The organism is Thermopolyspora sp. NPDC052614 (assembly GCF_040678635.1).
Lineage (GTDB): Bacteria > Actinomycetota > Actinomycetes > Streptosporangiales > Streptosporangiaceae > Thermopolyspora.
Genome location: NZ_JBFATZ010000001.1, coordinates 96,522 through 154,192, shown reverse-complemented (window position 1 = coordinate 154,192; position 57,671 = coordinate 96,522). Strand labels below are relative to the sequence as shown.

Below are 57,671 nucleotides of genomic sequence, written 5' to 3'. Positions count from 1 at the left end.
CCACTGGGTCCACGCGGCCCGCTTCCGCTCGCTGTTCCCCCGCGTACGACTCGACCCGGACGTGCTGTTCATCGACGACGGCGACGTGCTCACGTCGGCGGGCGTGGCCGCCGGCCTCGACCTGTGCCTGCACATCCTGCGCCGGGACCACGGCGGGGAGGTCGCCAACCGCATGGCCCGCCGCTGCGTGACCTCGCCTTGGCGGGAGGGCGGCCAGGCGCAGTACATCGAGCGCCCGGTGCCCGACCCGAACGGCACCACCACCGCGCCGACCCGCGCCTGGGCGCTCGAACGCCTGGACCAGGACCTCGACTTGGAGACCCTCGCCGCGCACGCCCGCCTCAGCGTGCGCACCTTCACCCGCCGCTTCCGCGAGGAGACCGGCCTGAGCCCCAACCGCTGGCTGACCGCGCAACGCGTGGAGCGCGCCCGCCACCTGCTTGAGACCACCGACCTCACCGTCACCGAGGTCGCCCGCCTCGCGGGCTTCGGCACCACCGTCTCGCTCCGCCAGCACCTGCACGCCGCCGTCGGCGTCGCCCCGCTCGCCTACCGCACGGCCTTCCGCACCGGCACGGCACCCGCCACCCGGTGATCGCACGCCCTCACCACCAGGCCGCCCCACCCCGGTACGGCACCGCCCCGGCGAAGCTGCCCAACCACGGCTATCGGGCGACCCGGCGGCCTCTCCACGCCCGACACCGCTGCACGATCTCCACCGCCCGATCACCCCACGCCTTCACCACCAAGCCGCCCCCGATACCGCACGGCCCTCAGGTGAGGCTGTCCAGCCACGCCTGCCGCAATCCCGCGAACCGCCCCGCCTCGGCGATCAGCCGATCCGGCGGCCCGTCCTCGACGATCCGCCCACCGTCCACGACCAGCACCCGCTGCGCGATCTCCACCGTGGACAGGCGATGCGCGATGATCAGCGCCGTGCGCCCGGCCAGGATGGTCCGCACCGCCCGCTGGACCAGTCGCTCGCTCGGCACGTCCAGGCTGGAGGTGGCCTCGTCGAGGATGAGCACCGCCGGGTCGGCGAGGAACGCCCGCGCGAACGCCACCAGTTGCCGCTGCCCGGCCGACATCCGCCCGCCGCGTTTGCCGACCTCGGTGTGGTAGCCGTCCGGCAGCGCCGAGATGAACTCGTGCGCACCGAGCGCCTTGGCCGCGGTGACGATCTCGGGCATGGTGGCGTCCGGCCGTCCGAACCTGATGTTGTCGGCCACCGAGCCGGAGAACAGGAAGTTCTCCTGCGTCACCATGACCACGGCCCGCCGCAGCGTGGCCTCGTCGAGGTCGCGCAGGTCCACCCCGTCGAGCAGCACTCTCCCCGCCACCGGGTCGTAGAACCGTGAGATCAGCTTGGCGAGCGTGGTCTTGCCCGCCCCCGTCGCGCCCACCACCGCCACCGTCTGCCCGGCCGGGATCGTCAGGTCCAGCCTGGGCAGCACCGGCGGGCCCTCGGCGTACCGGAACTCCACGCCCTCGAACCGGACGGCCCCCTTGGGTCCGGGCGAGCGGGGCAGCGGCACGGGCCGCCGAGGCTCGGCCACGGCGGGCCGCTCCTCCAGTACGCCGGACAGCTTCTCCAAGGCGGCCCCGGCCGACTGCATCGAATTGTAAAACTGCGAAATTTCTTGCATCGGCTCGTAGAACTGGCGGAGATAGAGCAGGAAGGCGGCGAGCACGCCGACCGTGACCGATCCGTGCAGGGCCAGCCGTCCGCCGTACATCAGGACCGCCGCCACCGTGACGTTGCCGATCAGTTTGATGCCCGGCATGAACACCGCCACCAGGCGCATGCTGCGCCGGTTCGCGTCGCGGTAGTCGGAGTTGAGCCGCTGGAAGATGTCCTGGTTGCGCCGTTCACGACGGAAGGCCTGGACGGCGCGGATGCCGGTCATCGACTCCACGAAGTGCACGATCACCAGCGCCACGGTCTCCCGGGTGCGGCGGTAGGCGGCGGTCGACTCGCGCCGGAACCACAGCGTGAACGCCGCCAGCAGCGGCAGCGGCACCAGCGCGACCAGGCCCAGCCGCACGTCCAGCACGAGCAGCATGACCGCGGTGCCGATCAGCGTCAGCACGGCGGTGACGAGTTTGTCGAAGCCGGACTGGAGCAGTTCCGCGATCGCCTCGACGTCGGAGGTGAGCCGGGCGATGACCCGCCCGGAGGTGTACTGCTCGTGGAACGACAGCGACAGCTTCTGGAAGTGGTTGAACACCCGCCTGCGCAGTTCGAGCAGGATGTCCTGGCCGACCCGGCCGGACAGCCGCAGGAACGCCTGCCGGGTGAACCCCTGGGCCGACGCCGCGCCCAGCAAGGCGGCGACGATCACCAGCAGGGTCGCCGGCCCCCGGCCGGCCGCGAGCGGCGGGATGCCGGCGTCGATGCCGACCTTGACCAGGTACGGGATGGCGAGCCCGGCGGCGCTCGACGCGACGATGATGACGATCAGCAGCGTGATCGACGCCCGATGCGGGCGCAGCAACGCCCGCAGCAGCCGCCGCGACCGGCTGCGCAGCAGGAACGACGCCCGCGCCGGAAGATCGTCCTGGTCCTCGACGGCCACGCCCCGCCAGTCGGCCGCACCGGCCGCCGCCTCCGTGGCCTCCGTGGGCGCCGTGGACTCCCTGGCCTTCGCGGATGCCGTGGCCTTCGTGGACTCCGTGGCCTTCGTGGACTCCGTGAATTCCGCCGACGGGATCTCGGCGCGGGGGGAGATCGGCTCCGGAGGTGTGGCGTGCGGGGTCGTGGACGACGTCATCGCAGCGCCTCCTCCGGGTCCGGGTCGAGGTCGGCGTCCTGGGCGAGCAGCGCGCGATACTCCGGCACCGTCGCGAGCAGCTCCTGATGGCGGCCGACGTGGGTGACCGTTCCGCCGCTGATCAGCGCGACCTTGTCGGCGAGCAGCACGGTCGAGGCCCGGTGGGCGACCACGATGCCGGTCACGTCGGCGAGCACCTCCTTCAGCGCCGCCTCCACCAGCGCCTCGGTCTCCACGTCCAGCGCCGACAGGGTGTCGTCCAGCACGAGGATGCGGGGTTTGGCGAGTACGGCTCGCGCGAGCGCCAGCCGCTGCCGCTGACCGCCCGACAGCGACATGCCCTGCTCGCCGATGCGGGTGTCGAGGCCCCAGGGCAGGTCGTAGGCGAAGGTGGCCTGGGCGACCTCCAGCGCCTCGCGAAGGTCGCGCTCGCTCGCCTCGGCGTTGCCGAGCATGAGGTTCTCGCGCACGCTCATCGAGAACAGCGTCGGCTCCTCGAAGGCGGTCGCGACGACCGAGCGCAGCGACGGGAGCGTCAGCTCGCGCACGTCGTGCCCGTCGATGGTGACCCGCCCCTCGGTGACGTCGCACAGCCGGGGCACCAGCGCGGTCAGGGTGGTCTTGCCCGAGCCGGTGGCGCCGACGACGGCGACGGTCTCGCCGGGCCGTATGTCCAGCCAGACGTCGTGCAGCACCGGCCGGTCCGCGCCGGGGAAGCGGAAGCCGGCCCCCTCGAAGCGCACATGGCCGCGCGGCCGGTCGAGTTCGACGGCGCCGCCGACGATGTCCGGCTCGGTGTCCAGGACCTCCCGCACCCGGTCGGCCGAGGTCATCGCCTCCTGGCCCATGGCGAGGATGTAGCCGAGGGAGGAGATCGGCCAGACCAGTTGCAGCATGAGGGTGGTGAAGGCGACCAGGGTGCCCAGGGTCAGCGCGCCCGCGCCGACCGCGAGCGCGCCGATCAGCAGCACCAGGGCGAGGGTGACGTTCGGGATCACCTCCACGAAGGTGAAGAACCGCGACGCCAGCCGTACCTTGCGCATGGCGGTGCCGTAGACCTTGCGGGCGGCCTCGTCATAGCCGTCGTAGACGTGGTGCCGCCGCCCGAACGCCTTGATCGTGCGGATGCCGAGCGCCGACTCCTCGACCAGGGTGGCGAGGTCGCCCTGCTCGTCCTGGACCTGGCGGGAGACCTTCCGGTACCGCCGCTCGAAGCGCAGCGACAGCGCGACGATCGGCACCGCCGACGCCATGACGAGCAGGCCGAGCGGCCAGTGCATGTGCAGCAGCAGGGCGGTCACGGTGGTCAGCTGGATGATGTTCATCACCAGGAACAGCAGGCCGAACCCGAGGAACCTGCGGATCGTGGACAGGTCGGTGGTGGCGCGGGACAGCAACTGGCCCGACTGCCACTCGCCGTGGAAGCTCATCGGCAGGCGCTGCAGGTGCCGGTAGAGGTCGTCGCGGATCGCGGTCTCCATGCCGAGCACCGGGCGGACCTGCGACCATCTGCGCAGGAAGGTGAGGAACGCCTCGGTGCCGCCGAGGGCGAGCGCGAGCAGCCCGAGCGGAAGCAGCGCATCGGCGTCGCCGTGGGTCACGGGGCCGTCGATGATCTCCTTGCCGACGAGCGGGACGAGGATGCCGGCCCCGATGCCCGCCATCGCGGCGAGCCACATCAGGATCAACGACATCAGATGCGGACGGAGATAGGACTTCAAACGCCATAGCGAACTCGACTCGACCACGCTCCTCAGCAGGGCGGCACCGGACCAGGGCGGGACGCTGCGGGGACATCTCCCAGGTCGATTACCGCCGACCGATTCGTCCCGGACCGCATTGTCACCGACTACGGGACGCCAATAAAACCGCAAATGTCGGATATATAGCCATATATCCACTGTTGGCGCTGGTCACAGGCCTGAGCATGGACAGGGCTTGTCACACGTGCCATTCATATCGAACATACGATCAAGACCGGAAAAATCAATAGAAATAGCCAGATCATCTATCGGTCGAGCACAATAGACTCACTCGACAGATATCTCGATCTTTCCTCTTCGGCAGCCCGGTTTCCCGATTCCCGGCCCCATTCCTCGACCGACCCACCCGGAAGCGACCCGCCCGAGAGCAGTCGACGCTTCTCCTCCCGCTCGCCGTACCAGACCTCGCATACCAGGTGACATACCCATATAAGGCCCCAAAGGGAACGCGGCGCGCGAAAACGACCATGCAGCAGTCCGGCCGCCACGGACGGCGGTGTCCTCGCCGACCGCAGCATATGGCGGGGTACGCAAGGTCATCGCCGAGTACGCGGCGTCCTTGCCGCTGATCAGCTAGGAACGGGTGGCACTCGGCAAGCGCGGGCACGGCCGACCCTCGTGCCCGGCAATGACGCGCTGACAGCCCCGTCGGCGATCCCGCCGCGCCGGGGCTGGAACGTTCCTGGCGGCGTCCCGCCGGGCCGCCGCCCGCGTCCGGTCAGGCCGGACGCGGGTCGGCGATGACGCCCTTCACCGCGTAGGTGACCAGCGTGGTCAGGACATGCTTGACCGATTCGCGCTCGCGCACGTCGCACAGCACGATGGGCGGCCGCGGGCCGATCCCGAGGGCCTTGCGGATCTTGGCGGGTTCGTGGCGGCGCGCTCCGTCGAAGCAGTTGACCGCGACGACGAACGGGATGCCGCGCTGCTCGAAGTAGTCCACCGCCGGGAAGCAGTCCTGCAGGCGGCGGGTGTCGGCGAGCACGACGGCGCCGAGCGCGCCCAACGCCAGCTCGTCCCACATGAACCAGAAACGGTCCTGTCCGGGCGTGCCGAACAGATAGAGCCACAACCCCTCGCGGATGGTGATGCGGCCGAAGTCCAGCGCCACCGTTGTCGTGATCTTGTTCTCCACGCCCGAGGTGTCGTCGACGCCGATGCTGCGGTCGCTCATCAACTCCTCGGTGTGCAGCGGGCGGATCTCGCTGATCGTGCCGACCAGGGTGGTCTTGCCGACGCCGAAACCGCCCGCGATGAGGATCTTGATCGCCAATGCCGACGACGTGACTCCGGTCACGTGTGGGCTAGAGGCTGCGTAGTCCATGCAGCACTTCCCTGTAGATGCGTTCGTCGATCGACTGCGCCACCGGCCGTGGCCGTTCGATGGCCACCAGCCCTTCGCGCCGCAGATCGCTGAGGATCACCCGGGTGATGTTGAGCGGCAGCTTCAACTGTGACGCCACGTCCGCCACCGGGGTGGGTTTGCGGCACACTTTCAGCACCGTCAAGTGTTCCGGGATCAACTCGGTGGGTTCCACAGGCATGCGCAGGGTGGTGACGATGGCCACCAACTCAAACGGCTCCCCCACCGGGCGCGCGCGGCCCCCGGTCAAACCGAAGAGCCTGATCAGCGGCCCGGGACCCTCCGTTGTCACTGCCGCGCGCCGTTCCAGGCCGGTGCCGGCGCGGCGACGCGGGGCTGCGTGGACAGGTGCTCGCCGACCCGCTTGACCAGCAGCGCCATCTCGTACGTGATCATGCCGAGCTCGGCGTCGGACGCGGCGAGCACGGCGAGGCGGGCGCCCTGCCCGGCGGCGGTGATGAACAGGAAGCCGCCCTCCAGCTCGATGATCGTCTGCCGGACGCCGCCCATGCCGAAGTGCCGCCCCGCGCCCAGGGCGAGGCTGTGGCTGCCGGCCGAGATGGCCGACAGGTGCTCGGCGTCCTCGCGGGTGAGGTTGCGGGAGCCGCCCATGGCGAGTCCGTCGGAGGAGAGCACGATCGCGTGGCGGATGCCCGGGACACGCCTGGTCAGGTCGTCGAGCAGCCAGCTGAGTTCAGTTCTGGGGTCGGACATCGGAATCGCCGTCCTTTCGGTTCCACGCGTCGTTGCCCTGCTCGGGCCGACCGCGTTCTTGCTCGGTCTGGCCGCGGCCCTGCTCGACCAGGCTGCGGCCCTCCTGCCAGCCACGCTGCATGGACGCCATCATGTCCATGAGCTCCTCGGGCGACCGCGAGGAGACCTCCCGGTCGTCGGACTGCCGGCGAAGCTGGGGAGCCATGCTGGCCTGCGGCACGCGCCGGGGCAGGCCGTCCAGGTCGTCATCGTCGTCGTCGCTCAGGTCCGGCCCCGGACCGGCGGCCCGCGTCGGGGGCGCAGGCGCGGAGTACGGCGGGAACGCCGACCGTGGCACATCGATCCGCTCCGGGGCGAACCAGGGGGAGGAGTACTCGGAGTCCGACCGACCGGCGGAGGACCCGCCCGGAGCACCCGGCCGTGCCGCGGGGGCCCCAGGCCCGGACCCGGGCAACGTCCCAAAGGCCCCGGACGCCGGACCGGACGGGCCGCCGAACGCACCACCAGGCGAAGCTCCGAACGCACCACCGGACGGAGACCCGGAGGAAAGCCTGGACGAGGGCCCGGACACGGGACCCGTCGAGGAGTCGGTCGCCGCCGAGGGACCCGAGGGAGCCTGGGGAGCCGGGGGAATGGGCGTGCCCCCGATGATCGTGTCCGAGTCGGCGGAGTACGACCCGCCCAGGTACGACCCACCCGGGTGCGATCCGTTCGAGGACGAGCCCGTGCCGGGCGATCCGTCCTCACGCAGGCCGTTCACCGCCCCCGGGGTCGCGCCGCTCCCGCCGGGAGCCCATCCGCCGGGCCCCGAGGAGCGGCCGGGCATCCCCGGCGATCCGAGAGGCGTTCCGGAGACCGGCCCGGTCGGGGGCATGCGCGTGCCCGTCGCCGTCCCGACGCCCGCGGACGGCTCGCTGCGGGACGACTCGGGGGTGAGCGAGAACTCCGCGGTGGGACGGGCGTTCGACACCGTGCTCAGCGCCCGCATCGGCCGGTTCACCCGCAGGTCCCGGCCCTGGTCGGCCTGCTGGAACCCCTCGGGCCCGAGATCGGGCATGTCCGGCGTCACCAGCAGGCTGGTGGGCAGCATCACGATCGCCGTGGTGCCGTCGTACGGCGACGGCCGCAGCACGATCTTGATGTTGTGCCGGGCGGCGAGCCGGGCCACCACGAACAGGCCCAGCCGGTCGCTGTCGGCCAGGTCGAACTCGGGCGGGTCGGCGAGCCGGGCGTTGAACTCGTCGAGCATGGTCTGGTTGAGGCCGAGGCCCCGGTCCTCGATCTCCAGCGCGAACCCGTTGGCCGCCCTGGTGCTGCGTACGTGGACGGTGGTGTCCGGCGGGGAGAACACGGTCGCGTTCTCCACCAGCTCGGAGATGAGGTGGATCACGTCGGTGACCGCCGAGCCGAGCAGCATGGGCGCCTGCGGCATCGGGGACACGGTGACGCGCGTGTAGTCCTCGACCTCGAGCACCGCGCTGCGGACCAGGTCGTAGATCGGGACCGGGTCGCGCCACCGCCGGGCGGGGGCGGCCTCGGAGAGGATGATCAGGTTCTCCGCGTGACGCCGCATGCGGGTGGTGAGGTGGTCGAGCTTGAACAGGTCCTCAAGGATGTCCGGCTCCTCGACCCGGCGCTCCATCGTGTCCAGCAGCGAGAGCTGCCGCTGCAGCAGGACCTGGTTGCGCCAGGCGAGGTTGAGGAAGACCTGGGCGATGCCCTTGCGCAGGGTCGCCTGGCCGACCGCGGCCTCCACCGCGGTGCGCTGCACCGCCGAGAAGGACTTGATGACCTCGTCGAACTCGGCGGTGTCGGCCGCCGGCAGCGGGGGCGCCTCCTCTTCGACGTCGACGTCCTCACCCTTGCGCAGCCGCTCGACGATGCGCGGCAGCCGTTCCCGGGCCATCTGCGCCGCCGCGGCCTGCAGCCGCCGGAACTCGGCGATCATCGAGTTGCCGAACCGGTAGGACAGGAAGATCGACAGCGCGACGGCGCCCGCGCCGAGCAGCAGGATCAGGCTCGCCGACACCGCCGCGCGGGCCCGCAGCACCTCCTGCTCCGCGGTGACGCGCGTCAGCTCCGCGCGGGCCTCCCGCCCGATCGCCTCGACGAGGGACTCGACGTCGCTTTTCCACTGGGCGATGTCCACCGGGGGCTTGCCGCCGGGGTTCCGGCCGTAGAGGCGGTCCTCCACCTGGACGACCCGCTTGTACGCCTCGCTCTTGGCGAGGCTCTCGACCTTCGGCCGAAGCCCGGGCCCCGAGTCCCGCAGGGCGGCGTCGAAGGCGATCCGGCGCGCGGTGAACGCGGCGATGAACGCGGCCCGGTCGGTGGCGGTCGTCTTGCCGAGCTTGTTCCCTGCGGCGAGCAGGGCGTACTCCCGCTGCAGGTACTCGCCCGCGTCGCTGTAGGCGGTGGCGCCGCGGATCTCGGTGACCGCCGCCAGCCCGCTTCCGGGATCGCGATTGCCGAGCCGCCGGTTCGCCACGTCGATCAGCCTGCTGTACGCGTCGACCAGCCCGGCCGGCGAGGCGAGTCGCCCCTCGTCGGCGGACTCCCGCAGCTGCCGGAGTCCGTCGAGCGACCGCACGACCTCTCGCATGCGCTCGGCCATCGCCGCGGCGTCCTCGGTCACGTTCTGCTTGCCGACCGCCTGCCGCAGTTGCTCGACCGCCTTGTCGGTCGCCGTGCGCTGCGCGTCGAGCCGCTCCGACGTGCCGCCCGCCGCCTCGGCCGCCAGCCTGCGCTCGTTCTGCAGCTCCTCGATGACCTGCAGCGCGGGCGCGCCCGTGACCAGCCAGCGGTCCTCGAACCGGTTGGCTCCGACGAGTTCCTCGGCATTCGAGAAGGCGATGAACCCCCACAGGACGACCATCGAGATCAGCGGAACCAGCAGGATCCGGAGGAGCTTGGCGCGGATTGGCGGGGGGGAGTGCATCTATGGCGTCCTATTTCGTGTCAGGGAGCGCATAGGTAGGCGCACGCGCCTTTTGCCCCAATTGGTGACGCCACGCCTGTTACACCTACGTTTGCTCCACTATGCCCACGCACCTCCACTCCTGCAAGTGTTGACTTGCATCACTTCCGCCAACCACCCCAGATCTCTCCCAGGGATCCCGCCAACCACGAACCTGCCGTAACCACGCACAACGCCCCCGGCATCGCACCTGTACCGCCTGCACCGCCGCCGGCGAATCACAAACTGGACATCAACTCGACATCTCCCCGACACGCAGCATCCAAAGATCTCATAAACCGCTTAACGGCCCGAAAACAAATCGTCTCCGCACCCCATCGAATAGACCCCCAAGGCAACAGAACAAGCGACCATTCGCTCTTATCGGCCGGACCTCGCCCCCAATTCCCACCGACCGATACCGAACTCCGACACGGCACCCGCCGGGCACCCTCACCCTCATCCCCGCTGGTGAACACCGTGGCGAATCCACCACCCCGCACCCCACCAGCCACGCCGGACCGTCCCGACACCGTCACAAACAGCAAGCAAATACGCCCGAAAAGCCCCGCCAGCACCCATCCGACCACGCCCAGGCGAAACAAGAAACGCCACCCCGCACCCCGCCCTAAGGGGCCTCGATGACGCGAGACGACGGCACCAGAGAGCGACCGTCGGCGCGCACCCGGTCAGACGAGGGTGTCACGCGGGGGCTCCGGGGGTCGTCCCCCGGACAAAACGCGAAACGGCCCCCCGCGAAGCCGCCCCAGCGGCGAGCAGGTAGGGCCGAACGTGGAGCTATGGGGATTCGAACCCCAGACCTCCTCCATGCCATGGAGGCGCGCTACCAACTGCGCTATAGCCCCTTGCCTGCGAGGCGAGCCCCGCGGCGCCTCGCCAGTGTATAGGACATCGGCGGTCAGTTCGTAACCGTGGCGGCAGATCGCCGTCACCTGTCTCACCGCGCCCGGCCGCCCCGGGGCGTTCGTGCTCGCGCGAGCACGAACGCCCCGGACGCCACGGCCGTCATTCCGTGCGGTCGGCCGCCTTGCCGATGAGGTCGGCCAGTTCGGTCACCGCCGGATCCTCGGTGGCGGCGCCGAGACGGCGGGCGTGTTCGGCCAGGTCGCGCAGGCCCAGGTCGAGCAGGCGGCTCCCGGGTTCGTCGCGGAAGCGCAGGTGGTCGGCGAAGGCGGCCGCGACCACGTCCACCTGGAGGCGGGGGGCGGCCTGCCGCCACAGGTCGGCCGCGAGGGCGGAGGCGTCCAGGGCGTTGCTGAGCTCGGCGGGGCGGCGCGTGTCGGGGTCGAGCCAGCGTACGGTGGCCGTGCCGATCTGGCCTTTCGCGCCCGGGTGCAGGCTCACCTTGTACAGGGCCGTCACCGAGTGGCCGGGGCCGACCTCGCCGCCGTCCTTGGCGTCGTCGCGGAAGTCCTCATTGGCGAGCGCCCGGTTCTCGTAGCCGATCAGGCGATAGGTCCGCACCACCGCCGGATTGAACGCGACCTGTGCCTTGGCGTCGCGGGCCCGCAGGTCGAGGCCGGCCGCGAGCTGCTGCGTGAAGACCTTGCGCGCCTCCTCCAGGTCGCTGATGTAGACGGCGGCGCCGTCGCCGTTGTCGGCGAGCTGCTCCATCAGCTCGTCGCCGTACTCGCGCCCGACGCCGACGCCGAGCAGCGTGATCTTCTTGGCGGCGTATTCCTCGATCCGGTCGAGGATGCCCTGCCAGGAGGTGTTCCCGGTGTTGGCCAGGCCGTCGGAGAGCAGGATGACCCGGTTCGTGGCGACCGGGCGGAACGCGCGCGCCGCCTCCTGGTAGCCCACCGTCAGCCCTTCCTCGACGTTGGTGGAGCCCTCGACGCCCAGCCGGTCGACCGCCGCGTGCAGGGCCGCCCGTTCGGTCGCCGGGGTCATCGGGATCACGAGCCGGGCGGTGTCGCTGAAGGTGACGATGGAGACGTGGTCGCCCGCGCCGAGCTGGTCGACGAGCAGGTGCAGGGCCTCGCGCACGAGGTCGAGCCGTCCGGGCGACCCCATCGAGCCGGACACGTCGACCACGAAGGTGAGGTTGGCCGGTCGGCGCGCCCCCGCGTCCTCGGCGCGGGTCTGCAGGCCGATGCGGACCAGCGCCGCGTCGGCCTCGGGCAGCCGCGCCCCGTCCAGGTGTACGGCGAAGCCGTCGCCGTCGGGCTGCCGGTAGTCCTGGCGGAAGGCGTTGACGAACTCCTCGGGGCGTACCTGGGCCGGATGCGGCAGTTCGCCGTCCTGGAGCAGCCGGCGGGCGTAGCCGTACGAGGCGGTGTCGACGTCGAGGGCGAAGGTGGAGACCGGCTCCTCGGCGGCGTCGCGGTCGGCGGGCCGCTCCACCGGCGACGTGGTGGGCGCGTCGGCCGCGGCGGCGGTCGCCTCCGCCGAGGGCCGGGTCACGTCAGTCCGCGCCGTGTCCGATTCCTTGGCGTCCAGTTCCTTGGCGGCCCGGTCCGGGGCGGTGGACGCCCGTGGCGCCGCGGGTGGCCGGTCCTCCGGCGCGGCGGCGCCGCCGGAGGAGGTCGTGCCGTTCCCGGCGCAGGCAGCGGCGAACAGCAGCGCGAGGATCGCGAGGGTCAGAGCCAAGGGACGGAGCTTCATCCGATCGCCTCCAGGGGTCGCTTTGCCCCTACGACGGGTTCCGGCGATCGTCGGCCGTGTCCTTGACTCAAGCGACTGCAAACCGTTTTCACTCCGTGACGGCCCCCGCGGCCCGAGGTACGCCTCACGCCGGGCCGCCGTACCCGGAGGGAGAGGGAGAGGTCAGTCGTGGTCGAGGCTGGTGACGAAACGGGACATGCCGGTGAGCCAGCGCTCGTGATCGTCGCCCCTGCGCCGGAAGTACTCGGCCACCTCCGGGTGCGGCAGGATCAGGAACCGCTCGGCGTCGAGCCCCTCGATCACGGCCTGCGCGATGTCCTCCGGCTCCAGCACCGGCGCGGAGGCGGCGATGGCGCGGAAGGCGAGGTGGTCTTCCGCCTCGCCCTGCTCCAGCATCGGGGTGCGCACGCCCTGGGGGCACAGCGCGCTGACCTTGACGCCGCGCGCCGCGTAGTGGATGGCGACCCATTCGGCGAAGGCGACCGCGGCGCTCTTGGTCACCGCGTACGGCGCGTCGCCGGGGCAGCTGATCAGTCCGGCGGCCGAGCAGGTGTTGAGCAGGTAGCCCGAGCCCCGCTCGACCATGCCCGGGATCACGGCGCGGGCCGCGTACACGTGGGCGAGCACGTTCACCGCGTACGTGCGGGTCCAGACGGCGGGGTCGGCGTCGATGCCGAGGCCGCTGGTGATCCCGGCGTTGGAGCAGAACAGGTCGATCGGGCCGAACGTCCGCTCGGCGGCGTCCACCAGGGCGCGTACCTCGCCCTCGTCGGACACATCGGTCTGCACGGCCAGCGCGCGATCGCCGATGCGCGCGGCCACCTCGGCGGCCCCGGCCTCGTCGAGGTCGGAGACCACCACTCCGGCCGCGCCCTCCTCGGCGAAACGCAGCGCCAGCGCCCGCCCGATGCCGCCCGCCGCGCCGGTGACGACCACGACCCGGTCCCGTACCCGCATGTGCCCCTCCACTCTCCAACCGACCAGTCGGTATGGAACCTATGCGGAGGCCTCCTCGTCAGTCAACGCGGGACGCCCGCGTCCGGGCCGTGACGCCCGGCCGGGGAAGCCCGCCGGGAAGCCCGGACAGCGGTTCAAAACGTGTCGGGTTCAGAACTCGTCGGCCCCCGCCACCTGCCCGATCGGGAAGACGTGCCGGGAGGCCGCGCAGATCGTCTCCAGTGTGTGCACGGGCGTGTCGTCGGTCGCGAAGCCGGTCCGCAGCACCTGGACCACCCACTCGCCGGGGTCGAGGCGCAGCGCGTCCGCCTCGGCCTCGCTCGGCGGGCGGGCGATCAGGTGCTCCTCGGCGTGGCCGAAGCGGTAGCCGAGGGCCTCGATGGCGGACTGAAGGCTGGGCAGCACGAAGTCGCCGGCGGTGGCGATCGGGGTGCCCGCGAACAGGTCGAGCCGGAAGAAGCTGGTGGCGACCCGGACGGGGACGCCGTTGGCGAGCAGCAGCTTGCGGCGGGCGAGCACCTGCGTGCCCTGGTCCACGCGCAGCGCGTCGGCGATGTGCGGGGCGGCGGGTTCGGGTCCGACGTGGAGCATGCGCCGTTCGGCCCGGATGCCCTGGCGTTCGGCCTCGGTGACGAACAGGGAGGCCGAGCCGCGCACGGCCGGATCGGTCGGAAGGGCCCGCTGCACGATGACGGGCGGGGTGGTGCCGTTGGCGTTCCTGGCCGGCTTCATCTGGGACACCCGGCCCGGCGACACGCCGAGCCGGCGCGCGATCTCGTCCTGTCGCATGCCGGCCGACTGCGCCTCGGCGATCGCCTCGCGGCGGAGCCGGGCGAGTTCGGTGACGGTGCGCTGCTCGTCGGCCATCACCCGGCCGATCGCGCGGGCGCGCTCGATGGGATCCGAAACGGCGGTGATCTGCTCCAGGATGTGCGCGTCCAACTTCGGCTCCTACACGCGTGACCGAAGTTCTGACTTTAGCCACCCTATGCCCGCCTGACCAATACCGCGATCATGGGCGATATCCTCCCGATACCGAGTGATGGAGACGGTGCCAGGTGCGACGGGAAACGGAGCTGTCCTGCGAGGTCTGGTGGGCGCGGCCGGACGCCGCCCGCCCCTGGCATCGTGACCTGTTCACCCCCGACGAGCTCGGCCGCGCGGACGCCTACCGGCGGCGTGCGGATCGCGACAGGTTCACCGTCGGCTGCGCGGTGAGCCGGATCGTGCTCGGTCGCAGGCTCGGCCTCGCGCCTGCGGACGTTCCCCTGCGGCGGGACTGCGACAGCTGCGGGCGTCCGCACGGGCGGCCCCGGCTGCCCGGCGACGACCTGCATCTGTCGGTGTCGCACTCGGGCGACTGGGTGGCGGTCGCGGTCACCGGCCTCGGCCCGGTGGGGGTGGACGTGGAGCAGCACTCGGCGCGGGCGCTTGACCTGGCCGAGACGGTGCTCGCGCCCGCCGAGGCGGCCGCGCTGGCCCGGCTGCCCGTCGGCGAGCGCGCGGCCGCGATGATCGGCTACTGGGCGCGTAAGGAGGCGGTGGTCAAGGCCACCGGGGACGGGCTGCGGGCACCGCTGTCCGGCGTACGGGTCTCCCCGCCCGGCGAGCCCGCGAGACTGCTCGCCTACGACGGGCGACCGGACCTGGTCATGGCCCTGCGCGACCTGCCGTCGCGTCCCGGGCACGCGGCGGCGATCGCGGTCCTGGGGCTGACGTCGCCGCCCCCGGTGGCCGAGCTCGACGCGACCGCCCTGCTGGCGGAGCCGGAATATCCGGATGGTCGCCGGGGTTCCGACTACCATTGAACATTCAAGTCTTCCGGGGAGGCCGGGAAACCGTCATGCGGTTCGGCATGCTCGCCGTCGGCGACGTCGTCCACAACCAGAACGCCGTGAAGGACGTCGTGAAGAACCCCCTAAGAGACCCCGTAGAAGACGCTGTGACGATGGAGGTGTCGCGATGAACGGGCGCAAGGTGGTCGTGGTATCCGCCGGGATCGGCGTGCCGTCGTCCACCCGCCTGCTGGCCGACCGGCTCGCGGCGGCGACCCGCGAGGCCCTGCGCGCCCGCAGCGTCGACGCGGAGATCGAGGTGATCGAGTTGCGCGAGCTCGCGCACGAGATCACCGACAACCTGCTCACCGGTTTCCCATCCGGCAGGCTGCGCGCGGCGATCGAGGCGGTGACCGGGGCCGACGGGCTGATCGCGGTGACGCCGGTCTTCAGCGCCTCCTACAGCGGCCTGTTCAAGTCGTTCTTCGACGTGCTTGAGCGGCACGCGCTGACCGGCATGCCCGTGCTGATCGCCGCCACCGGCGGCACCGAGCGGCACTCGCTCGTGCTGGAGCACGCCATGCGGCCCCTGTTCGCCTACCTGCGTACGATCGTCGTCCCCACCGCCGTCTACGCCGCGCCGTCGGACCTGCGCTCCCTCGGCGACGGCTCCCGCGCCCTCATCGAACGTGTCGACCTCGCCGGCGGCGAGCTGGCCGCCCTGATCGCGCAGCGCTCCCCCGCCGAACGTCCCGGTCAGTTCGACGGGCCCGTCCCCTTCGAGGACCTGCTCTCCGGCGGCTGACCCCTGGCCGGATCCGGATCGGCGCGGGCCAGCGGCCGAACGCGTATTTGTACATGGTTCCCCCGCCGTCGATGGCGTCTACTGCTTACGGGTAGCCGATGCACCGGCGGGAGTGCGCGGGTGCCGTGAGGGGGTTGCGGCCGGCGCGCGGGCCGGCGCCCGGCCGCAACGCCCCCGGCCGCCGAGAGCACGCGCAAAACACGCCGGGAACACACCAGAGACACGCCAGGAACAGGCCTGGAAAACGCTTGGAACGCGCCGCCGCCCCGGGCCCGCGTGTCCGGGAGATGAACCTTCCGGGACCGCTGTCCGTAAATTCTCACAGCGCCGCCGGGCCTGATGCTCCCATGCTCGCGTGGCCGGTGTCAGCAATCTCCCAGGAAGGGTGCCACGTTGTCGATCACCACGGGCCTCGACGGGTCGGCGGAGGGCGCGTCCACCGAGGACGAACGGCGGACGGCGGTCGCCGACGCGCCGGAACGCGTCGACGGGACCGCCGGCGGCGGGCGGCTGTGGCGCCGGGTCGTCTCGCTCGTGGTCAGCGTGCTGGCCTTCGGGTTCGTGATGTTCGCGCTCGTGACGCCGAACAAGGTGCAGTACCTGACTCCGGCGGCGTTCGCCCGCGTACCGGTGGAGGGGTTGCTCGGCGTGGCGCTCGTGCTCGTGCTGCCGGCGCGGGCCCGGCGGGTGGCGGCGGTGCTCGGCGGCGTCGTGCTCGGGCTGCTGGCGATCGTGAAGCTCGTCGACCTCGGGTTCGACGCGGTGCTCGCCCGGCCGTTCAACCTCGTGTACGACTGGTCGATGCTGAGCGCGGCCGTGGAGTTCCTGCAGACCTCGATCGGGCAGGCCGGGGCGATCGCGTCGGTCGCCGGGGTCGTGCTCCTCGCCGGGGGCGTGCTCGCGCTGATGACGTCGTCGCTGCTGCGGCTGACCCGCCTGGTGACCCGGTACGGCACCGCCGCCGCCGGAACCGCGGGAGCCCTCGGCGTCGCCTGGGTCGTGTGCGCGCTGCTCGGCACGCAGCTGGTGCCGGGCGTGCCGGTGGCCGCCCTCGCCTACGAGCGCCTGCTGCAGGTGCCGGCGAGCCTCGCCGACCGGGAGGCGTTCGCGAAGCAGGTGGGCGAGGACGCCTTCAAGAACGTGCCGGGCGACGGCCTGCTGACCGCGCTGCGCGGCAAGGACGTCGTCTTCGCCTTCGTGGAGTCCTACGGGCGCGACGCGATCGAGGATCCCGAGTTCGCCTCCGGCGTCGGCGCGGTGCTCGCGGACGGCGAGCGGCGGCTGCGCGCGGCCGGGTTCTCCTCCCGCAGCGCCTTCCTCACCTCGCCGACCTTCGGCGGCGGAAGCTGGTTCGCCCACGCCACCCTGCTGTCCGGCCTGTGGGTGGACAGCCAGCAGCGCCACGCCGACCTGATGACCCGCGACCGCCTCACCCTCAACAGCGCCTTCCGCAAGGCGGGCTGGCGCACGGTCGGCGTGATGCCCGGCGTCCACCGGGAGTGGCCGGAGGGCGCGTTCTACAAGTACGACCGCGTCTACGCGGCCGACGACCTCGGCTACCGCGGCCCCGGCTTCACCTGGGGCACGATCCCCGACCAGTACACCCTGTCGGCCTTCCAGCGGCTGGAACGCGCCCGCGCCGACCGCGCCCCGGTGATGGCGGAGATCCCGCTGGTCTCCAGCCACGCCCCGTGGACGCCGATCCCCCGGCTGCTCGGCTGGAAACAGATCGGCGACGGCCGCGCCTACTACGCGATGGCCGGCTCCTCCGGCTCGCTCGACAACGTGTGGAGCGACGTCGGCCGGGTGCGCGGGGAGTATCGCCGCTCCATCGAGTACTCGCTGGGCAGCCTGCTCTCCTATGTGGAGACCTACGGCGACGACGACCTGGTGCTGGTCTTCCTCGGCGACCACCAGCCGGCCCCGATCATCACGGGCGTGGGGGCCGACCGGGACGTCCCGATCACGATCGTCGCCAAGGATCCCGCCGTACTCGATCGGATCTCCGGATGGGGCTGGCAGGACGGCCTCAAGCCCGGCCCCAAGGCCCCGGTGTGGCGCATGGACGCATTCCGCGACCGCTTCCTGACCGCCTTCGGCTCTCATCCCACGCGATAGACCACCACCAGTCAGAAGTTCTGGTCACAGAAAGAGCAGTTCACCCAAGAATGTCGTTTTTGATCGCTAGCATGCGCGAGCATGAAACGTGTTTTAGTCCCCCTTGCGGCCGTGGCCGCCGTGCTGGCGCCGTCCGGAACCGCGCATGCATACCCCATCGCGGACAAAGCACTCACCGCGAACCCTCTCTACTCCGCGGGCAGACTCGACATCACAAAGTGCGAGGAAAAGCGCGTGCGTCCGGGAGACGCCAAGCTCGCCAAGGCCTACCTGTACGGCGTCTTTGATTGTCTCAACAAGACCTGGTCAGCGCAGTTGAAAAAGTCCGGGCAGACCTTCCGCGTACCGATTCTGAAGGTCGTGACGAAGGCCCCCAAACGATTCTGCGCGCACAGGTGGGCGAAGGACACGGTCTCGAACTACTGCGAGGCGAACCGAACCATCCTCACCGTTCTCACCGAAGAGATACTCGAGGACCCGTCCGACCTCTGGATGTACAACCTCCTCGCCTCCGACTACGGCCAGCACGTCCAGAACCTCACCGACATCTACGCCGCGTACGAGGACCACTCCTACCGCAATAAGAAAGAACTGCTTGAGCAGAACCGTCGTTACGAGTTGCAGTCGATCTGCTTCGCCGGGGCGTTCGTCAGGAGCACCTGGGACTCCCTCAAGCGCCCCACGTCCGACTGGCCGTACGTGGTGAAGCTCTTCAGCGATGACTGGTCCGCCCCGGACTTCGGCAGCAGGAGGAGCATCTCCTACTGGGCGAACCGCGGCTTCTCCTCCGGCGACCCGGGCTCGTGCAACACCTGGACCGCCTCCTCCAAGCGCGTCGCCTGAGCCTGCGGCCACCCCGCCCGGCCGTCGGCCGCACGACGACCCCGTACGCTGGCAGGAGAGACGTCCCGGAGAAGGCCGCCGGACCGCATGCAGACCTTCCTGCCCTACCCTGACTTCGCCGAGACCGCCGCGGTCCTCGACCAGCGGCGGCTCGGCAAGCAGCGCGTGGAGGCCCTCCAGGTGCTGCGCGGCCTCACCGTCCCCGGGTACGGCTGGCGCCACCACCCGGCGGTGCGCATGTGGCGGGGCCACGAGGAGGCCCTGGTCCGCTACGGCCTGGAGATCTGCCGGGTGTGGCGCGCCGCCGGGCACGCCGACACCTGCGCGGGCCTGCTGCGCGCCGAGCTCCACTCGGCCAGGCACATCGAAGCCCCCCGCGGCCAGGCCGAGCTCGCCGAGGCCGGCGCGCTGCCCCCGTGGCTCGGCGACCCCGACTTCCACCGCGCCCACCAGTCCGCGCTCATCCGCAAGGACCCCGACCACTACCGCCCGCTGTTTCCCCTGGTGCCCGACGATCTGCCGTACGTCTGGCCGGAGGCGGGGCGCGACTGACGCCCGGCGTAGGCTGCGGGGGCCGGAATGCCGAAGGCGTGGGAGGGATCATGGCGGGCGGGCGCTTCGCGCGGCGGGCTTGGGGCGATCTCGGCGGCGACCCGGCGTTGCTCGGTCGGGTCGAGCCGCCGGGGACGGCGGTGCCCCTGCCGTCGTCGCTCGCCGTCGGCGAGCTGGCCTTCGACAGCGTGGCCGTGGCGTCGCTCGCGGCCGACCTGGTGCGGGCCGTGCGGGAGCCCGGCGGCGAGGTGGCGGCGATCCGGGTGGACCCCGGGCGGGTGGCGGGGTCCTACCGCAGTGAGCGGGTGTTCCGGTGGAACGGGCGCGCGGTCGACGCGTGGAGCGGCCTGTCCGGGTTCTGGGAGGCCGCGGACGGCTGGGTGCGCACGCACGGGAACTATCCGCACCACGCGCAGCGGCTGCGCACGCTGCTCGGCCTCGCCGCGGACGCCGGGCCCGGCGAGGTCCGGCGCGCGATCGCCGGGCGCGGCGCGGCCGAGCTGGAGGACGCCGCCGCCTCGACCGGCGCCGTCGTGGGCGCGGTACGGGACGCCGCGACCTGGGCGGAGCATCCGCAGGCGCGGGCGATCGCCGGGCGTCCCCTCGTGGTGCGGCGACGGCTCGGGCCGGCCGCGCCGCGCCCCTGGCCGGAGCGGGGGCCGCTGCCGCTGGCGGGGATACGCGTGCTCGACCTCACCCGGGTGATCGCCGGGCCGGTGGCCACCCGCGACCTGGCCTTCGCGGGCGCGCAGGTGCTGCGGGTGGACGACCCGCGACTGCCGGAGATCGGCTGGCAGCATCTCGACACCGGGCAGGGCAAGCGCTCGGCCACCCTGGATCTGCGCGCCCCGGACGGCCTCGCCGCCCTGCACGGGCTGATCGAGCGGGCCGACGTCGTGGTCACCGGCTACCGGCCCGGCTCCCTCGACCGGTACGGCCTGGCCCCCGAGGCGCTGGCCGAGCGTCACCCCGGCGTCGTCGTGGGCCAGGTCAGCGCCTGGGACACGGCCGGGCCCTGGCGCGGGCGGCGCGGCTTCGACAGCATCGTGCAGGCGGTCATCGGGATCGCCCTGGCCGAGAGCGGGGACGGGCGCACGCCGGGGGCGCTGCCCGCGCAGGCGCTGGATCACTCGGCCGGGCACCTGCTCGCCGCCGCGATCATGGTGGGGCTGTGCCGCCAGCGGGCCGAGGGCGGCAGCCACGCCGTGTCCGTGGCCCTGGCCCGCGTCGGCCACGAGCTGCTGTCGACGCCGGGGGCGACCGAGCCGCCCGCCGTACCCGGGGAGGCCCCGACGGTCACCGGCGCCGGCCCGGCCGGGGAGATCACGTGTGCGGCCCCGGCGCTCGCCTTCCGGGGCGCTCCCGCCGCGTACGCGTGGGTCGGCCACCCCTGGGGCGCCGACCCGGCCCGCTGGGATAAATCCTGATAACAGACTGAAGATCAACTTTCGGGCAGTATGTCAAGCAAGATCCGCTTTATCCTGCACAAACGCGCGGACGCGGAAGTGAGACCCCCTGCTGCAGGCACTTTCGCCCATCTTGACAGGTCTTGACACGCTCTAAGCGCTTTGAGATCTTCCTCTAAGATCGCTCAGCTGACAACGTTGTCATGGACCCTGGGAGCCCGAAATGATCGGCAGCCCGGCCCGTTTCCGACGACTCTTACTCGCCTCCGCGACCACCACGGCAGCGGCGATGATCCTCGCACTGCCCGCGATGGCCCTGTCGTCCGCCGCGTCCCCCTCCCCCGTCCCGAACCCCGGCGTGGCCGCCACGCCGACCCCCGGCCCCTCCTACAGCCCGGCTCCCGAGCCGACGGCGAAGCAGCCGCCGCCCGCCGTGTCCGAGGAGACCGCCCGCAGCATGGCGGCGACGGGCCGCGACCTCGCCAAGGCCGAGGGCACCGACTTCTACTCCTCCTTCGAGCCGGGCGACCCCGCCCCGGCGTGGACCGACACCGTCGAGACCGACGCCAAGGGCAGGAGCCGGGTGCGCGACGTCACCGACACGCCGATCGGCGGCATCCCCGGCAACATCATCAGGAAGATCGACCAGGTGACGGCGAGCGGCGAGAACCTCAACGCCGGCGAGATCAGGGAGAACGCCGCCGACGGCGACTCCAACACCAAGTGGCTGGTGTTCACCGACACGCGCACCGGCTGGCTGGCGTACCGGCTCACCGAGCCCACGACCGTCGTCCACTACGCGATCACCTCGGCCAACGACATCCCCGACCGCGACCCGCGCGACTGGCAGGTGCAGGGCTCGCAGGACGGGCGGAACTGGACCACCCTCGACACCCGGACCGGCGAGACGTTCGACGCCCGGTTCCAGCGCAAGGAGTACCGCTTCGAGAACACCACCGCCTACGCCTACTACCGCCTGAACATCACCGCCAACCGCGGCGCGGGCATCATCCAGCTCGCCGAGTGGGAGCTGTCCGACGGCAGCACCGCCCCCAAGCCGCCCTTCATGCGCAGCCGCGCCGGCGAGGGGCCGCCCGGCGGGTTCGACGCCGCGCCCCGGGCCGGGTTCTCCGGGCTGCGCGCCCTGCAGTACGGCGGCGGCGTCACCGGCGCGAACGGCGGGCACGCCTACGCCAAGGTGTTCGACGTCGACATCCCGGTCAGGAGCGGCACCGAGCTGTCGTACGTCGTCTTCCCCGCCTTCACCAACGCCGACCTGCGGTACCAGAGCACGTACGTCGCCGTCGACCTCGCCTTCTCCGACGGCACCTACCTGAGCGACCTGCACGCCAAGGACCAGCACGGGGTCGAGCTCACCCCGCGGGCGCAGGGCGAGTCCAAGACGCTCTACGCCGACCAGTGGAACCACAAGGCCGCCGACATCGGCAAGGTCGCGCGCGGCAAGCGGATCAAGCGCATCCTCGTCGGCTACGACAGCCCGGTGGGGCAGGCGAGCTTCCGCGGCTGGGTGGACGACATCAAGATCGTGACCGAGCGGAAGCGGCAGCCGTACCAGGCCTTCGGGCCGCACCGGGACACCACCCGGCCGGCGGACTACGTGATCACCACGCGCGGCACCCAGTCCACCGGCGGCTTCTCGCGCGGCAACAACTTCCCGGCGACGGCGGTGCCGCACGGGTTCAACTTCTGGACGCCGATGACCGACGCCGGCTCGGTCAACTGGCTGTACGAGTACCACCGGGCCAACGACGCGACGAACCTGCCGCGCATCGAGGCGTTCAGCGCCAGCCATGAGCCCAGCCCGTGGATGGGCGACCGGCAGACCTTCCAGGTGATGCCGTCGATCGCCGCGGGCACGCCGGACCCGAACCGGGACAACCGGGCGATGGCGTTCCGGCACGAGAACGAGACCGCCAAGCCGTACCACTACGCGGTGACGTTCGAGAACAAGCTGAAGGCCGAGATCGCGCCGGCCGACCACGCGGCGATGCTCCGCTTCACCTACCCGGGCGACCAGGCGCGGCTCATCTTCGACAACGTCAACAACAACGGCGGGCTCACGCTCGACACCGCCTCCGGCGTGGTGACCGGATACTCCGACGTACGCAGCGACAACTCCACCGGCGCCACCCGGATGTTCTACTACGCGGTCTTCGACCGGCCCGTCACCGGCGGCGGCAAACTGACCGGGCAGGGGCGCGACAACGTGCTCGGGCACCTCGCCTTCGACGCGGGCCCGGAGCGCGCGGTGACCATGCGCATCGCCTCCTCGCTGATCAGCGTCGAGCAGGCCAAGCACAACCTGGAGCTGGAGATCCCCGCCTCCGACACCTTCGAGAAGGTCAAGGAGCGGGCGCGGCGCGCCTGGGACGACAAGCTCGGGGTGATCGAGGTCGAGGGGGCGAGAGAGGACCAGCTCGTCACGCTCTACTCCAACCTCTACCGGCTGTTCCTGTATCCGAACTCGGCCTTCGAGAACACCGGGACCGCGCGGAAGCCCGTCTACCGGCACGCGGTGCAGTCGGCCACGTCGACGCCGCCGAGCTCGCCCACCGAGACCGGCGCGCCCGTCGTGGACGGCAAGGTGTACGTCAACAACGGCTTCTGGGACACCTACCGCACGACCTGGCCGGCGTACGCGCTACTCACCCCGACGATGGCGGGTGAGCTGGCCGACGGCTTCGTGCAGCAGTACCGCGACGGCGGCTGGATCGCCCGCTGGTCCTCGCCGGGCTACGCCGACCTGATGGTGGGCACCAGCTCGGACGTGGCCTTCGCCGACGCCTACCTCAAGGGCGTGACCGGGTTCGACGCCAAGGCGGCGTACGAGGCGGCGGTGAAGAACGCCACGGTCGTGCCGCCGAACCGGTTCGTCGGCCGCAAGGGGCTGAGCACCTCGCAGTTCCTCGGCTACACCTCGATCCAGTCCACGGGCGAGGCGATGTCGTGGGCGCTGGACGGGTACATCAACGACTTCGGCATCGCGAACATGGCCAAGGAGCTGGCCAAACACGCCAAGGGCAAGGAGCGCACCCGCTACCTAGAGGAATCCGAATATTTCCTGAACCGGGCGCTGAACTACGTGCACATGTTCGACCCGGCGGTGCGCTTCTTCCAGGGCAGGAACGCCGACGGCACCTGGCATCGCCGGCCGGGCACCTTCGACCCGCGCAACTGGGGCGAGGACTACACCGAGACCAACGCCTGGAACATGGCCTTCCACACCCCGCAGGACGGCCGCGGCCTCGCCAACCTGTACGGCGGCCGCGCCAAACTGGCCGAGAAGCTCGACGCGTTCTTCGCGACCCCGGAGACGGCGACCTTCCCCGGCGGCTACGGCGGCATCATCCACGAGATGCGTGAGGCCCGGGACGTGCGCATGGGCCAGTACGGGCACAGCAACCAGCCGTCCCACCACATCATGTACATGTACGACCACGCCGGTCAGCCGTGGAAGACGCAGGAGAAGGTGCGCGAGGCGCTGTCGCGGCTCTACCTGGGCAGCGAGATCGGCCAGGGCTACCCGGGCGACGAGGACAACGGGGAGATGTCGGCCTGGCAGATCTTCAGCGCCCTCGGCTTCTACCCGCTGGCGATGGGCAGCCCGACGTACGCGATCGGCTCCCCGCTGTTCACCAAGGCCACGATCAACCTGGAGAACGGCAGGAAACTGGTGATCCGCGCGCCGGGCAACAGCGACCGCAACGTCTACGTGCAGGGCGTACGGGTCAACGGGCGGCGCTGGGACAAGACCTACCTGCCGCACGAGGCGATCGCCCGCGGCGGGGAGATCGTGTTCGACATGGGCCCGCGCCCGTCCCGCTGGGGCACCGGCAAGGATGCCGCGCCGCCGTCGATCACCCAGAACGACGAGCTCCCCGAGCCGCTGCGGGACGCCACCGGCCCCGGCCGCGGCACCGCGTCCGCCGGCGAGGGCGTCGACCCGGCCCGCCTGTTCGACGACAACGCCTCCACGCAGGTCTCCCTGCCGGGGGCGCAGCCGACGATCGGGTACCGCTTCGCCGACCGGCAGCCGGTGCGCTACTACACCCTCACCTCCGGCTCCGGCCAGGCGCAGCAGGACCCGACCGGCTGGGTGCTCGAAGGCTCCGCCGACGGCACCACGTGGACGAAGCTCGACGAGCGCGACGGCGAGGCGTTCCCCTGGCGCCTGCAGACCCGCCCGTTCAAGCTCGCCAAGCCGGCCGCGTACGCGCACTACCGGCTCCGCGTCACCGGCAACGGCGGCGCGGCCACCACGACGATCGCCGAGGTGGAACTGCTCAACGGCGCGGCGGCGGAGACCTCCCCCCTGGTGACCGAGGCGGAGAACGCCGCCGCGGCCCCCGGCTCCACCGCTTCGGTACGCGTCACGGTGATCAATTACGCCGAGGGCCCCGCGACCGGCACAATCACGGCCACCGCCCCCGAAGGCTGGACCGTCGAACCCGCCGACCAGTCCTTCGGCCCCGTGGCCCCCGGCCAGAACGCGGCCTTCACCTTCCAGGTGCGGGTCCCCCAGGACGCCACCCCCGGCACCTGGCCGATCAACCTGTCGATCACCTCCGACCGCGGCTCGGCCACCGCCCGCGCCCTGGTGGTGGTGATCGGCGACACGATCACGTTCACCCCGGGCACCGACGCCGAGACCTTCTGGCTGTTCGACGCCGGATCCTCCCAGCTCGACGGCGAGGTCCACGACGGCCGGGCCAGGTTCACCGACGGCGACGCCCGCGCCACCTACCGCTTCACCCTCCCCGAGGGCGTCACCGGCGGCACGCTCGCCCTCGACATCGGCAACCAGTTCCTCGTCGAGGTCTCCACCGACGGCCAGAACTGGCGCACCGTGCTCACCGAGTCACAGAACATCCGCGACCTGTCCAACCGCTCCGAGCGCACGCTCGACCTCAACGATCTGCGCGACCAGAGCCAAACCCTGTACGTCCGCATCGGCGACAGCCGGCCCGAGGACGGCTGGGGCGCCTGGCTCGCCCGGATGACGCTCACCATGACCCGATAGGACCCGATGAGGACCCGATGAGGACCCGATGAGGACCCGATGAGGACCCGATGAGGACCCGATGAGGACCCGATGAGGACCCGATGAGGACCCAGTGAGCCGGTCCGAGGGGTCCGGCGACGCCCGGACCCCTCGGCCACGCCGTTATAGGCCATTTCGCGGCATATCCCGGCACATGCAGTCACATCTAGGCCATCTAGGCGAATCTAGGCACATCCAGGACCGTCTATAAGTCGGCGTCCCCACCTCCCACCGAATTGCTGATCTTTGCAATATCCTCGGCCACGAAGATCGCGATCCGAACAGTCCTCTACCGAAGGGACGCCGATGCCCGACCTTCACGCGGAGTTCGCCAAACCGGAGGCAGCCGCCGACCCCTTGATGGAGTTCCTCGAAGAAGTGGACCGCATGCCCTCCATCCGGGCCGTCAAGACCACGATGCTGCAGGCTGCGGGGCTGCGCCCCGGCATGCGGCTTCTAGACGTGGGCTGCGGCAGCGGCATCGAGGTGATCCGGCTCGCCGGCGACCATCCCGAGGTCTCCTTCACCGGCCTGGACCCGAACCCCGGGCTGCTGGCGATCGCCCGCAAGCGCGCCGCGGCGCTCGCCAACGTGGAGTGGGTGGAGGCCAGGCTGGAGGACGCCGAGTTGCCGGAGGGCGGCTTCGACGTGATCCGCACCGAGCGCGTGCTGATGTTCGCGGCCGGTCCCGCGCTGGGCCGCCAGCTCGACAAGCTCATCAGTCTGCTGCGGCCTGGCGGCCGGCTGGTGCTGTTCGAACTGGACTACGGGGCCATGATCCTGCCCCCCGGCGACCATGACGACGACGTCGCGCGCGAGGCGCACGCCCTCATGGAAAGGGCCATGCCCGAGCCGTGGGCGGGCCGGAAAATCCCCGTCGAGCTGGCCGCCCGAGGGATGGCCGACGTGACGGCGGAGCCGTACATCTTCACGGTGAGCGAGCCGGTGTGGCGGCGCATCGTCCACGACACGCTGCGCCAGGCGCTCGACGGCGAACCGGAACCGCGCCCGAGGCTGCGGGCCTGGCTCGACGACCATGCCGCCACGGCCGCCGAGCATCCCCTTCGCACCGCCATCACCGGCGTTCTCATCACGGCCCGCCGCCCCGGCTGAGCCTCCACGGCCGCTCCGCGCCAAGCCGCCGGAGGGCCTTGGCCGCTGCCGGGACGCCGCATCGAAATCACCTGGAATCCGTCCCGCATCCGCCACATGCGGGACGGCCCCTCACCGCGCGCCGCGTAGTTTGAGCAGGTACGCAGCGGTGACCGCCACGGCGCGGTCGTCGTCGTGTGACAGCTCCTCAAGGGCACGTGACGCCGTGACCCCCGGGATGTCCGCGAGCGCCTGGGTCAGTCGGCGACGCGCGGAGGCGTCGCCGGCGTCGCTCGCGATGCGGCCGACCAGCTTGGCGGCGATCTGATCCGCCAGCGCGGGATCGCCCGCGAGCACGCCCAGCGCGTCGGCCACGTCGGTGTCGCTCACCCCTTCGACGATCATGTCGATGAGCGTCGGGACCGCGTCCGCCACGCCACGGGCCCCGAGCGCCAGGGCCGCGTGCCTGTGGACCACGATGTCGGAGTGCGCGAGGGCGTGCCGCAGCAGGGCGTCCCCGGCAACTTCCTCAACTTCGACCAGGATGACGATCCGCCAAGGCCCGTTCCGATACTCGTCGTTCCCGACTACGGCCAGGAAAGGATCTCTCCCATCCACATGCGCCGGCCGAGGTCGTCGAGTTCGATGCGGCGCTCCTTGTATTCGGGCAGCGCCTGCCTCACCAGTCGCCAAAATCGCGCGTCGTGTCCGGGTATCCGTGCGTGAGCGAGTTCATGAGCGATGACGTAGTCGATCAGGTGCATCGGAAGCTGGAACAAGGGCCACCCCAGGCTCATTCGACCTGGCCCTCGCTCCTCTTCCTCCGAGCGGTACGTTCCCCAGCGGTCGCCTAGGTCACGTACATCCACCACTGGCTCCGGCACCGACATACGGGCTGCCCATGGCTGGAGTCGTCCACTCACCCATGCTTGACCGGTTCGGCAGTACCAATCGACCAATGCCGCCCGGCCTCGTGCCGTGTCTTCGGCCAGTTCGTGGCTCATGAGCAGGCGCCCGGCCGCTAACCGAACTCTGTCGCTATTCGACTCGTTGTCCACAAGAGCGAGGCGATACGTTCGGCCCAGGTAGCGAAAGATTTCCCCTTCGACGAGGCGTTTGGAGGGACTCAACGACCGACCTTGCTCCCGCAACGCACGTCGGCTCATCAGCCAAGCCCGGTGCGCGCGTATGAACTCCTCAGCGTCCGGCGCCGAGCGTCCCTTCGGAGCGTGCAGTGTGAGGGTGGCATCAGCCTCCACCGTCAGCGCGAAGCGCCTGCGTCGGGCGCTGACGCGCACCCGAAACGTCAGCCCATCGACAGTGAGGAGATCGTCGTCCCTCAGTGCCTGCGGGTAGCGGTCCTCGGCCAGTGCGGTCACCCGTCCTATTCTCCCCGAGCCCTCCGCAGGAACTGCGGACGGTTGTCGTTGGCGTATGCCGCGAGGCTCTCCGCTATGGCTCTCAAGGGGGACCAGTCCACGCCCGCGGGTCGGAGTCCGCTGCGGAGCAACTGACTGTGGATGGCGTTCGCCAAATCGCCGATGTCCTGGCTCTGGCCTTGATAGGCGACACTGCTCATCACGCGTGCGGCCGTGTCGCACACCATATCGACCAACTCCCGTAGGTCCGTGTCCCCCCGGATGACTCCCGGATTCCCCTCCACCTTCTCCTCGATGAGTCGGTACAACCGCTGCTCCAGCACACTGAGCCCCGCCAGCAGAGGGTCTTCCTCGTCCTCTCTGCGTGCCTGTTCGATGAGCGGACCCAACTCCTCAACCTGCTCTTCGAAGCGCTCAGGGAGGCTTCTCAGGATCTCCTCCAGGCGCTGCGAGAGCCGGATGTACTTTTCCGGGTCTTCTCGTCTGACACGTTCCTCCAGGTGGAAGCGGAGTGCATGCCCCATTTCGGCTGCCGCCTCACGCGCCGGTATATCCCTGACCATGTCGTCGAAGGCGTCCGAGGTGAGCGAGACCGGCGGGATGATCTGTTCGATCTGCGGACCTTCCAGGTGGGCGGCGATCATCGATCGGACCTTTCGCCCGTAGCGGCGCAGGGTGAAGGTGCCGCCCTCCGCGTCCCGGTAGAGCCGTCGAATGCGCTTCTGCAGCATTCCCCAGCGCCGGGCGTCGGCCACGTACTCCAGGGCGTGTTCGTGAGGTAGCACACGTTCCAGGGCGTCAAGGAACTCGTGCAGCACCTCGTCGTAGGCGAAACGGTCCTGCTCATCCTCGAAGGCCAGAGCCGCTCGCCTCAGTCCGGCGAGGTCGTTCAGTCCCTCGTCAGCGACCCCCTGACGCCGCAGGAGGTCGCGGACCGCTTCGGCCGCCGGGCGGAGATTGTCGATCTCCTCAGAAAGGCTGCGCATTGTGTCGTCGACATCAGTCTGCCGGTAGGCGTTCAGCGCGTCGGTGAGATGCTCCAGGACGCCGTAGTAGTCCACGACGTAGCCCACCTGTTTGCCCGGCATCGGACGATTGACGCGTGCGACGGCCTGCAGCAACTCTGCGTCACGAATCGGTCGGTCGAGGTAGAGGACCTGTTCGCGAGGGGCGTCGAAGCCGGTGAGCAACATCGATTTCACGATAAGGAAGGCAATAGGGCTGTCGGGGTGGACCGGGTCGGGTCCCGCTGCGGTATCCGACTGCCCGGTCACCTGACTCTTGGACCAGGGATTGTCGCCCATACCGCTGTGCGGCGCCTCTCGCGGCGTCGGTTTGAAGGGAACGACAGCCGTCCACTCCTGCTCCGGCGGCAACTGGGGAAACGGCTGGTGGAAACGGGCGATGTATCCCTTCTGTCGTTCCGCGTCGGTCCAGTGCAACCATTGGCGGTGCTTGCGCTCTGCTCCGGCGGATATCACTGGTACGAAATCGATACGACGCAGCAACGCGCGGTACCGGTAGGCCATGTGGAGGTAGCGCAACCTCCCGGACATCTCCTCCACCGGGATCCCGGCCGCCAACTCAGGATCGAACGCCGTGAGTTCCTCCAAGAGGGCGTCCCGCGCCCGCTGCAGGGCATCGCGATACTTGACGGCCGCACTCCGGCTGACCGCCGCGACCTGGGCCTTGAACCCCTCCGGCAATACCCAGCTCACCCAGTGCTCCAGCATGTCCTCGGCCTTGGCCAGGATCATCGGCTCCGACTCGGCGACATCACGCTCCGTGGGCCAGCGCCTCAACAGGGCTCTGCGCTCATCGTCCGTACGCTCGCGGACCAGGTCGTCGAAGTTCCGGTCGAGGCCGTCCTTGTCGAAGACCTTGCCTTCGCCAGTGCGGCCCTCGTAGCGGATGCGCACAACGACGCCGTCGCGCTCGGCCTCGCTCATCCGGTACTCGTCGAGGAAGCCGCCGCCGGGACCGCCGCTGAAAATGCGTCGTGTGTCCTCCGTCCGTCCGGTCATGATCGGCGTGCCGGTGAAACCGATCTTCGCCGCGTTGGGGACGGCCTTACGCAGGGCGGCGTGCAGCACGCTGGTGTGCGAGCGGTGCGCCTCGTCGACCAGCACCAAGATCTCGGGAGATGTGTTGCACTCCGGGAAGTTCGGCTCAGGCGGGATCTCCTCGGACCGCCCCTCCCGCCTGGCCTGTTCGGCGTCCTCGTACTCCTTCGCCAGGTCGCGGTCGTCCCCGTCCTCGGCGGTCTCCGCGGCGAACGTAAGCCCGCTTCCGTACTTCTGGATCATCGCGAAGACGACCCGCCGGCCACCGTCCCTGAGCAGCCCTTCCAACTGGGCGCGGGTCCTGGCGGTCTGGACATCGGATTCGCTCAGTCGCAGGGTCCGAGAGAGCTGATCCTGGAGCTGGGTGCGGTCGGTGACGACCACGACCAGAAACTCGCTGAGCTCATGGTGCAAGTGGATGCGGCGCACCAGGAAGGTCATGGTGAGGCTCTTGCCGGAGCCCTGAGTGTGCCAGATGACCCCGCCACGCTCGTCGACATCCCGCGGCCCGCTGCGTACGCGCCCAGTCCTCAGTCTCCGTACGGCCTCCTCAGCGGCCCGGTACTGCTGGTGTCGAGCGACGATCTTGATGGTCCGGGTTCCGCCGGATTCGTTCTCGACGGGGAACGGAATGACGTAGTGCCGTACGACATTGAGCAGCGCGGCGGGGCGCAGCACGACCCCGACCAGTTTGTGCCTCTCGTTCAACGGACCGACTCTGTCCGGCGTCTCCGCTTCGAGCCTCTCCCGGCGTTCCGGCTTCACGCTTCGCCAGGGGTGGAAATGGTCGGGCGTGGAGGTGACCGTGCCGAGGTGCGCGGTCTCCGCGGTAGCCGCGACCAGCAATTGGACGGTCCGGAAGAGTTCCGGGACTCCTGCGGGCTCCGGACCGTTCTTGATGTCTTCCTCATCGGCGAGTGGATTCCCCGCGTAGTGCCTTAGATCACGTACGGCCTGGTAGACGGGGTCGGCGAGATCAGGGCTCTTGCACTCGATGGCCACGAGAGGGATGCCGTTGACGAAGAGGACGAGGTCGAGGACCGACATCTCCCCCGAGCGGTTCAGCACGCGAAGTTGGTCGACCACGGTGAAGTCGTTGAGCGCGATGCGATCTTCATGCCACTCGATGTACTGCACGGTCGCGGAAGGACCGCCGTGCGCCGCGGACGGGCCCGCGAGGACGAACCCATTGAGAAGCAGGTCGGTGGCGTCGAAGTTGGCTTGGACGACACCGTGGCCGAGGGAAACGGAGGACTATCGCTCGACGGACCTCGCCACGTCGGATTCGTCCATCCACGATCCGCGGTCGGTCGTCTTAAGGTTAATCCGCCGCAGGGCGCTCTTCAGCTTTTCTGCCAGGAGCGGGGCGCGGGCGTCGAGTGTCCCGATCTCTGTGCCGGACACGTGTGTCCACCCCATCGCCTCAAGCTGAGCGATGATAGGCCGCTCGACCTCGTCCCTCTCAACCTGCACCACCACGTCGCCACGTCCTCCGGCCCCTCGCCTGCCGCTTCAGTGATCCATTCTGCGCTTTTCGGGAGCGTAGGGGTGACGGTTCAGCCGACATGGGACGTCTCGATGCGGCCAAGCCCTCGGCCGAGCAGAAACGGTGCCGATCCGGATGGTTCAGATGCTGACGCGGCCGCTCAACAGATCGTCCACAATCCCCTGCCGGAGCTTGCCCAGTTTGGCGAGTTCAAGCTCAAGGGAACGCTTTTGTCTCAAGATGGCGTTGATACCGTCGGTGATGTACCGTTGCCGGGAAAGTGACACGAGGGGAAAGTCCAGAGAGGCGAACCGTTCACCGCCAAGGTGGGCGATACTTGTAGTCTTCTTGGCAATAGCAGCGAAGATCCCTTTGTCCAGCCAGTACTCGAAGACCATCTGCGCATATTCAGGGAGGACTTGACCTCCCGAACGGAACCGTATGAGAGTGTTCTGAAAGTAGAAATCTCCTTCGCCACCATCATAAATAGCACTCCTACCCACAAGCTCAAGACTCTGCCCTTCATTAAGAAGGATATCCCCCGACCGAAGGCTATATATCTTGCGCTCATCCTCAGTAAATCCCATCTCCTTCACGTCGGAGTAGTCAATCCATCCTCGAAGCACATTCGCAACTCGCAGGTAAGGAAACCGTTCGTTCGCCTCGCGACTTGATGGAGAAAGCTGCTTTCCCACCCGGATCTCCCCCGCCTCGCGCACGGGGATCTCCAAGATTTCGTCGCGCCCTGATTCGAGAAGCTCCGCCGTAACTCCTGCTCGGATATCTTCTAGTTTGGCGATCGATTCCTTGACCGCCAATTCTCGCACAGACACCGCATCGACTACCTCCACAATCTTTCGTTGCTGGACAAGTGGAGGCCAGCGAAGAGTGAGCCCTTCGACGGAACTTTGACTGATGTTCTGCATGCTCAAACTACTACCGGATGCTGCATTTACTATCTGCTGGCGGACCTGATGGCTGGACAGACAAATGCAAACATAACGAGGATCGGCCAGTTCCGGGTTAACGATCAGCCTTAGCGTCTTGTCCGACAATAGGAGGCGTTCAGAAGACGCCGTGGCTATACATGCCGAGCCAACTAGCTCGGGCGTGTTAGCTCGAGAGAAAAGCAGATCTCCGGGAGAAACCTCGTGACGTGACGAAACTAACGTCAAGTCCTGTATGGATTTGTTCTCGCTCGGCCGGTAGCCACTTGAGTGGATCGCACTGACTTTCAGCACTCCCCAGCCTCCTGGCATGGCAGGTGTATCAGGCAAATCAGGGCTCCGGCCTGCTTCGATACCAAGCAGACAGTTCTTTAGAGGAGCCGTTATCCAGCCCTGAGCATCAGACGGCATAGCCGAACTCCTTCAAGAAGGCACTCAGGGCCGCCGCCGACCTCTCCCGCTTCGCCTCGATTTCCCGGAGCGGGACAGCGTACTTGTCCTCCCATCTCTGGTACACCTTCGCCAATTCCCAACGGCGCCGCACGACGTGTCCTTCCAGCTTGGCCGCCAGGTCGTCCCGGAGCAGGTCGAGCACCACTCTGCGCTCGTCCTCCGGGCTGAGCCCCTGTCGCGCCCGGTACAGGCGCGGCGGCGGCTCGTCGAGCTCGGGTGTATCGCCTGGCCAGGGAAACCAGAAGTCGGTCTCCAGACGCTTGATCACAGCGGCGGCCTTCGTCCGTGCCTTCTTCACCCGGTCGTGTTCCGCCTGCTGCTCCGGGCTAAGAGACTTTCGCTCGCGCGGTGGGGCCTCATCGTCGTCTTCCGCCTCGCCGTCTTCGGACTGCTCAGCGTTCAATTCTTTCCATCGCGCGTCCAACTCCGCCTTGCGCGCCTCAGCCTCGGTCAATTCCCGTAGAAAGTCCGGCACTAGGGCGGCGACCACCTTGTGGTTGTAGGCCTGGCGCCGTTCGGCGGCCGTCCGGTTGCGCAATTTCCTTGTCCTGGGATCCTGCTCGGGAGTGAGCATCGTCTCGACGTTCTCCACCCACCCGTCCAGGACACCCGCGAAGCCGTTCTCCGAAAGGGTGAGCAGGTCATACTTCGCCTCGTACCACCAGCCGGCCACCGCACCCGCGAGCGCGTATCGATCCAGCGGACCTTCCGGGGCCAGCCACTCCACGAACGACTCGATGAGCGAACTGCGGACCGCCATCAGCGCCGCCTTCCGCTCCGAGGGAGTCGACTCGGCGAGACGCTCCGGGGTCGCGGCCACTGCCTCCAACCGCCGGGCCTCCGCCTCCCACCACTTCGCGAACGCTCCCCGCAGCCGTTCTTCTCGGGGCTGGGTCAGCTCACTCAGCCGGGCAGTGTCCGGGCGCTGTCCCTCAGGCAGGAAGTCTACGTAGCCGGGGTCCATCGGATCCCGCTCAACGAAGAGATCACTCAGCTCGATTCCGTACGCGTCGAGTAGTTCCTTGCTTCCAGCGATCTCGGCGCGGGGCATCCCGCCCACCATATGGGCCCGCACATCCTGGGGCTCTGGAGGTGGCGTGTTGTCTACATAGCGGCGGATGTTGAGATTGTCGCCATTCTCGCGAAGTTTGTCGCGGTCGACTATGCGTGAGAAGCCGGGGACCTCGGCGTAGGCGTGAAATGTCGAGGTAATCTTCTCTGCGTGTTCAGGGAGGAGCACATTCTGCGCCCGCTCAGCGTGGTACTCGCGGTCAGCGTTGATGAACAGGACCTTGCCCGCACGATTCGGGTCCTTCTTGCCCGGCGGGCGCAGCACCAGGATGCAGGCCGGGATGCCGGTGCCGTAGAACAGGTTTGGGGGCAGGCCGATGACCGCCTCGATCACGTCCTCGTCCAGAAGCTTCGTGCGAATCTCCTGCTCGCCGCCCCCGCGAAACAGCACACCGTGCGGCATGACGGTGACGACCATTCCGCCGGAGCCCTCGCGCTTGGTCATCCAGAGCATGTGCTGGAGGAACATCAGGTCGGCCTTGCCGCGCTCGCTCGTAGTTCCGTACGCCGCGCGCTGGCCTGCGAACCTGAGGTCGGCGAGGACGTAGTCCATGGAGAACGGCGGGTTGCTGAGGACCGTGTCGAACCGATCGGTGTCAGATCGCGGCGCATGTGCCGGATCTGCGAGGGTGTCGCCGGTCTTCAGGTCGAAGCGGCGCACCCCGTGCAGCACCATGTTCATCGTGGACATGATCCATGAGCCGCTGTTGGCGTCCTGGCCGGCGAAGAACATGTCCTTGGTGTCTCCACCGTGCTCCTCCACGTACTCCTTGGCATGGATGAGCATGCCTCCCGAGCCGACGCACGGGTCGTAAATGCGCATTCCCTGCCGAGGGCGAGCCAGTTCGACCATCATGCGGACCACGGCACGAGGGGTGTAGAACTCGCCACCCTTACGGCCCGCCGAGTCCGCGAACTCCTTGATCAGATACTCGTAGGCGGCACCGATCAGGTCGGGGAACTCGAAGTCATCGGTCCGCAACCGGACGCGCCCGAAGTGCGCAATGAGCAGCTTGAGGCGCTGGTCGGCGAGCTTGGCGGCGGCCGCAGCCGCGCCGGAGCCGCCGATACGGTTGAAGTCCAGGTGGTCGAAGAGTCCTCTGAGCTTGCTGTTCTGGCCTTCCAGGGCTTGGAGGGCCGGACGCAGCCGTTCCTCGTTGATGTTGTGCGTGCCCGAGGAGATCCGCTTCCAGCGGGCGTTCTGCGGGACGAACAGCACGTCACGTTCGGCGTAGGGCGCGGGCAGTTCCAGAAAGCTCTCCAGTTGTTCGCCGGTGAGGCGGAGTTCCCGGACAGCCTGTTCCCGGATGCGTTCACGGGCCGCCTCGAACTCGTCGTTGGCCCGTTTCAGGAAGAGCAAGCCGAAGATGTAGTCCTTGTACTCGGAGGCGTCCATCGTGCCGCGGAGGATGTCCGCAGCCGCGAACAGATGCCGTTCCAACTGGGCGAGCGTGAGCTTGGCCACCGTACGACTCCCTACGACCCCGATGTGACGTAGAAACCCTACGGTGACGACGCGTCGGAGGAGAAACGATCGCCTCATCTGGCGGATCGTCTTCAGGTTTCAGTAGGAGGTGATCCCGAGGCCCTGCTCCACGAAGTGGAAGACGTCGGTGTACGGGTCGCGTTTCGGCAGGGGCAGGTGGTCACCATGCTGGGAGTTCATCCGGAGGGCGCGTCGCTTGGCCTCCTTGTAGCGGCCCAAGATCTGGTCCGCGTACACCACCTTGATGTTGTCCACCTCGTTCCTGAACGGGAGTCGATCCGTCACCAGGTTACACATCTGATTGAAAGTCCCATTCACGTCCTTATGGTGCAGAAGCCGCCATACCTCGAAGCAGGGGTTTGAGAAAGCGACGCGGACCTTGTCCTGCTTGGCCTGTCTGAAGGCTCGGTCCACTTCCGGGTGGTGGTCCCGGTCGAACAGGCACCAGACCTGGGGACGCAGTTCCTCCCGCAGCCGGTTACGTTCCGCTTCTCGGATCAGCTTGCGCATGAGCGGCACCGCCGCTTCGACCAGGTCGAGCGGCTTGCGCTGGGAACCCGGTGCGCTGGCGTTCGCGATGTGCACCTCGACGGGGAGACCCCGCTCCTTGATCAGTTCTTTCATGATGTCGATGTAGGAAGTCTCGGTGCGCTCGTCTTCGGTGAAGACGTGGACGACCCGGTTGCGCTTGCCGCGCCGCTGTCCGGACGGCCCCAGCGTGTCCTTTCCCCGTGTGCGACTCATTGGGCCCGCTCTGTGGTGGTCCGGTGTCCGCGTCTGCTCACGGCGGACAACCGTCGGGCGAACTGTCCCTCCACGACGGCGGGGACTCCGCCGAAGGCTCCCGCGAGGTAGGACTCCATCAGGTTCTCCTCCTCGCCCGGCTCGGCGGCGGTCAAGGGGTACAGCTCCGTGGCACCGTCCTTGTCCTTCTCCGTCAGCCACACCTGGCCCGGTTCCAGCAGTCGCTCGCCGCTCGGGGTGATGAGCAGCGACGGGTCGTGCGAGGTGAAGACTAGCTGTGCACCACCGGGGTTGGCGTACGGATCGTGGAAGAGCCGGATGACCTCGGCGGCGAACCGCGGATGCAGGCTCGCGTCCAGTTCGTCGACGAGCAGCACGGCCCCCTCGTCGAGCGCCAGCAGCAGGGGGCCGAGTAGCGCGAACCAGGATCGCGTACCGAAGGACTCGCTCTGCCAGTCGAGAAAGACGTTTCCTGCCGAGGACCGGTGGGTTAGGCGCACCCTCGGCCGGTCCTTGCCTTCCCGGACGATTTCCGCGCCGCTGATCCCCAAATCCGCGACCTTCAGCAGTTCATTGATCCGTCGTGCGCGACTGCCGGAAAGCTCCCGCAGAGTGAACTCCTCCCGCTGCTCTCGCTCGTCCTCAGGATTGATGAACCACAAGTTGCGGCGAAACCAGTGGAAGAGCACCGAGAGCTGCGGGTGATTGTCCGTACCGGCAGTGGACAGCACCAACGCGTTGGAGCGTGTGCGCTTGGCCAGTTGGGTCCGGTCCTTGACCCGGTTGCCCGGCCACTCGTACACCCCGGCTCGTGAGGCGTCGCGGTCGAGCCATACCTGACGGTGACCGCGAGGATAGCTGTGGATCCACTCGGCCTCGACGCGTCTTGAGCTGAGCTCGAATCCATAGGTCCAGCGCACCTCGTCTATCACGAGATCGACCTCGAAGAAGCTCGGCTCCTTCTCGCTCTTGGAATCGAGCCCAAAGTGTTTGCGTGGGATCCCCTCGAATGACGCCCAGCGGGCATAGGAGTTGAGGACCGCCGTCCGCATGTCGGTCAGAGCGGCCAGGACGTTCGACTTCCCCGAGGCGTTGGCGCCGAAGATGCCGAGCAATGGGAAGACGTAGGCGGAACGTCCTCCACCGATCTCTGTCTCCCGCGCCGTCGCGCTCGTGTCGCGTTCAGGGACGACGAAGGACAGCTCCTGCTCATCACGTAGCGACCGTATGTTGGCAACACGGAACCGGAGCAGCACGCTGTCCCTCCTTTCCGCTCTACGGCTAGCGTAACTGTTCGATCTTCCAGCGGCATGTCCCGGCGGCGATCACATCACGCTCGGGGTCCACTATGCCCCACGGCATCACGCTTCCCGCGATCAGCAGGACTGGTCCCTGACGCTCCCTCGCGAAAATCTGGGTCAATGACACAACCAGGGGCTAATCACACCGCTGACGATCGACGGGCCTGAACCCAGGCCAATTGGACGGCCATCCCAGTGGCTAGGTCAGTAGTGGGAGCCCAGCCGAGCAACTGGCGAGCGGTGGAAAGATCTGCGCAGGTCACAGGAACATCGCCAGCAGCCTTAGGACGTGTTTCCACGTTGACGGGCTGACCGACGAGCCGGCGAGCCTGGTCGATCACCTCGGTGAGGCAGACATCGCGTCCAGATCCGACATTGATCACCTTGTTAGAGACGGCGCTAGTAGCCCCAGCGCTGATCGTCGCGGCGACCGCATCGTCGACATAGGTGAAATCGCGGCGTTGAGTGCCGTTCCCGTAGATCTGGATGGACCGCCCAATCGCGACGGCGGTTAGGAGCCGTTGCATGAACATGTCTTCGCGCTGACCCGGCCCGTACACGGTGAAGTACCGCAGGGCCACAACGGTCGTGGGGCAACCTGGCAGTGCGGCGTAGGCCAGGCACAATTGCTCTGCGGCGAGTTTGGTTACCGCGTACGGCGATAGCGGGCGGAGAGCGTCGGTCTCCTTGCTAGGCCGATGGAGGCTACCCCCGTAAACGCTGGAGGAAGAGGCGATCACCAGGCGTGGAACCCGCAGGCGAGTCATGCTCCGCATGAGTCGCTGCGTGGCCATGACGTTGCAGGAGACGTAGTCGTCGAAGTCAGATCCCCATGATGAGCGGACACCCGGAATCGCCGCGAGATGGAAGACCGCGTCGGCATCGATGATCAGGGGTTCGATCGCGCAGGTGCGCAGGTCCGCGGTGACAGGAACGAACGCCGGGTTGGCCAGCGCCCCGGTGAGATTCGCCGCGGCGACGGAGTCCGTATCGGGATCACGTCGGTCGACGCCGATCACGGTCGCGCCCTGCTGGAGCAGGGCAAGACACAGGTGGGAGCCGATGAAACCGGCTGCACCGGTTACCACGGCTCGGCGGATGATCCGTGGTCGTTCGGCAGCGACCAGGCGGACTGCGGTCATTATGGTCCTCCGGAAGCTCAACAGCGCACATCGGCGAGCGGACATCGGCGGTGGGCGAGGGATCGGTACTGGCCGTACGGGACAAGAACCAGTACGGAGGCGATCACGTAATGTCGTCGAGGTTGGGGCGTACCTGTGGCCACGGGTATCGATAGCCGCCGCGGCCAAGATAGGGACTGGTGAGGAGATGGTGGAGATGTGCGTGGCCAAGCAGCCGTGACGGCGTGACGCACCCCACCTTGGCGGCGTTCGATGTGACCGCCTGGTTGTAGGCGGCCAGGGCGCTGCTGATGGTCTCCCCGTGGATCGGGCCGTGAGTCATGGCCAGGGTGACGACGAGCTTGGCCAGGTCGTAGCCGAACGGAGCCAGAGTGAGGTCGTCGGGGTCCACAATGACCGGCCCCGTCGGCGTGATCAGGATATTGCGCGGGTTGCTGTCCTTGTAGAAGGCTGCCGGTTCGTCCGGATCGGTCTGCAATAAGCCGACGGCTATAGCCAAGTCCTCGCCGCAGAGGGTTCCAGCCCGGTGGTGTCGGCTGAGGGCGGATCTTCGTGGGCCGACGAAGGCTGGGATGGCGTGCCCGTCGGGCAGCAGGTATGAGGTGTCGAGTCTGGCCCGATGCAGACCCCCGAGCCAGGCGATGGCGTGCGCTTCGCCGAGTAATGTCGCTACCGTCACCAAGTCCTCGACGATGACGTGCCGGCCGTCGACGTGCTCGAAGTCGAGCCGCCTCGCCTGTACCGCCAGCAGGCGCGGCTGCCGTAGCGGGGTGTGCTCCTCTAACCAGGCATGATTCGCGGCGGCCTGGCGCGCTGATCGAGGGGAACGGTACGACTTGGTGAAAACAGTGCGGCTCATGAGGTCTCCGACCGTCGAGCCAGCAGGAACGTGACGGTCGAGGTCGCGCGAACCGGGCGTTCGGTCAGCCGAGTACGTAGCTGCGCGCTGATCGCCTCAGAGTTGCCGGTCAGACCGGATGGAAGTTCGTACTTCGGCGTGGTGGCCAGATAGTCCGCAACGTGACCGAGGTCGGCGAAGACGAATGTGTGCTGCTCATGTTCAAGATGGACGGCCCGCAGCGAGGGCGGCAGCAGAGTGGCGAGATTTCCGCTGTGGGCCGTGGCGTACAGGCTCGGCCGATTAGGCGCGTCCATGTCGAGGTCGGCTTCGGCGACCAAGCGGTCGAGCTCACGGTAGCTGTTGGCGCTCTTGGTGACCAGGATGGCGATGCCGCCCGGCTTAAGCACGCGGGCGATCTCGGCGATCGGGCGGCGGGGTTCCGGGGAGTGGTAGAGGCAGAAGGCTGCCACGACGAGATCGCAGGTGTCGTCGGGCAGGGGAAGACAGTGGAAGTCAGCCTGTACGTAGGTGGCTGCAGCCACCTGGGAAAGCCGGGCGCGGGCGTCGATGAGCATCGCGGCGGATGCGTCGATGGCCAGCAGAGCCGCAGAGGGAAACCGTTTGGCCAGAACTCGGGTCGTGGTGCCACGACCGCATCCGATGTCGGCGATCAGGACTCCGGGCATCGGACGAAGGTGCGAGGTCGCCAGATCAGCGATGACGTCGGCGACAGGGCGACCTTCCGTCTTGGCCCTGTGCAGGGCGCTCGTGCGAGTCGCGAGCCGAGTTCCGTCCCCGTAGAGATCGCGCTGAGCGCTGGAGCGGATGAAGGCGTTGGCCGGGTTCATGCTCGACACCCCACCATCGCCAAGAATGCGAACGGGCTGCGAATCAGCGCTGTGCGGCGAGGTGCTCCAACCAGCGACGGGTCGAACGCCTGCCACGTAGGAACACCACTTGCTTGTCCGCCGCGAGCTTGTGGATCTTTTCGAGCACCTTGGGGCGCATCCGGCGACGATAGGTCGCGACGTAGATGAGCACGCCCCAGTTGATGCGGTTGTAGACCCCGGCGGCGTGCTGACCCGCGCCGTGCCGGACCTGCCGGGAGAAGATCCCCCACAAGGCGGACCAGGTTGGGATGTCCATCATCACCACGGTGTCGCAGGCCTCCAGCCGTACATGCAGCGTGGAATTGTAGTTGCCATCGATGACCCAACGTGGTGTGGAGACCAACTCGCGCTGCACCGCCTCGAACTTGTCCTGTGGCAGCGGGGTCCAGTCCTCTCCGAAGAAGACGGCGTCCAGGTGAGTCACCGGGACGTCGAGCAGCCGACCCAGTTCGCGGGCCAGATGGGACTTGCCGCTTCCTCCTGAGCCCACGATGACCACGCGATTCATCCCACGCACGGTCCTCCACCATAGCCGAGGCCAGGATCACCGGCCGGGGTACGGCAGCGCCGCTACTCGGTCGTGCGTTCTCCCGAGCAAGTTGAACGAGGGCCCAGATCAACTCTGCCTCCCCGGCCGGGTCGCACCACCGGCTGCCGACACTTCAGATATGGCCTCCCGGAGCGTCTGTACCTGCCGGCTGAGCCGAAACACGTCCAGTCGGCGCAGACATTCGGCGATCAGGTCGGCGTGTGTCTGGCTCCCGCTGACACCGCTCAGCCAGCGTAGGACGCGGACCGTGTCGGCTGCGTCGTTCACGATCAACTGAGGCGAGACGAAGGTGTTGACGTGGCGGATATTCCTTGGAGCCAGCGGAAGACAGCCGCAAAGCAGCGCCTCGAAGATCCGCTGAGTCATCTGGCCGACGGCCGCGTACCGATCGGGCAGCAGCAGAACGGTGGCCAGCGCCCCGCCGTACAGCTTGTTCACCTGGGCGAAGGGAATACGGCCGACGAACTCGACATGTGGCCAACGCCAGGTGCTCGTCCACTTGCCGGCGACAACGTGGCGGAAGTGTGCAGCGGCAGGGGCGAAAAACTGGTCGAACGCGTCGTCACGGTCGTACTGATTGCCCACGTAGACAAGCGGTACCGGCCGCTCGTGCGCGGCGAGCGCAGCGGGGTCGGCGGCATCCAGTGCTGCATCGCTGACGGGGAACAGCAGCCGCCGCGCCCCCGGTGTGGGCGCGAGTGCCGCCTCGTACACGACCACGCCGGGACGGCGGCGCAGCGGATCGTCGGCCGGAAGCCGACGGTCCTTGTCCCAGATGAGGGTCGGGGTACCCAGGGAGAACGTGTAGTAGTTCAGCAACTGCCGCTGACGGTGCAGGTCGCAGGTGTGGCCGGGCATGCCGCAGGCAGTGGTGTTACGACCGGGAATGGGCCAGCGCCACTCAAGGAAAAGGACGTCGATGTCGGGCAGTCCGGCATCGAAGACGTAGCGCCCGCCGAGGTCGTCCCCCGCCTCACGCAGGTCGCGGTCCGGCTGAAGGAACACGATGCTGTGACCGTCGTCGGACAGGGCGTCGATCAGTGTACGGCGGTGGCTGCGTCCCCCGTCGGGGGTGTCGGTGATGCCTGGTCCGAGGAACCCCCAAAAGCTGTAACCGATCATTTGGTGATCCACCTGCCTTCGATCAGGAGCGCGTCCAGTCCGGAGGAGGCCAGGCACTCCAGGGCCATGGAGGGGGTGCCGCAGATCGGTTTGCCTTTCACGTTCAGGCTGGTGTTGATCAGGACGGGTACGCCGGTGCGGGCGGCGAACGCGCGCAGCAGCGCATGCACGAACGGGTTGGCGTCTTTAGTGACCGTCTGGAGTCTGGCGGTGCCGTTGGCGTGGATGACGGCGGGGATATGTTCACGGCCGAGTTCGGTGACCTTGGAAGCCATCGACATGTACGGCGCGGCCTGGCCGAGTGTGAAGTACTCCCCTGCCGATTCGGCTGGCACCATCGGGGCGAAGGGGCGAAACGGCTCGCGGAACTTCACGGTGGCGTTCAGCCGATCCACGACTTCCGGATTGAGCGGAGAGGCGAGGATTGACCGGTTGCCGAGAGCACGAGGTCCCGCTTCGACACCTCCTTGGAACAGGCCGACGATGCGTCCGCAGGCCAGTTGCTCAGCCAGGAACTCCGCCGCGTCTCCGGGAACCGGTAGTTCGGCGAGCGCAGGCCACGGGGACAGGTCCAGTACCGGATTGGGATAGCTCGGTCCCAGGTAGCAGGCTCCAGCGACGCCGCTCAGCGGCCATGCGCTCGTCCGCAGGTGCGCGGCCAGGGCCGCCCCAATGGCGGTTCCCGCATCCCCGGGAGCCGGCGGGACAAACACCTCCTCGGCAATGCCGGCTTCAACGATCTTTCCGATGGCAACGCAGTTCGTGGCCACGCCTCCGCCGATGCACAATCGCCGGGCACCCGTGGTTTCCAAGGCCAGCCGGGCCAAGTGCAGCATCACGATCTCGGTACGTTCCTGCAGGGCGGCGGCGAGGTCCCGGTGCGCCTGACCGACGGGCTCGTGAGGTGCACGGGGCGGGCAGGTCGCGGCCACAAACCTTGGGGATAGCCTGGCGTATCGCGACGACAGCACTCTTGGCTGGAAGTAGGCCGGGTTCAATGCGAACCCGGACGCCGTGATGGGGACGGCGTCGGTGAACAGGGACCGGAATCGCGCCGGATCGCCGAAAGCCGCCAGCGCCATGACCGTGCCCTCCTCATCACCGCGTCGCCAGCCGAGATGCTCGGTCACCGCGCCGTAGGCATAGCCGAGGGACACAGGGTCGTGCAGACTCCACAGCGTGCGTACGTTCGGTCGGCCAGGCTCGTCCTGGCGGCCGAAGGCGATGGTCGTGGTCTGCGTCTCACCAAGACTGTCGACGACGAGGACGGCCGCCTTATCCCATCCTGACGCCGCGAATGCGTAGAGCTGGTGGGTGGTGTGATGCCGGAAAGGTCGTACCCGGGATCGGGGGAACAGCGCTCCCAGTCCGACAGTACGGCGCATGGTGCGCATCGCGACCTTGGCGAAGCTGGCAGCACGGGGCAGTATGCGCTCGCGCCCTGGCGCGGAGGCCAGCAGCGGTAGGGCGGAGGGGATCGCTGCGAGGTACCGGGGCGCCTGGAAGTTGTAGGCGACTTCGGTGACATCGTCGGCGACGATCCCGGCCCGGTCCAGAAGCCAGTCGATCGCTTTGGCAGGGTAGGCACGCGTATGCTTGATTGTCGACAGCCGTTCTTCTTCCACAAAGCCGACCAGGGTGCCATCGACGAGTAGTGCGGCCGACGAGTCGTGTGTGAAGGAGCAGACACCCAGCACCACGTGCGGGCCTCGAGTCGCCTTCATCCGCTCACCGCCTGTGTACGCGTGGCCAGTTCCGCGTACCAGCCGCGCATGCCATGGCCAATCGGCCCGGGAATGCGGTCGGCGAGATCGACGGCGGTATTCCGGTCTCCGTCCTTCCATCGGCGGTAGCTGGCCAACGCGCAGGCCATCGCGGCCCAGCCGGAGTGGGTGATTTCCTGACCCGTCGTCACCCGGACCAGCAGGTCGTCGAACCCTTCCCATGGGGTGGTCAGGTCCGGCAGCTCCGAACCCGGTCGGGGGTCGGACGGTACGGCCTTCGCCTTGTCCACGTCCGTGTCGTATAGATGGAGCGAATCGACATGGTGGTGGTAGTCGCCAAGTTCGACTCCCAGCCAGCCGGCCATCAGCTCGTGCAGGACCGTGGCGGCGAACATGTCGTACGGCAGGCCGGTCCACAGGTCCTGGCTACGCATCGTGGTCGCCATGTGCAGACGGCCGTCTCGCAGGTGGAAGCGATATCCGAGGGTGCACGGCACGTCGCGGTGTCCGTCGGCATCGTGAGTGGGGTCGTACAATTGGATCACCGCTCGCCGCGAGTCGGGGTCGTTTCGCAGCGTGGCCAGGACCTTGTCGAGCTGGTCGGTGCGGTTATGCCAACGCCGCATCCTCGGCCCGTAGGCTCCGCGCAGGACACCGTCGTCGGCATACCGCCTCAGCCTGTCGTTGTAGGTGTAGATCCACGGGTCGTTGGAGCCTGACAGGATCCACACCGTCTCGGCGACGGCGAACGCCGTGTTAAGGACGCGCGCGGGCGGGAGAAACAGCAGCCGGGCTCGGGGGCGGCGTAGGAGCAGCCGCACATCCAGCACCTCCCGCGTGCCCATGCCGCGCGGGCTGACTCTCCGCCCGCGCATGGTCAAGGCAACGGCGCTGGTGAACAACTCGGTGACGCTGTCGGCGACCAGAGTTGTGTCGGCTGTGGACACAGTGGATTCGAGACCGCCAGGGGTCATGGGGAACTCCTCGCATCAGGGTTGATCGCACAAGGACTGGGAGTTGCGAATCGTGCTGTTCGTCGGCCTCATCTGGAGACTGGAAACGACCGCTCCGCCGGTTCGGTCTGACGGCCGACTTCGGCGAGGACGTGCTTGATACGATCGGCCGCCTTAATGTCACTGCGGCCTACCGCTTTACGGCGCCGGACAGGATCTCCGTCGGGATCGTGCACCAGACGGCTTTGCCGTATCGACCCTGCTCCGTGGTGTAGGGGGAGCGGCAGAAGCCGAACCGACCCAGCGACAGGTCGGAGACAATGGCCATGCCCCGCCCGCGCTCGGCCTCGAGATCGGTTGGGTGCATGAGCGGGCTCCCGGGGCCGCTGTCAACGACAGCGGCGTGGATGCCGCCCTGATCGATGCTCAAAACCAGTTCGATGGGCGGCTCGCCATGCAGGACGGCGTTTCCCACCAACTCGCTTACCGCGAGCGCTACGTCCTCCACCGATTCGGCCGAGACGGGCACGCTGGTGAGCACATCGTGAACCAGCCGTCTGGCTTGCGCTGCGGCGCGCGGGCCATCGCACAAGCGCCAGGCGACGCTGATCGTCGATTCCGGCCTGACCAGAGTCATCACGACGCCTCCCTTCAGCACTGTCAATTCCGGGTACTCCACAGTTCCTCGAATCGATTACCGTGGGTAGCGAGAGGTGACCGCCCGCATGTGCGGTCGATTCTCACCGCGAGTGCGGCGGATCCACACCCTTCCCGGCCCCCCTCTACGGACTCTCTGCCCTACGGTCGGGATATGCCTGGTCACGATGTGAGTTGCGCCAGGAGGCTTCGAGCTGAAAACCCTGGCCTTTCCCTCAGCGAACTCGCCCAGGAGATTGGCGTCTGCTGTGGTCATCCACCGCTCAAAGCGCATCGCCTGGCCAAAGGGTGGACCGTTGAGAAGGCGGTGGAGTCCTTCCACGAAATGTGCGCGCGCACAGGGCTGGGCGCGCGCGGGCTGACGGCACGTTCCTGGATCGAATGGGAGCAGGAGCATCTTCCCAACGCCGACTATCAGGATCTGCTGTGCCGGCTGTTCCACACCGGGCCGGTGCAGCTGGGGTTCGCCCGGTCGTACGGTCCACCCAGCAGTCTGCCGACCTCACGGCCCCTCGATCAGCGCGTCCTCGTTACGCAGGTGGCTCACGAGTCCCTGGCACACGCCGCCGACGCGCAGCTCAGCGACCTCAGCACGGTGACGCTGGAGCACATCCATGATGAGATCCGCCGCTTGGCCAGCGAATATGTCTACGACCATCCGCTGCCGCTCTTCCAACGGATGCTCCAGCTCCGCCGCCAGATCTTCACCGTATTGGACGGCCGAATCCACCCCGGCCAGGGCGCACAGGTCATGCTCTTCGCCGGTCAAATTTGCGGGTTGCTGGCCAACGCGAGCTTGGATCTGGGCAAGCCTTCGGCGGCGGCCGCTCAGGCCAAAGCGGCGTGGACTTATGCGTCGATCATCGATCACAACGCCCTGCGCGCCTGGGTACGCGGCCTTCAAGCGATGATCGCCTACTGGACCGGTTCCCCAAGAATGGCTGGCGACCTCGCACGTGATGGCCAGCGGTACGCGCTAGGGGCTACTTCGTTCGCCCGTCTCGCGAGCATCGAAGCGCTCGCGTCAGCCGCCGTCGGCGCGGAGTCCGACGCGCTCCGAGCGCTTGGCCACGCATGGGATCAAAAGGACATCCGCGACGAAATCCATGACGGCCTCGGGGGAGAGTTCGGGTTCGACCTGGCCAAGCACTCCTATCTGGCTGCCAGCGCCTACATCCACTTGGGCCACACTGACAGTGCGATCGGCTTCGCGCTTCGGGCCATCACGCGCTACCAGTCGGGTCCGCCGCACCTGCGTGCGTACGGCAACGAGGCGATCGCCTACTCCGAACTGGCAGCGGGACACCTGCTCAACGGGGATCTGGAGGCCGCCGCGACCGTAGCCGCCACGATCTCGGAGTTGCCCGAGCACCAGCGGATTGATGGGCTGGTCCGGCGTCTGGACAACATGCGTCTTCAGGTGATCGGCGAGCCGCGATTCCGAGGCTGTGCGGAGGCTCGCGCCCTGGTCGAACGTCTTGAGTCGTTCCACCCGTGGTCGTACCCGCGCGAGGTGACCCGATGAAGGCAGGGTTTTCCGCTGACCGGGCCTTGCACCGACTCTGCGGAGTAGCCGGAGTCGACAGCAGAGGCGCACGACTGATCCGAATCTGCGCGAATATCGTCTATCACCTGCCGCGTGCCAACGCCGTGGCACGGATCTCCTCAGCGGGGACCGCACCTCATGCTCGAAGAGCGGTCCGGGTGGCTCACTGGCTGCAGAAGATCAATTTCCCCGCTGTACGAGTCCATTCAGATGTCCCCGATGCGGTCGTCGTCGGCGGCCGGGTTGCCACTTTCTGGCAGTACCTCCCCCAGCCTGCCGCCCCACCCCAGGTCGTTCAACTCGCGGCCCTCCTGCGGAAGCTGCACGCCCAGACCGTACCGTTCCCGCTGCCGGCTTGGGATCCGGTAGCGGACGCCCGCGACAACCTGCGGCGAGCACGAGGCGTCCTCAGCGCCGAGGATCACCGGTTCCTGCTTCGGTGGTGTGACCGACTGGAGGATGAACTGCCGACCAACCGGTACGCGTTGCCGTACGGGCTCATCCACGGCGACGCGTGGGCGGGCAACCTGCTCTGGCGTGGAGAGGATGTCGTGTTGTGCGACCTGGACCAGGTCTGCCACGGCCCCCGGGAATGGGACCTGGTGTCCACGGCAGTGAACGCGCTTCGCTTCGGTACACCGCCCGCTGAGGAGTTCCTGACGGCCTACGGCTTCGACGTGACCATTGCGGACGGATTCCCGCTGCTACGCCAGGCACGCGAGCTGATCATGCTGACCGGCGCTCTACCCGCCCTTTCGAGCCGAGTGTCCATCGCGAGGGAGTTCGGTCGCAGGCTCGCCAGCTTGCGTGGATTCGGATCACACCGGTGGACACCCTACGGATAGCTGCGAGCATAGGAACCGTTACCTAGAGTGCCATTCGACCTTGGTTGAGAGGGCCCGGGATGGTCAAGCCTGGACACGACATCGAGTGCGCTCAACGCATCCGTATGCTCCGCTGCGCCTCGCTGGAGATCCCTCCGCCCATCGCCGTGATCCACGTGATCGCCACGGAGATCAGGCAATGTTGCGGGCACCATCCGCTGAAGTGCTTCCGGCTGGCCAGCGGATGGAGCAGCGCCGAAAAGGCCGTCCGGGCAATGCATCGCATGTGCCAGGAGCAGGGACTTGGCGCCCGCGGCCTGACCAAACGATCCTGGCTTGATTGGGAAAGCGGACACCGTCCCGGTGCGGACTACCTCGATCTTCTGTGCCGCCTTTTTCAGACCGGTCCGGTGGAACTCGGGTTCGCCACCGACTACACCCCGGGTATAAAAACGGCGGCCCCCACGTTGGAACGAGAACTGATTATGAGCGCAGCCAGCGAATCCAGCGATCACGCCGCCGAGATCGAGTCCGCCTTCGTCGGCTCCAACGCCTTGGAACAGCTTGAGGACGACGTCACCCGGTTGGCTCGCGCCTACGTACACGCGCCGCCGCTTCCCCTGTTCGGCGAACTGACCCGGGTTCGTAATCGCGTCTACCGGCTCATCGACCGGACACGCCATCCCGGCCAGCAGCGCGATTTGTACCTGGTCGCGGGCCAGGTCTGCGGTCTGCTGGCCAGCGCCAGCTTCGATCTTGGCTATCCCCATGCCGCCGCCGAACAGGCCCGGGCGGCACGTGTCTACGGAGAAGTGATCGGCCACAACGAGCTGACCGCATGGTCGGATGGGCTACTGGCCTGCGTGGAGTTTTGGACCGGACGCCCAGGGCAGGCACTGCGCCTGGTCGAGCGCGGCCTCGCCATCGCTCCCGAGGGGACGACCCGGGTGCGACTGTTGAGCATCGCCGCGAGAGCCTCGGCACTGCTTGGAGACGTTGACGGCACTCGTGAAGCGATCCTCGACGCCCGCAGGGCCAGAGGGCCCGGAAGTCAGATGCACGACGGCATCGGCGGGGAGTTCGGCTTCGACGAGGCGCGACAAGCCTTCTGCGCCGGGACCGCCTACCTGAGCGCCCGGCTCGGAGCCGAGGCCGCGGCCGAGTGCGAACGGGCGCTCACGTTGTACCGCGACGCTTCCGTCGAACGGCGTTGGTACGCCGCCGAGGCCAGCACGTCCGTCGATCTCGCCGCCGCCCGCCTGATCACCGGGGACATCGACGGCGCCGCCGTCGCATTGGCACCGGTTTTCGCACTTCCTCCGGACAGGCGTGTAGAAGGACTGGTGAAGCGCCTCGGGCAGGTCAGTACGTCACTCGCTTCGATTTCCTTTTCCAGCGGAAGAACTCTTATGGAACGGATCGAAAACTTCACTGCCGAGACAGCAACAGGAGTTTTATCGATGCCTCTGTGATGTTCAGCCGCTTCGCCACTCTTCGAGCAGCGCCTGTTCTTTATCGACCGAGATTCCATGATGAGACTGGCGATCGTACCCAGAGAGAATTTCAGTCCTGGAGAGCCAGGCGTAGGTGTCCCGTACCGTCTCTTCGATCGGCCGACAGCGAAGACCCGCCGCTGCCGCCTTGCCGGCGTCCACCGCCCACGTTCCGGCGGGAGTCCGCCACAACGGAATCTCGGTCCACTGCCGCACGCCACGCGAGGCCAGAAAATCGTCACGCACCCACACAAGTTCGGCGTCGGACCTGGTCTCGGCCACGCATGCGGAAAGCATCCGTCCGAACGTTGCCTCGTTCTTGGGTGGGACGACGTTGAACGTTCCTGCGGTCCCGTCCTTCAAGCAGGTCAGTACGAAGGCGGCCAAGTCGCGGACATCAATGGGCTGGATCGGCTTGCCCGGGTCTCCCGGGGCCAGGACCTTGCCGCCCCGTTCGATCCGTCTCAGCCACCACGTCAACCGGCCGACATTCTCCTGCGGCCCCAAAATCACGCCTGGGCGCAGGATGGTCACCTGCCCGTCGAAGGCGTCCAGCACGGCGCGTTCACAACCGGCCTTGTAAGCCCCGTACTGAGCAGCCGTCCAGTTCGCTTCATCCTCAGCGGTACCCGGCATCTCTGGTGAGCATTCGTAGACGGCACTATCTTCGCTGATAGGCTCCCCGGGCCAACTTGGATAAACTGAAACGGTGGACAGGAAACTGTAAGCACCCGCCCTGCCCGATAGCAGACGGGCGGCATTTCCCACGATCAAGGGGACATAGCCACTGGTGTCTATCACCCAGTCCCACTCCCGACCATGTACCAGTTCGTGCAGGTCGGCCTCGTTTTCCCTGTCACCCCGCAGGTTTTCCGCGCCGGAAACGTCCTGGCCGGTCCGGCCTCTGTTGAAGGTCGTCACGTGATGGCCGCAACTGATGGCGTGCTCGACCAGCACTTTTCCAACAAAGCGCGTACCGCCAAGCACCAGGACCCTCATGAGCTCGATCATCCCGCAGCCGAGACGCCCAGTCGACACCTGTGCGGCGAGCCGCGTGTGCGCCGCCATATGCAGGACCGTTCGTTATCGCGCGTCGCGCAGCTTGAGCAGGTACGCCGCGGTGAGCGCCACGGCGCGGTCGTCGTCGTGTGACAGCTCCTCAAGGGCGCGTGACGTCGTGATCCCCGGGATCTCCGCGAGCGCCTCGGTCAGCCGGCGGCGGGCGGACGCGTCGACGGCGTCGCTCACGATGCGGCCGACCAGCTTGGTGGCGATCTGATCCGCCAGCGCGGAATCGCCCGCGAGCGCGCCCAGCGCGTCGGCCGCGTCGGTGTCGCTCACCCCGTCAACGATCATGTCGATGAGCGTCGGGACCGCGTCCGCCACGCCACGGGCCCCGAGCGCCAGGGCCGCGTGCCTGCGGACCACGATGTCGCGGTGCGCGAGGGCGTGCCGTAGCAGGGCGTCCGCGGCATCGCCCGGCAACTCGGAAAGGGTTTTGACGGCGCGTTCGCGCACCTCGGCCGCCGGTGAGCCGAGGCCCTCCGCCAACAGCGCCGACGCGCCGTCGCCCGATCGCGCCAGAGCCCATCGAAGGGCTCCGGCGACGTTCGGGTCCGACTCGCTCAGCGCCGCCTCGACCAAGGCCTCCACGGGCACCGGGACCTCCCCGGCCGAGGACAGGGCGGCGCGCTGGCGCCTCGCGGCGTTGTCCGATCCCAGGGCGTGCAGGAGCGCGACGATCTGGAGGACCGCCTCCCAGTCGGCGGGTTCCGCGGCGCCGATCCGGCGCAGTCGCGTGAGCAGCTCGGTCTCGTGCGCGATGCGTTCCCGCGTCTGCCGGATGAGGTCGTCCACGAGCTGCGCAGGGGTGAAATCGGGGTCGTCCAGCGCGCGGCCGACCTCCTGCAGCGACAGCCCGAGCGACCGCAGCATCTCGATGTGGAGGATCCGCCGGATGTCGTCGCCGGAGTACTCCCGGTACCCCGACGCGCTACGAGCGGACGGCCGCACCAGGCCGAGCGACTCGTAATGCCTGAGCATGCGGGCGCTCACCCCGGACCGTCGCGCCACCTCGCCGATCAGCACCGCATGTCACTCCTCCCGGCCTCGGTCCTCCTGCCCTCGCTTCTCCTGTCCTCGCTTCTCTCGCCCCGCCGGGCCGAGGGCCACGATGCGCTTCGCCTCCTCGACCGCGAACTCGAATCCGGCGTCCGGGTCGCGCAGCAGCCGCTCGGTGGCGATCGCGTGCCCGCGTACGTCGGGATCGGGATCCGTCGTCGCGGCGCGCAGGATCGGGACGATGGTCTCGCCGAGCGCGATCATCGCCCGGCTGAGGCTCAACCGCGTCTCACGCGCGCCGCGCCCGAGCTGTGTCACGAGCACGGCGGCCAGCTCGGCCCTTTCATTCTCGGGCACGAGGACGACCGCCGCCCGCCACGCGCTGCGCGCCACGTCGTCGTCGGCGTCCGTCAGCAGCTCCCGGTTGATCGCCGGCCACGCCCGCCGATCTCCGATCTTGGACAGCGTGTGCAACGCCTGGCTGCGCGCCTGCGCGCGCTCCGAGCGGAGCTCCTCGACGAGCCTCGGCACGGTCAACGATGCGGGGTGCCGGGTGAGCGCCCAGGTGAGCATGTCGCGTACATAGAAGTCGGGTTCGACCGCGCATCGCTCGATGAGCTTGTCGACGAACCGGGGATCCGGTGTCGTGCCCATCGCCAGCACCGCCTGCAGCCGCGCCGACGAATCGCCCTCCAGCCCCTGGAGAACCCGCATCGTCGTGGTGTCCTGCTTCGGCATCGTCATCGGAGCCACCTCCGTGACCCAGTGAAGACCTTGTCACCGTGTCAAGGTCAAGTGACCCGACGGCGAGTGACCGACGCCGAGCCCCCCGCGCCGCCGGGGGGCCGACCGCCGTAGGATGCCGTTCACCGGTCACCGACCGCCGTGCCTCGCGCCTGAGACGCATAGGGCATGCGGACGAGGATCGTGGTCGTGATTGGTTGTGTGGCACGAATCCCGGGCCGCCGCGGTGTCATACGGTCATGGTGAAGACAACCGGGAGGCTGGAGACGTGCGCAATGCTGCATGAGATCTGTGGCGACCTGCCATGGTGAGCGGGATCGCGGTGCGCGAGCTGCACGAGGTCGGGGAATACCTGCAGGTGGTCCGGCTGTTCGGCGGCATCTGGGGGCCTGACCTGCAGCCGGTGACGATCGAGATGATGCGCGCTCTGGCGCACTCGGGAAATTACGTCGCCGGGGCCTTCGACGGGGAATCGCTGGTCGGCGCGTCGGTCGCGTTCCTGGCGATGCCGGCCGGGCGGGCGCTGCACTCGCACATCACCGGTGCGGCGGGGGCCGGGCGCGGGATCGGGCTCGCGCTCAAGCTGCACCAGCGCGAGTGGGCGCTGGCGCGCGGCATCGAGCGGATCACCTGGACCTATGACCCGCTGGTACGGCGGAACGCGTACTTCAACCTGGTCAAGCTGGGGGCGCGGCCGGAGGAGTACCTGCCCTCCTTCTACGGCCCGATGGAGGACGCGATCAACGCGGGCGACGAGACCGACCGGATGCTCGCGGTGTGGCGGCTGAACGCGCCGCACGTGGCCGCCGCGGCGCGGCGCGAGCCGTACCCGGTGGTGGTGCCGCGGGACGCGGTGGTGGGGCTGGAGTCGCGGGACGGGCGGCCGGTGGTGGGCCGGTGGGACGCGCCCGTCGTGCTCGTGGAGGTGCCGCCGGACATCACGGCGATGCGCCGCGAGGATCCCGGCGCGGCCAAGGCGTGGCGGTACGCGCTGCGCGACACGCTGTGCGGGCTGCTGGGCGACGGTGCCAGGATCATCGGGTTCCATAACAAGTCGTACTACGTGGTCGAACGTTCTCAGGCAGGGGTCACAGAGTGAAGATCAACGGAATCGAGCTGCGCCGGATCGCGATGCCGCTGGTGGCGCCGTTCCGCACGTCGTTCGGCACCGAGACGCGGCGGGACGTGCTGCTGGTGCGCGTGGTGACGCCGCAGGCGGAGGGCTGGGGCGAGTGTGTGGCCATGAGCGAGCCGCTGTACTCCCCCGAGTACGTCGACGGCGCGGCCGACGTGCTCCGCCGCTTCATGATCCCGGCCCTGCGCGCCCGGCTGGCCACCCCGGCCGACGCCGACGGCGACGCCGGTCTCGACGCCAACCTGGTCGGCCGCCTGCTCGAACCCTTCCGCGGGCACCGGATGGCGAAGGCCGCGCTGGAGACCGCGGTGCTCGACGCCGAGCTGCGCACGGCCGGGAGGTCCTTCGGCTCCTACCTCGGCGCGACCCGCGACAGGGTCCCCTGCGGCGTGTCGGTCGGCATCATGAACTCGGTGCCCGAGTTGCTCGACGCGGTGGCGGGCTACCTCGACGAGGGCTACATCCGCATCAAGCTGAAGATCGAGCCGGGCTGGGACCTCGACCCGGTCCGCGCCGTACGCGAGCGGTTCGGCGACGGCATGCTGCTCCAGGTCGACGCGAACGCCGCCTACACCCTCGCCGACGCCAACCACCTGGCCAAACTCGACGACTTCGACCTGCTGCTGATCGAACAGCCGCTCGCCGAGGACGACATGGTCCAGCACGCCGCCCTCGCCAAGCGGCTGCGCACCCCGATCTGCCTCGACGAGTCGATCGAGTCGGCCGCGCACGCCGCCGCCGCGATCTCCCTGGGCGCCTGCTCGGTGGTGAACATCAAGCCCGGCCGCGTCGGCGGCTACCTGGAGGCCCGCCGCATCCACGACCTGTGCCGCGCCCACGGCGTCGCCGCCTGGTGTGGCGGCATGCTGGAGACCGGCCTCGGCCGCGCCGCGAACGTCGCCCTGGCCGCCATGCCCGGCTGCACGCTGCCGGGCGACACCTCGGCCTCACGCCGCTACTTCGCCACCGACATCACCGAGCCGTTCGAGCTCCAGGACGGTCACCTGACGGTGCCGACCGGTCCGGGGCTCGGCGTTACCCCGATTCCCGAGATCCTGGAGCAGGTGACCACCGCCACCGAGTGGATCGCGTTCTGACGGCGCTCGCGGACCCGCCCCCTGAGCCGGTACGCGGGCACATCCGGCGTCACCGGTCATACCCTGGCCGGGCCGTCATGGCCGCGTCGATGCCGCAGAAGGTCGATGCCGCAGAAGTAGGGACCTCGTGTGCTGATCACGATGTCGGGAGGAGCGGTGGAATACTCGCCGCGTGCCGCTCTACATTCCCCGTGAGAACGCCGGTTACCTCGATGGCGCCGTACCTACGCTGCTTCTCGTCTCGCCCGGCCCGGTCGAGCGGTTTCCCCTTCCGCGGCTCGATGCGGGCACGCCACTTCCCTGCGCGGGCTGGCGGCTTCTCGCCGGACTGACCGCCTTGGTGGTCGACGGCCCCGGTGACGCCGGGATCTTCGTCGAAGGTGCCGTCCATCCCGAGGATGTCGGCAGGCGCTGCGCATGGCTGGACGCGGTGGATCGTGCCGGAGGCGCGGTCGTGCTGGTCGTCGATTCGCATGTTCCACCGGAGGACTGGGCGGCCATGGCCGATGGCGGCAGGACCTGGGGCGGGTTCGTGCCCGCGGTGTCAGGTCGTGGTGCGGGCGAGGCGGGGGACGGCGGCGAGTAGGGAGCGGGTGTAGTCGTGTTCGGGGGCGGCCGTGACCTGGTCGGCCGGGCCGATCTCGACGAGTTCGCCGTGGCGCATGACGGCGATGACGTCGGCGACGTAGCGGACGACGGCGAGGTTGTGGGAGATGAAGAGCATGGAGAGGCCGAGGTCGGCGCGGAGGGAGCGGACGAGGTTGAGGACGGCGCCCTGGACGGAGACGTCGAGGGCGGAGGTGATCTCGTCGGCGATGAGGAGTTCGGGGCGGGCGCCGAGGGCGCGGGCGATGGCGACGCGCTGGCGTTGGCCGCCGGAGAGCTGGCGGGGGTAGCGGGGGGCGGCGTCGGCGGGGAGGGCGACGAGGTCGAGGAGGCGGGCGACCTCCTCGCGGCGGTTCATGCCGCGGGGCAGTCCTTCGGCGATGGAGGCGCCGACGGTCATGCGGGGGTTGAGGGAGGCGTAGGGGTCCTGGAAGACCATTTGGACGCGGCGGGAGCCCTCGATCGTGCCGGTGTAGGGGACGAGGCCGGCGATGGCGCGGGCGAGGGTGGATTTGCCGGAGCCGGACTCGCCGACGAGGCCGACGACGGAGCCGTCGGGGATCTCCAGGGTGACGTGGTCGACGGCGGTGAATGTGCCGAAGCGTACGGTGAGGTCTTTGACGATCATTTGGCCTCCCAGCAGGCGACCCGGTGGGCGGGGCCGTCGTGGTCGACGAGTGGGGGGTTGTCCGCGCACCGGTCGGTGGCGAGGGGGCAGCGGGCGGCGAAGGCGCAGCCGTCGGTGAACTCGGCGGGGGTGGGCGGGCGGCCGGGGATGCCGGCGAGCGGGAGCGAGCGGTCGGTGTCCATGTCGGGGACGGAGGCGACCAGGGCGCGGGTGTAGGGGTGGGCGGCGCCCTCGGCGAGGTGCTTGACCGGGAGTTCCTCGACGACGCGGCCGGCGTACATGACCACGACGCGGTCGCAGAGTTCGCCGACGACGGCGATGTCGTGGGAGATGAACAGGGTGGCGGCGCCGGTCTCGGCGGGGACCTCGCGGAGCAGGGTGAGGATCTGGCGCTGGACGGTGACGTCGAGGGCCGTGGTCGGCTCGTCGGCGATGATCAGGCGGGGGGTGCCCATCAGGCCCATGGCGATGACGGCGCGCTGGCGCATGCCGCCGGACAGTTCGTGGGGGTGCTGGCGGGCGCGGCGTTCGGGCTCGGGGATGTGCACGTGGCCGAGGCGATCGACGGCGCGGCGGTGGGCGTCGGCGCGGGAGGCGTTCTGGTGGACGATCGCGACCTCGGCGAGTTGGCCGCCGACGCGCAGCGCCGGGTTGAGGGAGGCCATCGGGTCCTGGAAGACCATCGCCAGCGAGGTGCCGAGTTCCTTGGGCGACATGTCGGCGATGTCGGTGCCGCACAGGCGCAGGGCCTCGGCGCGCACCACTCCGGGGTACGGCACCAGCCCCCCGATGGCGGCGGCGGTCAGGCTCTTGCCGCTGCCCGACTCCCCCACCAGGCCGACGATCTCGCCTGGGGCGATGGTGAGCGACACGCCGCGTACCGGGTGATGTCGCCGGGGAAGGCGACGGTGAGGTCCCGTACCTCCAGGACGGCCTCGGGGTCGGGCGTCCCCGCCGCCCGTGGGGCCTCCCCCGGTACGGCGACGCGCCCGTGCTCGCCCCGCCGCGACGCGACCTGCGCGAGCGCGTCCCCCAGCAGGTTGAACCCGATGCCGGCGAGCGTCACCGCCACGGCCGGACCGAGCGCGACGACCGGCGTCACGTAGATGCGGGAGAACCCGTCGTACAGCAGCCGCCCCCAGTCGAAGTCGGGCGGCTGCACGCCGAGCCCCAGGAACGACATGCTCGCCAGCCCGAGCAGCGCCAGCCCCATCGCCTGGGTGAGGTTGAGGATGAGCGGCTCGGCGATGTTCGGCAGCACGTGCCGCACGAGCACCCGCATGCGGGACGCGCCGAGCATCCGGGCCGCCGCCACGTAGTCGGCCCCGGCGATCGAGGCGGCGAGCGTCTGGGTGAGCCGGGCCACGCCGGGCGCGATCGCCGCCGCGACCCCGAGCACCGCGCCCCGCGCGCCCAGCCCGGAGACGACGGCGGTGAACATGGCGAGCAGCAGCCCCGGGAACGCCACCAGCGTGTTGACCGTGGCGGTGACGAACCGCGCGGGGCGCCGGGGCAGGACCGACGGGAGCGCCCCGAGCAGGACGCCGACGCCGCCGCCGACGGCGGTGGTGATCAGCGCGAGCAGGAGGGAGAACCGCGCGGCGACGAGCACCCGGGCGAGCAGGTCGCGGCCGAGGTTGTCGGTGCCGAGCGGGTGCGCGGCCGAGGCGCCCTGGAGCACGGCCTGCGGGTTCACCCGTCCGGCCTCCTCGCCCCAGATCGGCGGCCCGATGATCGCCAGGATGAGCATGGCGGCGACGAGCACGCCCCCGATCCAAGCCGACGGTGAACGGCGCATCACGTCTCCCTGACGCGAGAGGCGGGGACCAAAGCGCCCAAGACCGGACCCACCAGCAAGCTCATGGCCGCGACGAGCACACCGCCGACCCAAACCGACAACGAACGGCGCATCACGTCTCCCCG

At 68.8% G+C, this 57,671-nt stretch carries 47 protein-coding genes and 1 tRNA gene (1 of these 48 only partly in view); 16 read left to right on the top strand and 32 right to left on the bottom strand.

Translation table 11 applies throughout. The features are described from left to right. Positions 1-595: the 3' portion of a helix-turn-helix domain-containing protein gene (locus tag AB0K60_RS00625; protein ID WP_364046884.1), read on the top strand. It extends 386 nt beyond the left edge of the window; the window shows 595 of its 981 coding nt (coding positions 387-981); its start codon lies beyond the left edge, outside the window; it ends in the stop codon at positions 593-595. A 178-nt stretch (positions 596-773) separates the two neighbouring features. Here AB0K60_RS00625 and AB0K60_RS00620 read toward each other — a convergent pair whose 3' ends face one another. From AB0K60_RS00620 to AB0K60_RS00575, 10 genes are all read right to left on the bottom strand, one after another. After that, positions 774-2,771 (bottom strand): ABC transporter ATP-binding protein, encoded by a 1,998-nt coding sequence (locus AB0K60_RS00620; protein WP_364046881.1) that lies wholly within the window; start codon positions 2,769-2,771, stop codon positions 774-776. Then, positions 2,768-4,492, bottom strand: a complete 1,725-nt coding sequence (locus AB0K60_RS00615; protein WP_364046878.1) for an ABC transporter ATP-binding protein — start codon at positions 4,490-4,492, stop codon at positions 2,768-2,770. The genes AB0K60_RS00620 and AB0K60_RS00615 overlap by 4 nt, the downstream gene beginning before the upstream one ends. 760 nt (positions 4,493-5,252) lie before the next feature. Then, positions 5,253-5,858, bottom strand: a complete 606-nt coding sequence (locus AB0K60_RS00610) for an ATP/GTP-binding protein (RefSeq protein ID WP_364046875.1) — start codon at positions 5,856-5,858, stop codon at positions 5,253-5,255. Next, positions 5,839-6,123, bottom strand: coding sequence for a DUF742 domain-containing protein (locus AB0K60_RS00605; RefSeq protein ID WP_364048117.1), 285 nt, complete (start codon positions 6,121-6,123; stop codon positions 5,839-5,841). Before AB0K60_RS00605 ends, AB0K60_RS00610 begins: the two co-directional genes overlap by 20 nt. Positions 6,124-6,185: 62 nt before the next feature. Beyond that, positions 6,186-6,611, bottom strand: coding sequence for a roadblock/LC7 domain-containing protein (locus AB0K60_RS00600; protein ID WP_364046872.1), 426 nt, complete (start codon positions 6,609-6,611; stop codon positions 6,186-6,188). Then, complete coding sequence (locus AB0K60_RS00595; RefSeq protein WP_364046869.1) at positions 6,592-9,549, bottom strand: nitrate- and nitrite sensing domain-containing protein; 2,958 nt, start codon at positions 9,547-9,549, stop codon at positions 6,592-6,594. The genes AB0K60_RS00600 and AB0K60_RS00595 overlap by 20 nt, the downstream gene beginning before the upstream one ends. 811 nt (positions 9,550-10,360) lie before the next feature. Beyond that, a tRNA-Ala gene (locus AB0K60_RS00590) sits at positions 10,361-10,433 on the bottom strand. Between the two features lie 160 nt (positions 10,434-10,593). Continuing rightward, the gene (locus AB0K60_RS00585; RefSeq protein ID WP_364046866.1) at positions 10,594-12,195 is read right to left on the bottom strand and encodes a von Willebrand factor type A domain-containing protein; all 1,602 of its coding nucleotides are present in this window, start codon (positions 12,193-12,195) and stop codon (positions 10,594-10,596) included. Between the two features lie 162 nt (positions 12,196-12,357). Next, positions 12,358-13,152: an SDR family oxidoreductase gene (locus AB0K60_RS00580; protein WP_364046863.1), complete on the bottom strand. Its 795-nt coding sequence runs from the start codon at positions 13,150-13,152 to the stop codon at positions 12,358-12,360. 150 nt (positions 13,153-13,302) lie between these two features. After that, entirely contained in the window at positions 13,303-14,094 is a 792-nt protein-coding gene (locus tag AB0K60_RS00575) for a UTRA domain-containing protein (RefSeq protein ID WP_364046860.1), read from the bottom strand. 116 nt (positions 14,095-14,210) lie between these two features. On the opposite strand from AB0K60_RS00575, the gene AB0K60_RS00570 reads away from it, so the two are divergent. The 9 genes from AB0K60_RS00570 to AB0K60_RS00530 all read left to right on the top strand — a co-directional run bounded on the left by AB0K60_RS00570 (position 14,211) and on the right by AB0K60_RS00530 (position 26,826). After that, positions 14,211-14,960 carry a 4'-phosphopantetheinyl transferase superfamily protein gene (locus AB0K60_RS00570; RefSeq protein WP_364046857.1) on the top strand — a complete coding sequence of 250 codons (750 nt, stop codon included), beginning with the start codon at positions 14,211-14,213 and terminating at the stop codon, positions 14,958-14,960. Positions 14,961-14,995: 35 nt separating this feature from the next. Continuing rightward, a complete protein-coding gene (locus tag AB0K60_RS00565) occupies positions 14,996-15,118 on the top strand; it encodes a hypothetical protein (RefSeq protein ID WP_364046854.1) in 123 nt (40 codons plus the stop codon). Continuing rightward, entirely contained in the window at positions 15,115-15,732 is a 618-nt protein-coding gene (locus AB0K60_RS00560; protein WP_364046851.1) for an FMN reductase, read from the top strand. The genes AB0K60_RS00565 and AB0K60_RS00560 overlap by 4 nt, the downstream gene beginning before the upstream one ends. A 393-nt stretch (positions 15,733-16,125) precedes the next feature. Beyond that, entirely contained in the window at positions 16,126-17,850 is a 1,725-nt protein-coding gene (locus tag AB0K60_RS00555) for a sulfatase (protein ID WP_364046848.1), read from the top strand. A gap of 234 nt (positions 17,851-18,084) precedes the next feature. After that, a complete protein-coding gene (locus AB0K60_RS00550) occupies positions 18,085-18,693 on the top strand; it encodes a hypothetical protein (RefSeq protein ID WP_364046845.1) in 609 nt (202 codons plus the stop codon). Between the two features lie 87 nt (positions 18,694-18,780). Further along, positions 18,781-19,245, top strand: coding sequence for an MSMEG_6728 family protein (locus AB0K60_RS00545; protein ID WP_364046842.1), 465 nt, complete (start codon positions 18,781-18,783; stop codon positions 19,243-19,245). A gap of 50 nt (positions 19,246-19,295) precedes the next feature. Next, positions 19,296-20,672 (top strand): CoA transferase, encoded by a 1,377-nt coding sequence (locus tag AB0K60_RS00540; protein WP_364046839.1) that lies wholly within the window; start codon positions 19,296-19,298, stop codon positions 20,670-20,672. A 268-nt stretch (positions 20,673-20,940) separates the two neighbouring features. Then, positions 20,941-25,692 (top strand): GH92 family glycosyl hydrolase, encoded by a 4,752-nt coding sequence (locus tag AB0K60_RS00535; RefSeq protein ID WP_364046836.1) that lies wholly within the window; start codon positions 20,941-20,943, stop codon positions 25,690-25,692. A 327-nt stretch (positions 25,693-26,019) separates the two neighbouring features. Beyond that, on the top strand, positions 26,020-26,826 hold the full coding sequence (locus tag AB0K60_RS00530) for a methyltransferase domain-containing protein (RefSeq protein ID WP_364046833.1): 807 nt from the start codon (positions 26,020-26,022) through the stop codon (positions 26,824-26,826). A 111-nt stretch (positions 26,827-26,937) separates the two neighbouring features. On the opposite strand, the gene AB0K60_RS00525 is transcribed toward AB0K60_RS00530, so the two are convergent. The 16 genes from AB0K60_RS00525 to AB0K60_RS00450 all read right to left on the bottom strand — a co-directional run bounded on the left by AB0K60_RS00525 (position 26,938) and on the right by AB0K60_RS00450 (position 45,594). Further along, positions 26,938-27,423, bottom strand: a complete 486-nt coding sequence (locus AB0K60_RS00525) for a hypothetical protein (protein ID WP_364046830.1) — start codon at positions 27,421-27,423, stop codon at positions 26,938-26,940. After that, positions 27,393-28,184, bottom strand: a complete 792-nt coding sequence (locus AB0K60_RS00520) for a SprT family zinc-dependent metalloprotease (RefSeq protein WP_364046827.1) — start codon at positions 28,182-28,184, stop codon at positions 27,393-27,395. The genes AB0K60_RS00525 and AB0K60_RS00520 overlap by 31 nt, the downstream gene beginning before the upstream one ends. Positions 28,185-28,189: 5 nt before the next feature. Continuing rightward, a complete protein-coding gene (locus tag AB0K60_RS00515) occupies positions 28,190-31,384 on the bottom strand; it encodes a DEAD/DEAH box helicase family protein (RefSeq protein ID WP_364046824.1) in 3,195 nt (1,064 codons plus the stop codon). Between the two features lie 117 nt (positions 31,385-31,501). Continuing rightward, complete coding sequence (locus AB0K60_RS00510) at positions 31,502-31,726, bottom strand: hypothetical protein (RefSeq protein WP_364046821.1); 225 nt, start codon at positions 31,724-31,726, stop codon at positions 31,502-31,504. A gap of 147 nt (positions 31,727-31,873) precedes the next feature. Then, the gene (locus AB0K60_RS00505) at positions 31,874-33,091 is read right to left on the bottom strand and encodes a hypothetical protein (RefSeq protein WP_364046818.1); all 1,218 of its coding nucleotides are present in this window, start codon (positions 33,089-33,091) and stop codon (positions 31,874-31,876) included. Further along, positions 33,081-35,669 carry a class I SAM-dependent DNA methyltransferase gene (locus AB0K60_RS00500; protein ID WP_364046815.1) on the bottom strand — a complete coding sequence of 863 codons (2,589 nt, stop codon included), beginning with the start codon at positions 35,667-35,669 and terminating at the stop codon, positions 33,081-33,083. The genes AB0K60_RS00505 and AB0K60_RS00500 overlap by 11 nt, the downstream gene beginning before the upstream one ends. Positions 35,670-35,768: 99 nt before the next feature. After that, a complete protein-coding gene (locus tag AB0K60_RS00495; protein WP_364046812.1) occupies positions 35,769-36,434 on the bottom strand; it encodes an RloB family protein in 666 nt (221 codons plus the stop codon). After that, positions 36,431-37,690 (bottom strand): ATP-binding protein, encoded by a 1,260-nt coding sequence (locus AB0K60_RS00490; RefSeq protein WP_364046809.1) that lies wholly within the window; start codon positions 37,688-37,690, stop codon positions 36,431-36,433. Before AB0K60_RS00490 ends, AB0K60_RS00495 begins: the two co-directional genes overlap by 4 nt. 185 nt (positions 37,691-37,875) lie before the next feature. Continuing rightward, a complete protein-coding gene (locus tag AB0K60_RS00485) occupies positions 37,876-38,877 on the bottom strand; it encodes an NAD-dependent epimerase/dehydratase family protein (protein WP_364046806.1) in 1,002 nt (333 codons plus the stop codon). Positions 38,878-38,980: 103 nt separating this feature from the next. Then, a complete protein-coding gene (locus tag AB0K60_RS00480) occupies positions 38,981-39,736 on the bottom strand; it encodes a phosphotransferase (protein ID WP_364046803.1) in 756 nt (251 codons plus the stop codon). Beyond that, on the bottom strand, positions 39,733-40,566 hold the full coding sequence (locus AB0K60_RS00475) for a class I SAM-dependent methyltransferase (RefSeq protein WP_364046800.1): 834 nt from the start codon (positions 40,564-40,566) through the stop codon (positions 39,733-39,735). The genes AB0K60_RS00480 and AB0K60_RS00475 overlap by 4 nt, the downstream gene beginning before the upstream one ends. Before the next feature lie 43 nt (positions 40,567-40,609). After that, positions 40,610-41,116, bottom strand: coding sequence for a topology modulation protein (locus tag AB0K60_RS00470; protein ID WP_364046797.1), 507 nt, complete (start codon positions 41,114-41,116; stop codon positions 40,610-40,612). A gap of 108 nt (positions 41,117-41,224) precedes the next feature. Further along, positions 41,225-42,280: a hypothetical protein gene (locus AB0K60_RS00465; RefSeq protein ID WP_364046794.1), complete on the bottom strand. Its 1,056-nt coding sequence runs from the start codon at positions 42,278-42,280 to the stop codon at positions 41,225-41,227. After that, on the bottom strand, positions 42,277-44,004 hold the full coding sequence (locus AB0K60_RS00460; protein WP_364046791.1) for a carbamoyltransferase C-terminal domain-containing protein: 1,728 nt from the start codon (positions 44,002-44,004) through the stop codon (positions 42,277-42,279). Before AB0K60_RS00460 ends, AB0K60_RS00465 begins: the two co-directional genes overlap by 4 nt. Then, the gene (locus tag AB0K60_RS00455; RefSeq protein ID WP_364046788.1) at positions 44,001-44,978 is read right to left on the bottom strand and encodes a thymidylate synthase; all 978 of its coding nucleotides are present in this window, start codon (positions 44,976-44,978) and stop codon (positions 44,001-44,003) included. The genes AB0K60_RS00460 and AB0K60_RS00455 overlap by 4 nt, the downstream gene beginning before the upstream one ends. A 169-nt stretch (positions 44,979-45,147) precedes the next feature. Continuing rightward, on the bottom strand, positions 45,148-45,594 hold the full coding sequence (locus AB0K60_RS00450; protein ID WP_364048115.1) for an ATP-binding protein: 447 nt from the start codon (positions 45,592-45,594) through the stop codon (positions 45,148-45,150). Between the two features lie 174 nt (positions 45,595-45,768). On the opposite strand from AB0K60_RS00450, the gene AB0K60_RS00445 reads away from it, so the two are divergent. From AB0K60_RS00445 to AB0K60_RS00435, 3 genes are read left to right on the top strand one after another with little or no spacing between them, the layout of a single operon-like run. Then, positions 45,769-47,139: an XRE family transcriptional regulator gene (locus AB0K60_RS00445; protein ID WP_364046785.1), complete on the top strand. Its 1,371-nt coding sequence runs from the start codon at positions 45,769-45,771 to the stop codon at positions 47,137-47,139. Further along, positions 47,136-48,005: a phosphotransferase gene (locus AB0K60_RS00440; protein ID WP_364046782.1), complete on the top strand. Its 870-nt coding sequence runs from the start codon at positions 47,136-47,138 to the stop codon at positions 48,003-48,005. Before AB0K60_RS00445 ends, AB0K60_RS00440 begins: the two co-directional genes overlap by 4 nt. A 59-nt stretch (positions 48,006-48,064) precedes the next feature. Beyond that, entirely contained in the window at positions 48,065-49,456 is a 1,392-nt protein-coding gene (locus AB0K60_RS00435) for an XRE family transcriptional regulator (RefSeq protein ID WP_364046779.1), read from the top strand. A 3-nt stretch (positions 49,457-49,459) separates the two neighbouring features. Here the strand turns inward: AB0K60_RS00435 and AB0K60_RS00430 are convergent, their stop codons facing one another. From AB0K60_RS00430 to AB0K60_RS00420, 3 genes are all read right to left on the bottom strand, one after another. Continuing rightward, positions 49,460-50,476, bottom strand: coding sequence for an NAD-dependent epimerase/dehydratase family protein (locus AB0K60_RS00430; protein ID WP_364046776.1), 1,017 nt, complete (start codon positions 50,474-50,476; stop codon positions 49,460-49,462). A gap of 84 nt (positions 50,477-50,560) precedes the next feature. Next, on the bottom strand, positions 50,561-51,565 hold the full coding sequence (locus AB0K60_RS00425; RefSeq protein WP_364046773.1) for a MerR family transcriptional regulator: 1,005 nt from the start codon (positions 51,563-51,565) through the stop codon (positions 50,561-50,563). A 6-nt stretch (positions 51,566-51,571) separates the two neighbouring features. Next, positions 51,572-52,282: a HEAT repeat domain-containing protein gene (locus AB0K60_RS00420; RefSeq protein WP_364046770.1), complete on the bottom strand. Its 711-nt coding sequence runs from the start codon at positions 52,280-52,282 to the stop codon at positions 51,572-51,574. 304 nt (positions 52,283-52,586) lie between these two features. Between AB0K60_RS00420 and AB0K60_RS00415 the strand changes: the two genes are divergently transcribed. The 3 genes from AB0K60_RS00415 to AB0K60_RS00405 all read left to right on the top strand — a co-directional run bounded on the left by AB0K60_RS00415 (position 52,587) and on the right by AB0K60_RS00405 (position 55,100). After that, a complete protein-coding gene (locus tag AB0K60_RS00415) occupies positions 52,587-53,381 on the top strand; it encodes a GNAT family N-acetyltransferase (protein ID WP_364046767.1) in 795 nt (264 codons plus the stop codon). Next, positions 53,378-54,514, top strand: a complete 1,137-nt coding sequence (menC, locus tag AB0K60_RS00410) for an o-succinylbenzoate synthase (protein ID WP_364046764.1) — start codon at positions 53,378-53,380, stop codon at positions 54,512-54,514. Before AB0K60_RS00415 ends, menC begins: the two co-directional genes overlap by 4 nt. Positions 54,515-54,686: 172 nt before the next feature. Then, on the top strand, positions 54,687-55,100 hold the full coding sequence (locus AB0K60_RS00405) for a hypothetical protein (protein ID WP_364046761.1): 414 nt from the start codon (positions 54,687-54,689) through the stop codon (positions 55,098-55,100). Here the strand turns inward: AB0K60_RS00405 and AB0K60_RS00400 are convergent. The 3 genes from AB0K60_RS00400 to AB0K60_RS00390 are packed head-to-tail and all read right to left on the bottom strand — an operon-like array spanning position 55,059 to position 57,546. After that, positions 55,059-55,748 carry an ATP-binding cassette domain-containing protein gene (locus AB0K60_RS00400; RefSeq protein WP_364046758.1) on the bottom strand — a complete coding sequence of 230 codons (690 nt, stop codon included), beginning with the start codon at positions 55,746-55,748 and terminating at the stop codon, positions 55,059-55,061. The two genes, AB0K60_RS00405 and AB0K60_RS00400, sit on opposite strands and share 42 nt — an antisense overlap. Then, positions 55,745-56,620 carry an ABC transporter ATP-binding protein gene (locus AB0K60_RS00395; protein WP_364046755.1) on the bottom strand — a complete coding sequence of 292 codons (876 nt, stop codon included), beginning with the start codon at positions 56,618-56,620 and terminating at the stop codon, positions 55,745-55,747. Before AB0K60_RS00395 ends, AB0K60_RS00400 begins: the two co-directional genes overlap by 4 nt. Next, positions 56,551-57,546 (bottom strand): ABC transporter permease, encoded by a 996-nt coding sequence (locus tag AB0K60_RS00390; RefSeq protein ID WP_364046752.1) that lies wholly within the window; start codon positions 57,544-57,546, stop codon positions 56,551-56,553. Before AB0K60_RS00390 ends, AB0K60_RS00395 begins: the two co-directional genes overlap by 70 nt. Positions 57,547-57,671: the final 125 nt, after the last annotated feature.

Bases quoted from the DNA above. Each gene is read 5' to 3' on its own strand.
- AB0K60_RS00480 (WP_364046803.1), bottom strand. From the start codon at position 39,736: ATGAGCCGCACTGTTTTCACCAAGTCGTACCGTTCCCCTCGATCAGCG.
- AB0K60_RS00440 (WP_364046782.1), top strand. From the start codon at position 47,136: ATGAAGGCAGGGTTTTCCGCTGACCGGGCCTTGCACCGACTCTGCGGA.
- AB0K60_RS00595 (WP_364046869.1), bottom strand. From the start codon at position 9,549: ATGCACTCCCCCCCGCCAATCCGCGCCAAGCTCCTCCGGATCCTGCTG.
- AB0K60_RS00450 (WP_364048115.1), bottom strand. From the start codon at position 45,594: ATGACTCTGGTCAGGCCGGAATCGACGATCAGCGTCGCCTGGCGCTTG.
- AB0K60_RS00535 (WP_364046836.1), top strand. From the start codon at position 20,941: ATGATCCTCGCACTGCCCGCGATGGCCCTGTCGTCCGCCGCGTCCCCC.
- AB0K60_RS00580 (WP_364046863.1), bottom strand. From the start codon at position 13,152: ATGCGGGTACGGGACCGGGTCGTGGTCGTCACCGGCGCGGCGGGCGGC.
- AB0K60_RS00430 (WP_364046776.1), bottom strand. From the start codon at position 50,476: ATGAGGGTCCTGGTGCTTGGCGGTACGCGCTTTGTTGGAAAAGTGCTG.
- AB0K60_RS00420 (WP_364046770.1), bottom strand. From the start codon at position 52,282: ATGACGATGCCGAAGCAGGACACCACGACGATGCGGGTTCTCCAGGGG.
- AB0K60_RS00460 (WP_364046791.1), bottom strand. From the start codon at position 44,004: ATGAAGGCGACTCGAGGCCCGCACGTGGTGCTGGGTGTCTGCTCCTTC.
- AB0K60_RS00540 (WP_364046839.1), top strand. From the start codon at position 19,296: ATGGCGGGCGGGCGCTTCGCGCGGCGGGCTTGGGGCGATCTCGGCGGC.
- AB0K60_RS00565 (WP_364046854.1), top strand. From the start codon at position 14,996: ATGCGGTTCGGCATGCTCGCCGTCGGCGACGTCGTCCACAACCAGAAC.
- AB0K60_RS00390 (WP_364046752.1), bottom strand. From the start codon at position 57,546: ATGCGCCGTTCACCGTCGGCTTGGATCGGGGGCGTGCTCGTCGCCGCC.
- AB0K60_RS00505 (WP_364046818.1), bottom strand. From the start codon at position 33,091: ATGCCGTCTGATGCTCAGGGCTGGATAACGGCTCCTCTAAAGAACTGT.
- AB0K60_RS00620 (WP_364046881.1), bottom strand. From the start codon at position 2,771: ATGACGTCGTCCACGACCCCGCACGCCACACCTCCGGAGCCGATCTCC.
- AB0K60_RS00475 (WP_364046800.1), bottom strand. From the start codon at position 40,566: ATGAACCCGGCCAACGCCTTCATCCGCTCCAGCGCTCAGCGCGATCTC.
- AB0K60_RS00610 (WP_364046875.1), bottom strand. From the start codon at position 5,858: ATGGACTACGCAGCCTCTAGCCCACACGTGACCGGAGTCACGTCGTCG.
- AB0K60_RS00455 (WP_364046788.1), bottom strand. From the start codon at position 44,978: ATGACCCCTGGCGGTCTCGAATCCACTGTGTCCACAGCCGACACAACT.
- AB0K60_RS00585 (WP_364046866.1), bottom strand. From the start codon at position 12,195: ATGAAGCTCCGTCCCTTGGCTCTGACCCTCGCGATCCTCGCGCTGCTG.
- AB0K60_RS00465 (WP_364046794.1), bottom strand. From the start codon at position 42,280: ATGATCGGTTACAGCTTTTGGGGGTTCCTCGGACCAGGCATCACCGAC.
- AB0K60_RS00415 (WP_364046767.1), top strand. From the start codon at position 52,587: ATGGTGAGCGGGATCGCGGTGCGCGAGCTGCACGAGGTCGGGGAATAC.
- AB0K60_RS00545 (WP_364046842.1), top strand. From the start codon at position 18,781: ATGCAGACCTTCCTGCCCTACCCTGACTTCGCCGAGACCGCCGCGGTC.
- AB0K60_RS00400 (WP_364046758.1), bottom strand. From the start codon at position 55,748: ATGATCGTCAAAGACCTCACCGTACGCTTCGGCACATTCACCGCCGTC.
- AB0K60_RS00495 (WP_364046812.1), bottom strand. From the start codon at position 36,434: ATGAGTCGCACACGGGGAAAGGACACGCTGGGGCCGTCCGGACAGCGG.
- AB0K60_RS00560 (WP_364046851.1), top strand. From the start codon at position 15,115: ATGAACGGGCGCAAGGTGGTCGTGGTATCCGCCGGGATCGGCGTGCCG.
- AB0K60_RS00435 (WP_364046779.1), top strand. From the start codon at position 48,065: ATGGTCAAGCCTGGACACGACATCGAGTGCGCTCAACGCATCCGTATG.
- AB0K60_RS00485 (WP_364046806.1), bottom strand. From the start codon at position 38,877: ATGACCGCAGTCCGCCTGGTCGCTGCCGAACGACCACGGATCATCCGC.
- AB0K60_RS00600 (WP_364046872.1), bottom strand. From the start codon at position 6,611: ATGTCCGACCCCAGAACTGAACTCAGCTGGCTGCTCGACGACCTGACC.
- AB0K60_RS00530 (WP_364046833.1), top strand. From the start codon at position 26,020: ATGCCCGACCTTCACGCGGAGTTCGCCAAACCGGAGGCAGCCGCCGAC.
- AB0K60_RS00445 (WP_364046785.1), top strand. From the start codon at position 45,769: ATGCCTGGTCACGATGTGAGTTGCGCCAGGAGGCTTCGAGCTGAAAAC.
- AB0K60_RS00470 (WP_364046797.1), bottom strand. From the start codon at position 41,116: ATGAATCGCGTGGTCATCGTGGGCTCAGGAGGAAGCGGCAAGTCCCAT.